A 56,497-nucleotide genomic window follows, 5' to 3' on the forward strand; every position below is an offset into this window, starting at 1 on the left:
ACGGGGCGGCGGCTGGACGTCGACGCCACCGAAATTATGCTCCGGGCCTGCTGCCGGGTGACCGGCAGGCACGCGACCACGAGTCTTGGCTGCTTCACTGTCGTTGGTGGCACCGTCGCTGAACTTACGACGCCATCCTTCCTCGGGACGGTAGGGGCCCGGCTTCGGCCGAACCTTGCCGCCGGGGAAGGCCAAGCGCGCAATGGTCCGCTGAACCATGCCCCATTGCTGGAAAAACGGTCCGGTGTTGTACGGCAGCTGGTACCGCTCGCAGATGTCCTTGATCTTGGGCGCGACATCGGAGTACCGCGTGCTGGGCATGTCCGGGTACAGGTGGTGTTCCACCTGGTAGCTCAGGTTTCCGCTCATCAGGTGGAACAGCGGCCCGCCGTCGATGTTGGCGGCACCGACGAGCTGACGGACGTACCAGCCGCCGCGAGTCTCGTTCTCGACCTCTTCCTGGCTGAAGGTGTAGGCCTGGTCCGGGAAGTGACCGCAGAAGATGATCGCATTGGACCAGACGTTGCGAATGATGTTGGCAGTGAAGTTCGCCGCCACCGTCGAGAGGAACGTGCTCTCGACGCCGCTGAGGCGACTGTCCAACAGAGCGGCTGTCCGGCGGTTCTTGCCGAAACGCGCGGATCCCCGCAGCTTGGACGCTAAGCGAGACCTCTTGCTCTCGGGCAGACGACCACCCGACGCGAGCTGCGCCAGCGCGAAGGCCCCGGCACTGATCAGCGGCCAGCCCACGTAGTCCTTGACGAACTGCTTGCGTGCTTTGACGCCGATGCCCTTGAGATCCTCGACGAGTTCCTTGGTGCTCTTCTCACCACGGCGCAGCGCCTCGAGATCGAGATCGTGCAGGGCGACACCCCACTCGAAGAACGCCATCAGCAGCACGTTGTAGAACGGCTGAGCCAGGTACGCGGGGTGCCACTTCTGCCGCGGATCGATTCGCATGATCTCGTAGCCGAGATCTTTGTCCTTGCCGCGAATGTTCGTGTACGTGTGGTGCACGTAGTTGTGCGAGTGCTTCCACGAGTTGGCGGTGGACGCGGTGTCCCAGTCCCATACCGACGAGTGGATCTCCGGATCGTTCATCCAGTCCCACTGGCCGTGCATGACGTTGTGGCCGATCTCCATGTTCTCGAGGATCTTCGCGATCCCGAGGCATGCGGTACCGGCCAGCCACGCCGGCTTGCTGGTGGAGCCGAGCAACAGCACGCGACCGGCGACCAGCAGCTGACGCTGTGCCGCGATCACCGAAGTGATGTACTTGCGGTCCTTGTCACCGAGACTGGAGTACACCTCGTCGTGGATGGCGTCGAACTCCTTGGCGAGTTCGGCGATTGTCTCTTCGCTCAGGTGCGCCAGCGGGTTCACCGGCCCATCGGTGTCGGTGCCGCGCCTGGTGGTTTCGTCGATAGACATACATTCCCCTGTTCGATGTGAAGATCAGAGTTCGATTTCGATGTCGCCCTCAGCAGTGTTGACACAGATCCGAACCGCTTGCCCCGTAGGTTCGGAGATATCCCCGTTACGTAGGTCACGTAAACGCCCCTTCTTCAGGGTACCTACGCAGGTGTGGCAGATGCCGATACGGCAGCCGTACGTCAGATTCAGGCCGGCTTCCTCGCCGGCGGCGAGAATCGTTGTGCCGCCCTCGCATTCGACGTCCTTCTTGCTGTTGATGAAGCGAACGGTACCGCCCTCGCCGGCGTCGTCTCCGCCACCGATGACCGGCTGAAAACTCTCGTAATGGAAGCGATCCGACTCACCCTGGTCTTTCCAGAACGAGCGCAGATCGTCGAGATGTTCGCCCGGGCCGGAGCAGAATGCTTCACGTTCACGCCAATCCGGGACCAATTCGTCCAGTTCGGACGCTTTCATTCGGCCTTCGTCACTGGTGATGCGGAGCTTCACCGTCAGCCCGTCGTGCTGGGATTCCAATTTTTCGAGCGTGTCCGCGAACATCAACTGTTCACGGTCGTGCACCGAGTGCACGACGACGACATCGGTCACCTGGTCGTGGTGATCGAGTGCGCGCAACATGCTGATGATCGGCGTGATGCCACTGCCGGCGCTGATGAAGACCATCTTCTCCGGGACCGGACTCGGCAGCGTGAACTCGCCTTCCACCTCGCTGAGCCGGACGATGTCGCCGGTTCTGATGTCACCCACCAGATACGGCGACACCGTGCCCGACGGCACCAGCTTGGGGCTGACACTGACCAGTCCGTCGACGGGGTCGGGATCGGACGTGAGCGAATACGCTCGCCAGTGGTAGCGACCGTCGATGAGCACGCCGAGCCGCACGTACTGACCCGGCGTGTGTCCCTGCCACTCGAAACCGGGACGGATGTACACCGACACCGCTTCCGACCCCTCCGGAACCACTCGCTCGACCTTCCCCCGAAGTTCGCGAGTGGTCCACAGCGGATTGATCATCGACAGGTAGTCGTCAGGCCGGAGCGGATTGAACAATGATCGGACTGCGCGCAGCATCGTCCGTCTTACAAAAGAAACCTGGGGCTTGGCCCCCCGTTCAGCCATACTCAACGGTAACCCTTGTGCGGCCTGCTGCGCGTCCGAATCGGTCAGACTCGAATGAGACTGCTACACAAGGTGAACAGAACCCCGAAATACCGACCGGTCAGCGGGTTCTGGAAACCCTGTCACCCAGGGCGGCACTGACTTTTCCGTACCACCCGAGCGGCCGAGAGGCACCACGAGTCGGTACGTCCGCCAACAACGCCTCCGCCGTTTCCTCGGCGTCGATCTTGTTGTCGCCGATACCGCCCGTCGCACCGCGTTTGGCCCATCCGACCACGTAGCAGCCCGGGACCGGAGTTCCGTCGGCCGCGGTGATTCGGCCGCCGTCGTTGCGGATCGTGCCGGTGATGTCGTCGAACGGAATGCCGGGCGACGGTGTTCCGCGATAGCCGATCGCGAGCAGAACCAACTGGGTCGACAGCTCGACGGCATGCTCACCGACGCCCACCTCGATGGACTGCACAGAGGCGCTGCCGTGCACTGCGGTCGGTGCCCGCCCGAAAGCGAAGACGATGCGGGGCCGATCCCCAGGTGAGCCCAGGTCCACTCGCTCGGCCCCCGCCAGAGCCGACGCCGACGCCGACAGCGGCAGCCGATCGATGGCGTCGACGATTCCGTCCGGTCCTGCCACCACGACATCGACGTCCGGGCGATCGACCAGCGCCTTGCACTCGGAGCGAGTGAAGGCCGCGAACTCGGGGCCACGACGGGCGAGAACGACGACTTCGGTGACGCGGTGTCGACGTAGTTCGGCCAGTGCATGCGGGGCGATCTCGGTACCGTCAAGCGAGTCTGGATCGGCCGTGAGGATGCGAGCCGCATCCAGCGCGACGTTGCCGTTGCCGATGATGGTCACTCGATCGACGCCGGCGAGGGTGATGGCATCGGCGGGAACATCGGGATGCCCGGTGTACCAGCCCACCAGGGTGCGCGCGCTGACGGAATTGTCGAGGTCGATTCCGGGGATGTCCAGCGCTCGGTCCTTGTCGGCACCGACGGCGTAGACGACGGAATCGAACTTTCGAGCCAACTCCACGTGATCGACGTCCTTGCCGACCTCGACACCGAGCTTCATCGTCACCCGAGGATGCGCGAAGATGCCGCGGAAGTGCTCGCTGATGCGTCGGGTACCGACGTGATCGGGGGCGACGCCGTACCGCGCCAGACCGCCGGCCGTCGGCAGTCGGTCGAAGAACGTGATCCTGGTTCCGGGAACGCGCAGCAGGGCCTGCGCGGTGTAACAGGCCGCCGGACCGGTGCCCACGATCGCCACGTCGACGGGCGGCAGCTCGTTGATCGTGGACGTGGGAAAGCGCGGTGCACCCCACTCGGCTACCGCCGGCTTGTCGCGGTAGTAGTCGGCGTTGATGTCGGCGTAGATCTGCTGGTCCGGCGTCAGGCGGGACACCCGAGTGATCGCGTCCACCGGGCACGCGTCCGCGCACGCCCCGCAGTCGATGCACGAGCGCGGATCGATGTAGAGCAACTCGGTCTTACCGAAGTCCGGCTCGTCGGGTGTCGGGTGAATGCAGTTGACCGGGCAGACCGACAGGCAGGATGCGTCGTTGCAACAATTCTGCGTGATCGCGAACGGCATGGGTTATCGAATGTCCTTCACGGCCTCGAAAAGAGTGGTCAGAGCATGTGCAGACGACGGTAGATCATCTCGGCCGGCTTGGTGATCAAACCGCAGTCGAGAAGAAACGCCATCAGGTGCTCACTGGAGGTGCGCATCATCGTGTGGTGGTGGGCGTTGTTCTTCGCTTCCTTCACCGCGCGGTCGACATCGAGGCCTGCCGCTGCATAGACCTCCTTGTTCACCATGTTGGAGACGATCAGTCGGGCAGCGATCGCGACGACGAGCGCGCTGCTCTTCCGACGAGCCGGACTCTTCTGGGCGATCTCTTCACGCATCTGAGCGCGTGCGAACGTCATGTGCCGCGATTCCTCGACGACGTGAATCTTGCTGGTGGTGCGTACGAGCGGAAGTACGTTCTCGCCGCGCATCCAATCGCGTTGCATGACGTCGAGAACCTCTTCGGCGACGAGGATGCCGCCGTAGGCGACCTCCGCGGAGGCCAGGGCCTTGAATCCGCGGCCGAGTTCGATGCTCGACCGGCGCGGCAGGTAGGCCTTGATGCCCATCTTCTGGCAGGCACGAGCGAACATGATCGAGTGCCGGCATTCGTCGGCGATCTCGGTGAGCGCGAATTGGAAGTCCGAGTTGGACGAGTCCTTGCAGTACTGATCGCGCAGCACCATCTGCTGCAGAATCATCTCGAACCAGATTCCGGTGCTCATGATCGAGCAGACCTCGTGGCGAGTGAGCGTGATGCGCTGCTCCTCGCTCATCTCGTCCCACAGCTTCGTGCCGTAGAGCGTGCTCCACTCCGGGTTGAGGCCGTAGAGGGAGGGATCGAGATCGGCTTCCCAGTCGACCTCCTCGGCCGGGTCGTACGACAACTGGGCGGCAGAGTCGAGCAAACGCGCCGAAACATCCTCGGGCTCGAGAACGTCGTTCCTGGAGAGTGTGCTGGTCATCGCCGTCGTTCCTTTCATCGTCGAACAGGAGTGATTAACTGTTACGGAGATTACCAGGTACTTACGTACACAGATAGTCATTCGCGCGAAATCTCTTCCGATCTTTCCTCCGGCCCCTAGTGTTCGAGCGATTACAGAAGGGAGCGTCACCGGTGATCGCAGCAATACGGTCCGCCCTCGACCGCACCCCGATGCGGCTCTACGCGGCGGGCATGGTGTCGGCCAACGCCATCGGGGCGGTCATCGTGTTCGTGTTGGCACGCTTCATACTGCCGTTGCCGGTCGGCTCCGAGGAGATCCTGTCCGACCGCAACTACATAGCGTTCTTCGTCTACGTCCCCGTTGCACTCGGACTCGGAACAGCCCTCGGTTTCCGCGTGGCAATGCCACTCGTGCAGTGGCTGCACCAGGGCGGCGTCCCCTCGGACGCCACCGCGATCGCCGTCGTCCGGCTCCCCCTCCGGCAGCTCCTCGTGCACGTCCTGCTGTGGGCCGTCGGGGTCGCGGTGTTCGTAGGCGTCAACGCTTCTGCCGGCGCAGCGTTGACGATCATCGTGGCCATCGCCGTCAGCTTCGGCGGCTTGGCGACCTGCTCGTTGGGTTATCTGGTCGCCGAACGAACGCTTCGGCCGATCACCGCAGCGGTGATGGACGTCAGCGAGGTCACCGACACGGTCGCGCTCGGTGTGAAGCTGCGCGTCGTCCTCATCTGGGTACTGAGCACCGCCATCCCCGTCCTGGGCCTCGGTCTCATCGGGCTCGGCAGACTGATCGACACCGTCATCCCACCCGAGGTCGACCTGTCTCCCGCCATGGTGTCGCTGTCGGCGATCGCCTTGGTCGTCGGCTTCGGCGGCATGTTTCTGGTCGGACGCTCGGTATCGGATCCGCTACAGCAGGTCAGTTCTGCCATGCAACGCGTCGAAGCCGGGGCAACGGACACCCGCGTCGACGTCTACGACGCTTCCGAGATCGGCCGGTTGCAGAACGGGTTCAACAAGATGGTGGTCGGTCTCGACGAGCGCGAGCGACTGCGTTCCTTGTTCGGCAGACACGTGGGCCACGACGTGGCGCAGCGGGCACTGGCAAGCGCTCCCCGCCTCGGCGGCGAGAACCGGACGGTCGCCGTGCTGTTCATCGACCTGGTGGGTTCGACGGCCATGGCCGAGCGAGAATCGGCGGAGGCGGTGGTCGATCTTCTCAACCGGTTCTTCGCGGTGGTGGTGGAATACGGCGAACGACACGGCGGCTTCGTCAACAAGTTCGAGGGTGACGCCGCACTGCTGATCTTCGGTGCCCCGGTCGATCACCCCGATCCCGCCACGGCAGCACTTCGTACGGCCCGCACTCTGGCCGTCGCCCTCGCCTCCGACGGCGGCTTCGAAATCGGTATCGGAGTGACGTACGGGCCGGTCATCGCAGGCAACATAGGAGCGGAGTCCCGGTTCGAGTACACCGTCATCGGCGACACCGTGAACCAGGCGGCCCGGCTCACCGATCTCGCCAAGGACGACCCGGACACCGACGTGCTCACGTCGTCGATCGTGCTCGATCATGCAGCCGAGGACGAAAGGGAGCACTGGCGCACCGGTGGCTCGGTGACGCTTCGCGGACGATCCGCGCCGACTGTTCTGGCCGCCCCGGTTCTTCCCCGCCGACAATCGGCCGCGCCCTAGAAAATTCGAAGGTTTCCCGTTCGGTGCCGATGGGGCATACCCCCCGAACCAACTCACCCATCGCGCATGCGCGAGACATCGACTGGTACACAGTCTCGCCCGAAAGGCATTCATGTCCGCAATTCTGTTCGGCTCGATCAGCACACTCGTCGACACGTCCGAACTGCAACGCCGCTCGTTCAACGAGGCCTTCGCAGCCCACGATCTCGACTGGAACTGGTCTCGCGAGGACTACCGGTCCATGCTCGGATCGAACGGTGGTGCCGACCGGATCAGCGAATATGCATCCACAACCGGCACCGACGTCGACGCCGCAGCGGTACATGCCACCAAGTCGGAGATCTTCCAGCGTTTGATCGGCGAATCCGATGTGAAAACGCGTCCCGGCGTGGCCGATACGATCGACTCCGCCAAGGCGAACGGTGTCAAGGTCGGCTTCGTGACCACCACCTCACGCGAGAACATCGATGCGTTGCTGGCTGCCCTGAGCCCGGAGCTCACCGCCGATTCGTTCGACGTCATCGTCGACGCGTCCTCGGTCGACTCGGGCAAGCCCGACCCCGCTTCGTACGAATTCGCGCTGAAAACGTTGGGCGAGAGCGCATCCGACAGTGTGGCCATCGAGGACAACGCCGGTGGCGTACAGGCGGCAACGGCCGCCGGCATCACGTGCGTCGCATTCCCGAACGAGAACACTGCAGGCACCGACTTCGCCTCGGCCACCGACACCGTCGACGCACTCGATCCCGAGCGCGTCCGCGCTCTGATCTCAGCCTGACCCTTCATCCACCCAGGAGTAATTGTGAGCAATCTTCAGGCCCAGGTCGTTGCCGGGGACAGGTCTTTTCGCGTCGAGGGATACGAGCGTATCGAATACGACTTGATCTATGTCGACGGCGTTTTCGCACTCGAGAACACCGAGTTGGCCGATAGTTACCGTCCGTATGGGCGCGCGCTGATGGTCGTCGACGAGTCGGTTCACGAGATCTACGGAGACCGGATCCGCGCGTACTTCGATCATCACGACATCGCGCTGACGGTGGTCCCGGTACAGATCAGAGAAACCGCGAAGTCGCTCGAGACCTTCGAGCGAATCGTCGGCGAGTTCGACGCCTTCGGCCTGGTCCGTACCGAGCCGGTCCTGGTGGTCGGCGGCGGATTGACCACGGACGTAGCAGGTTTCGCATGTGCCAGCTACCGACGGAACACCCCGTACATCCGCATTCCCACGACGTTGATCGGCTTGATCGACGCAAGCGTGTCGATCAAGGTCGCCGTCAACTACGGCAAGCACAAGAACCGCCTCGGCGCGTACCACGCTTCGCAGAAGGTGCTGCTCGACTTCTCGTTCCTCGGCACCCTGCCCGAGGATCAGGTGCGTAACGGAATGGCGGAGCTGATCAAGATTTCCGTCGTCGGAAACCTCGAGATCTTCGAGTTGCTCGAGCAGTACGGCCCGGAGTTGCTGCGCACTCGGTTCGGTCACCTCGACGGAACACCCGAGTTGCGCTCGGTAGCAGATCGATTGACGTACTCGGCCATCGCGACGATGCTCGAGCTCGAGGCCCCCAATCTGCACGAGATCGATCTCGATCGTGTCATCGCCTTCGGCCACACCTGGAGCCCGACACTCGAGTTGACCCCGCCCGCTCCGTTCTTCCACGGCCACGCGATCAATATCGACATGGCATTGTCGACGACCGTCGCCGAACAGCGCGGCCATTTGTCCACCGCCGATCGGGACCGCGTGCTGGGTGTCATGAGCAGTATCGGATTGGCCCTCGACAGCCCGTACCTCACACCCGAATTGCTCTCCGAGGCAACGGCATCGATCCTCAAGACTCGTGACGGTATTCTGCGCGCTGCCGTACCCGACCCGATCGGTACGTGCCGCTTCCTCAACGATCTCGACGCGAACGAGCTGGCGGATGTGCTGACCCTGCACAAGAAGATCTGCCTCGACTTTCCCCGCGCCGGCGAGGGCCTCGACATGTTCACTGCACCGGCGCAGTGACGGTAGAACCGCGACCGGTCACCCCGACGACCATCCTGGCGCGTGAGCTGAGCGAGATAGCTGCGCTGCTCGACGCCGACGCCGGGGTGGCCGACGAGCTGACGACCCGTGTTCATCGGGCCCGCGATCTCGCCGCGGGACTCGACCCGTACCTCGACACCTGCACCACCTCCGAATCCGCGGCGCTGGCCACGTTGGCGTCGCGGACCCGCTCTGCGGACTGGAGATCACGCGACGTGGTCTCCGGTTCCGGGCCCCTGGAGATGGAAATGCTGTCCGGCCATGTGGAGGGACGCTTCCTGGCGTTCCTCGTCCACATGACCCGTGCGACGCGGGTGCTCGAGATCGGTATGTTCACCGGATATTCGGCCCTGGCGATGGCCGAGGCACTCCCCGCGGGCGGCGAGGTCGTCGCCTGCGAGGTGGACCCGTACGTGGCCGAGTTCGCACAGTCCTGCTTCGCGGAATCGACTGCGGGATCTGCCATCACGGTGCACGTCGGGCCTGCACTCGACACTCTGCACCGACTCGACGGCACGTTCGACCTCGTATTCATCGACGCCGACAAGACTGGATATCGCGGGTACGTGGAGTATCTGCTGGACAGTGATCTGCTCTCCGATGGTGCCGTCATAGCCGTCGACAACACCCTGTTGCAAGGCCAGCCCTACGCTGCGCAGCCGAGTGAGAACGGCCGGGCCATCGCCGAATTCAACGACTACGTAGCCAACGACCGTCGTGTGCAACAGGTTCTGATCCCTCTGCGCGACGGCGTGACGCTGATCCGGCGCGCATGATCCGCACCGTCGCAGCACTGGCCGGACTTGCGGTCACCCTCCCCGCGGATCTCGCGGCCGTGGGGGTGGCCGCGTTGCGCGGTGCCAGGCCCGCCGTTCATCGCACCCGATCACCCAAAACGATTCTGATCAGCGGCGGAAAGATGACCAAGGCCTTGCAACTCGCACGGTCGTTCCATCTCGCCGGCCATCGAGTGATCCTGGTGGAGTCGGCGAAGTATCGCTGGACCGGCCACCGGTTCTCCCGCGCTGTCGACCGTTTCCAGTGCATTCCCGATCCGGGAGATCCTGGGTACGCGCAGGCGTTGCTGGACATCGTTGTCCGCGAGGGAGTCGACGTCTTCGTTCCCGTGGCGAGCCCGGCGGCGAGCATTCACGACGCGGACGCACGTGCACTGCTGGGCGCACACTGCGAGGTGATTCACGGCAGCGCGGACGTCGTACGAATGGTGGACGACAAGTCCCGATTCTCCGAGCATGCAGCGTCGTTGGGACTCCGTGTTCCCGACTTCCGACGCATCACCGACCCAGCCCAGATCGACGAGTTCGAGTTCGCGCCCGGTCGTGAGTACATCCTCAAGCGAATCTCGTACAACCCTGTCGGCCGAATGGATCTGACGCGGTTGACGGCGCACACGCCCGAGCGCAACTCGGCTTTCGCTCGGAGCCTGCACATCACCGAGAACGACCCGTGGATTCTGCAGGAGTTCATTGCCGGCCAGGAGTACTGCACGCACGGCACGGTGCGCGAGGGTCGACTGCAGGTGTACGGCTGCTGCGTGTCGTCGGCCTTCCAGGTCAATTACGAGATGGTGGACAAGCCCGACATCCTGAGCTGGGTGCAGACCTTCGTCTCCTCGCTCGACACCACCGGGCAACTGTCGTTCGATTTCATCGAGTCCGCCGCCGACGGCCAGATCTACGCCATCGAGTGCAACCCGCGCACCCACTCGGCCATCACGATGTTCTACGACCACCCCGACCTCGCTGCCGCGTACCTCGACGACGATCACCCGATGATCGTGCCGCGTCCGACGGCCCGGCCGACATACTGGATCTACCACGAAGTATGGCGTCTGATCACCGAAGGCAACCGAATGTACCGGCTCCGCAGTATCTTCCGAGGCAAGGACGCCATCCTCACGGGGTGGGATCCACTGCCGTACCTGCTGGTGCATCACCTGCAGATCCCATCGCTGCTGCTGCGCAATCTCGCCGCGCGCCGTGGTTGGTCTCGCATCGATTTCAACATCGGCAAGCTCGTGGAGAACGGAGGCGACTGATGACACTGTCGGTCCTGGTACTCGTCGGATCCCCGGTGGACGAATTCCACTGCGATCTGTCGCGGGTGTACGCAGAGGGCTTTCTGAGCGCCTTCCGGAACGATCCCTCCTACCGGCTCGAGGTGGCGTTCGTCTCCCCTGGCGGGACGTGGAGCTTCCCGGACGGCATCGATACCGCCAGTGTCGCTGCGGCGCAGCAGATGTCCTTGGCGCAGGCAGTGGAAGTCATGTCGGCGTGGCACTTCGACGTCATGGTGCCGCAGATGTTCTGCCTACCCGGCATGACGACCTACCGAAGCCTGTTCGATCTGATGAATGTGCCGTACGTGGGTAATACAGCGGCCGTCATGGCCATGACCGCCGACAAGTCTCTGGCTCGTGCCGTCGTCGCCGCGGCCGGAGTCGCCGTCCCGGCCGGAGTGGTGGTGCGCAGCAGCAGGACCGTCGATGTCGAATATCCGGTGGTCGTCAAGCCCGTCGACTCGGACAACTCGATGGGAGTTACGCTCGTCGAGCACGAAGACTCGTTGACATCAGCAATCGACGAAGCGCTGACGTATTCGCCTGCGGCACTGGTGGAATCGTATATCCCGCTCGGACGCGAGGTTCGGTGCGGGATCATCGCGGTGGGCGGGGAGCTGGTGTGCCTACCCCTGGAGGAGTACGCCGTCGACTCCGTGCGGACGAGTGCCGACAAATTGAATCGGACCCCCGACGGGGACCTCTTCCTGGTCGCAAAGCAGCAGACCAAGGCGTGGATAGTCGACACCTCGGATCCGGTCACCGAAAAGGTCTGGGAGGCAGCGCGGTCGTGCTACAGGTCGCTCGGCTGCCGGCACTACGGATTGTTCGATTTTCGCATCGACCCGAACGGGAAGCCGTGGTTTCTCGAGGCCGGTCTGTACTGCTCGTATTCGCCCTCGAGTGTGATTGCGGTGATGGCCGCGGCAGCAGACACCACGATCGACCGCTTGTTTGCGCACACGCTCGAGGAACTGTCGGTGAAGGAGTTGGCAACATGACGTTGGGAACGGAAATTCGCGGTCTGGACCTGGATTCGGTTTCGGTCGACGAATTGCGAACGCAGCTGGCCGAATACGGCGTACTGGTCCTGCGAGAACAACCCGTGGACGACGAACGGTTCCTGGCGTTTCTGCGTCGGTTCGGCGACATGATGTTCACCGAGGGTGAGACTCCGGTCCCAGGCTTTCCCGACCTGAACGTCGTCAGCAACGTCGGCCGCACCACTCCGCCGAAGTCGACGTTCCACGTGGACACCACGTACGTACCGAATCCGCCCGCATACACGGCATTACGTGCCGTGTGCGTACCGACGGCCGGCGGCAGCACCCAGTTCAGCGACCAGTACGCGGCGTACGACACGCTGCCTGCGGCCATGAAAGAGAATCTGGCAGGACGCACGGTGACCCATCGGGTGACCGGGGTGGCGTCGGACACCGATTCTTCTGCCGAGCATCCGTTGTTCGCGGTACATCCGGTGTCCGGCCGAACCGCCCTGGCACTCTCGGCGCCCGCCCGATGCGTCGCGATCAGTGGAATGAACTTCGAGGACGCACGCGAGACCATTCGGTACCTTTTCGAGCACTCCACACACCCGGACAACGTGGTGAATCATGCTTGGGCTCCAGGCGATCTGGTGATGTGGGACAACCGATGTGTGATGCATCGGGCCGACCACAGCGGGGTCGTCGGAAACAGGGTGATGCACCGCGGAATGGTCGCGAATGCTGACAACGCGTCCGTTATGTGACCAACGACTCAAAGAGTTGCCGGTTCGCCTGACGCCCGGACAATCGTGTCATGACCTCCCCCCTGTCGATCAGCCGCGAAACAGCCGTCGGTGCCGAAGCTCGATTGTCCTGGATCCTGTCCGGACTCGCGGGGATGGTGGGCGCAGTGGCGTTCTTGCACTCCGCCGGCTATTTCGTGACCTTCATGACCGGTAACACCGAACGTGCGGTCGTCGGTCACTTCGGCCACCCGGAGGGCAAAGAGGTTGCACCGGGCGCTTCACCGTGGGCGGCGTTGGCGCTGATGGGGGCGTTTCTCGCCGGCGTCGTCATCTCGTCGATCTGCCGACGACGTTACTGGTCGAACCATCCGCACGGAGCGACCGTGCTGACCACCATCGCACTCGCTGCCGCGGGGACCATCGACATCGCGATCTCCGGTTGGTCGTCCGCGAACGTCAATTTCTACCCAATTCTGTTGGTGGCCTTCGCTCTCGGCGCACTCAACACCGCATTCACCAAGAAGGAAGAGACGTACATCCCGCTCAGTTACGTCACCGGTACCTTGGTCAAACTCGGTCAAGGTATCGAGCGGCATCTGTTCGGCGGCGGCACGCACTACGACTGGCTCACCTACACAGCACTTCTCGGATCGTTCGCACTGGGTGGGGTGGTCGGCGCGATCATCGGCGTCGTCATCACCGGACCGCAGGTACTACTGCTCACGGCGATGATCAGCTTCGGTGCCACGATCTTCACCTTCACCCACACCGAACGTAACTCGCTGCTGGGCTGAGAAGACGTCGGGCCGCTAGTCCGCTATCAACGGTGACGATCCGACGATCGTGCGGAGCATCTGCTCCACCAACGACCGGGGCAGGCGCGCGCCGATGAGCACCTGGCGTTGGATCAAACCTTCGATCATCACCACCAGCGTCTCGGCGTCCGCCTGCGGGTCCTCGGAGTCCAACGAGGCGACGATCCACTGCGTGTAGCCGACGAAGGCACCGCGCTGAGTTTCGAACAACTCGCGCACCTCACGATCGTGCTGAGCCTCTCCGAGCATGATGGCCCGGGCAATCACCCGCTTGGCTGCGTCGCCGGTCGTCATCGCGTGGATGAAGTCGACGATCCGGCTCACCACGATGTCCACGGTCAAAGGTTTGACATCGACCAGACTGCCGAACGTAGCCCCTGCGGTCTCGAAATCACGGGCGAACAACTGCCCGAGCGCCAAGTGCAGCAGTCGGCTTCGGGTGGGTGCGTGATAGTTCACCGAGCCCGGGCCGAGTCCCGCTGCTTCGTCCACCGCTCGGTGCGTGAGCCCGCGAAAGCCTTTGGTGGCGAGCACTTCGATGGCCGCTGTCGCGATCTCGTCGCGCCGCCGCACTCTCGATGCGTCGTCCTTGGGAGTAGCAGGACTCATACCGGGCAGTCTACTGCCCGGCTGTTGACATGCCGTGAGCTGACGACTTAATCTCAACAAAAGTTGAGAACGGGGAAAGATGAACCGCAAACCGACACGGCGGCAGGTCGTTCTGGGTGCCGTGGCCGCGACGGCCGCAACCGTCCTCGGAACTGCAGCGAAGGCGGCTGCGGCACCTACGGTGGGGTCTGTGAACGAATGCGGTGATCGATACGAGGGGTATCGGGACAGCGATCGCGATCGGCCGTACGCCCATTACATGGCAGAGCGAACCGCTCCGGCACCGGCCGTGGTGGCCGAGGCCTATTCGAGCCCCCCGCTCTCGCCCGACTCGACACCCGGATTCGACTCCATCACAACCGATCTCGCCCCCACCGGGTACTCCGAGGTAGAAACCGGATTCGGGCAGCGGGCCGACGGTACGACCTTCGTGGCGGTCCGCACCGTGATGCCCCGGGTGACGGCAGCGATGGTGGACTGGTGGTTCGGTTGGCACTCTTCGGAAGCCGCCCGTTACAAGTTGTGGCACCCCGATGCGCACCTGTACGCAGCCATCGCCGAAGACCGAACGGCACTCGACATTCCGGACAGGGCCAAGTACATCGGCAACACGTCGTTCGTGGACGAGTACGTCGGGCCGAAGTTGCAGCAGCTGGGCATCGGCTTCCGCGATCCTCTGGCACACGGTTTCGAGGTTCCGCCGGATCAGACGATCGTCTTCGGGCGCGTCGGGAGCTCCATCGCCCCCGTGGATCTGGGCTGGCTGGCCCACCAGATTCGTCCCGTCGACGGCGGTGCCGAGATGCGCAGTCGCTTCCACCTCAACCTACGCGGCCTGCACCTGTCGGACGTGAAGCAGGCAGCGTGCGCCGTCCGACGCGGAGCTTCGGTGGACCCGACGGATCTGGTGCTGGGGCTCGATCTCGCGCGCGATCTTCTGATGCACTGCGGGCAGGAGATGAACCACCTGGCGGGCTTCCTGCCGGAGTTGTACGACGAGTTCGGGAGCTAGTGCCCCAGAAAGACCTTGGCCAGCACGATCGCTGCAGCCACGGCAGCGGTGGCCAGGCCCGCCAGAACAGCCCGAAAGGTCAACCTGTTGCCGCGAACTCGTTGGGTAACGACCGGAATCGTGGCGATGCGGACCACGATGACCCCGCCGGCGAGGAACTCCGCCCACTGCGCCGGCAATACCGACAGCCAGCCGAGCACCAACATCAGCGCTGGAACGATGCCGGAACTGAGAATCGGAAGGGCGTCGCGCAGTTCCTCCAGAGCCTTGAATTTTCGCTGCGCCTGCGTCGCATCCGCGTGCGCCTCCGGAATCTGACTACCGGCGACAAAATCTGCGAACACGTGGGCCAGAAATGTCGTTCCTGCCGTGGCCAGTACCAGGACCGCAGCAGTTCCGTGCTCGATGGAACCTGGAGTGGACGCGGCGACCGCGGCGAGGACGAGGATGTTGCCGTACACGTAGGCGGAAAGCCTTGTCGCCGCCCGTGCGGGCGGCAGCGGACCGCCCGCACGGGTGACCAGCCGGCGATAGAGCCGGCTGTGGCGACTGCGGGGCTCGGAATCGATCACGCTCCGAATGGTTGCACGCCCGCGGTGATCATTCGACAGGAACGCCGAGCCGGCCGGCCTGGTAGTCCTCGAATGCCTGCATTACTTCGGACTTGGTGTTCATCACGAACGGACCGGCCATCGCAACCGGTTCCCGAATCGGTTGTCCACCCAGGACGAATACCTCCAACGACTCCCCGGCCGCCGATGCGGTCATCTCGATCGTGTCGCCTCGACCGAACAATGCCGTCTGCCCCATTCGGATCGGGCGCTTCTCCGCGCCGACGGTGCCCTCGCCCGCGAGAACATAGACCAGAGCGTTGAAGTCCCGGTTCCACGGGAGCATCAGCTCAGCACCCGGAGCAATCGTGCTGTGCGAGAGCGCAATCGGGGTGTACGTGGAACCCGGGCCCTGCAGGCCTGCGATTTCACCGGCAATGACGCGCACCAATGCGCCGCCGTCGGGACTCGACGCCAGCGCCACTTTGCTGCCGGTGATGTCCTGGTAGCGCGGGTGTGCCATCTTGTTCACGCGCGGCAGATTGACCCACAGCTGAACACCGTGGAAAAGCCCGCCGGAGAGCACCAGATGCTCCGGCGGAGCCTCGATGTGCAGGATGCCCCCGCCGGCCGTCATCCACTGCGTGTCGCCGCCGCTGATGACGCCGCCACCGCCGTGAGAATCCTTGTGCTCCATGATGCCGTCGATCATGTAGGTGACGGTCTCGAATCCGCGGTGCGGATGCCACGGCGTGCCCTTGGGCTCACCGGGCGCGTAGTTCACTTCGCCCATCTGATCCATGTGGATGAACGGGTCGAGGGACGCCATATCCAGCCCGGCGAATGCGCGACGAACAGGAAAGCCTTCGCCCTCGTATCCCGTCGGCGCGGTCGTGACGGACCGCACCGGCCGCGGTACGGCGGTGGCGTCGGGCACGGAGATGCGGGGCAACGCGAGAATGTTGTCGACAGTCACGGCAGGCATGAGTTCCCTTTCGGCAAGGTAGTTGACTCTGCAACTACTGTACCCGGGACAACCTACCCGCGTACGACGGTATTCCCGCGGTCATCCCTGCTGTACGGCCAGCCATTGCCGGATCTCGTCGGTGGGCTGCTCGACGATGTCGTCGAATTCCGAGTGCTTGCCCACGAACGCCTCGACCAGTGGGCAGATCGGAACGATGCGCTTGCCGTCGGACCGAGTGGCGTCCAGTGCCTGTCGAACGAGGATCGTCGCCAGACCACGCCCTCCGTAGGCCGCGTCGACCTCGGTATGGAAGAAGATGCGTCGCCCGTCCTCGTCGTCGACGAACTCGGTGAACCCGACCTGCGCGCCCTCGACCGAGACCGTGAACCGATCCGCCTGCTGCGTGATCTCGACCTCGGCACCGGTTTTGTCGACCGTCACACTGTGTCCTCTCCGTTCGGGGCCACCCATCAGCCGGCCCAGGAATACACCGAAACCCAATCCAACAGCAGATGCCCGCTGTTGTTTCCGTTTCCGTTGGTCTCGGTCTGCATTTGGGACGTGTCACAAAAGTCTGCGTAGCCCCTGGTCAACACCCGCCGAGATGGTGGCCTACCGCCTCTGTACGGTTGTTTGGAGGACCTCGACCGAAGAATCATCGAAGGGAAAGGAACTTCATGGCTCAGCCAAACAGGCTGGAGAAAGACCCGAACAAGGGTTTCGTGGCGCTGCTGGGGTGGAGTTTGGCCGCGGTGGAAGCACTGGACAAGTTCGATCGTCGCTACGTCGTCGTCGCTCCGGAATGGGCCGAGGCGTACTGCACCGAGCACGACATTCCGTACCTCCCGTGGAACTTCGAGCGACTCAACGACCGCTCACTCGAAATCGCAGAAACATTGCAGAGCGAAGGCGTAGATGTCGCCATCCCGCTCTACGAGGAGACCGTCGAGTGGGCCGGTGCCATCAACTCGGTGTTGCTCGGCAACCCACGCCTGTTCGGTCAGGCAATGCTGTTGCGCGACAAGTCCCTGATGAAGCGCCGCGCTCAGCTCGGCGGCATTCGCGTGGGCATCTTCGAGGAAGCCCACGACCGTGAGGACGTCATTCGATTCCTCAAGCGTGTCAACCAGACACTTCTCAAGCTCGACGGCGATCCCAACGACCCCATTCACGTCAAGGCCTTCGACAAGGCCGGCTGCCTGGGCCACCGCGTCATTCGTACGCCCGACGAGGTCGACTCCATTCCCGACGAGGAATTTCCGGCGCTGATGGAATCGCACCTCGACGGCTGGGAGTTCGCTGTCGAAGCATGGATTCACAACGGCAAGATCAAGTTTCTCAACATCTCGGAGTACGTCACCCTCGGATACTCGGTGTTCGTTCCTGCGACACCAGAGCTCGAGAAGTACCGCGAGCAGATCACGGTGCAGATCGAGAAGCTGATCAAGACCTTCGACATCGAATTCGGATTCATTCACCCCGAGTACTTCGTCACCAGCGACGGTGAAATGTACTTCGGTGAAGTGGCCTATCGTCCACCGGGTTTCAAGGTGTTCGAGCTCCTCGAACGAGCCTACGGATTCAACGCCTACCAGGGCCTGGCATTGGCGTTCGACCCGAAGACCACCGAGGAGGAGATCGACGCCTTCTTCCCGAAGGAGGTCGTCGATGCCACCGGTGTCGCCGGATGTTTCGGTGTCTATCCACGACGCCGTGTCGTCAGCCAACTCCAAATTCCGGAGGAGACGAGCGGGCACGATTACTACGAGACCAACGATCTGTCGGCACCGGTCGAGGAAACCGTCACCAAGAGAACGGCATTCGGCACCCACTGGGGACTGCTGTACTTCTTCGGCGAGGATCCCTATGTCATGCGTGACTTGCTGAAGCATCAGGAAGAACTGGACTTCTACGTGTGAAGCAGCAACTCGGTAACGACCACGAACCCACGACGCAGACGATGAACGATCCGGCAGCGGTCGACAAAGCTGCGGTCGACGACGCTGCGGTCGATACGCCCTCGGTCGACAAGGCTCTGGTGTCGAGATTGGCCCAGCTCGACCACGCCACCGAGGCGTTGGCCGGGGCACCCGAGTTCAGCAAGAGCACCAAGGTGCGCCGAGTTCTCGACGCGCTGCATCGAATTCTGTTGCAGCCCGGCGGCTGTCACGCCATTCGCGAGCGCGCCGCACAGCTCGAGGATGCCGGGTTGTTCGCCGGCACCGACTGGGCCCAGCCGGACATTCTCGTGCCGTCGTTCGTGGGGCCGAGCCTGCGGAGCGGCAACGACGACACCGTGACGCTCGAGGCGACCAGCGAACTGCGCATGATCGCCATCGTCGCGGGTGAGTACGAACATCCGGCCGTATCCGCCGACGACGCACGGCGCTTCCTGTCCCAGGTGTTGGCGCTCAACCTCGACGTTCTGTTCACACCGCCGTCGGAGTCGGAGCGAGTACGGCTGGGCCGCACCGCACATCTGATTCGTGATCTGTTCGGGTACGTCGCCCAGCAGATCGGATACGACAGCGTGCTCGACGAGCTGCTCGAGGAGATCTGGCGAATCCTGCGCCAGCGCCCGATCCAGGTGGACACCATCAAGGCGATGGTCACCCGGATCGCGATCTATCGCGACGACCCGACCGTCGACCTCGGTACGTCGGGGCAAGGTCTCGATCGATTGATCACGGCTCTGTTCGGCACCACCGATGCGTGCCGAGAAGATCCGGGCGTCGAGGTGTATCGGTCGCGACTCGAAGCGATGGATGTCGAGGCCCTGCAGTTCGAGGCCCGCGGATTCGCACGAGCGATGCACGACACCGGGCTCGTCTCGCCGTACCACGCGACGCTCACGCAATATCTCGTCGATCACTACTCCTACGTTCTCCCCGAGGCACTCGGACTGTCCGATACCGGTCGCACCTGCCTCACCCGGTATCCCGAGTTGGTCCATCGCCTCATCGAGGAAACGGTGTTCCCCGAAACAGCGCAGTGCCTCTACGGATTGGCGTTGTTACTTGATCGCGGGATTCTGCATCAACCGCCTATCGTGCCATCACTGTGGCGGCAGATGTCGTTGAAACTTGCTCCCGCAGTGCAGGACAAGCTGAACACCACGTTCGGTCCGGTCCCGGCACCGCAATCTCGTCTGCTGGGCGGGTTGTTGTCGATGCTCGGCCAACCTCTCGGTGTCGGCCAGGGGGACAATCCGACGTGTCAGTCGGCGCGGGCTCTGTCGATGTGGGCCTACAACGATCCCGACTACCTGTTGCAGATGGTGGTGTGGGCCGCGCGCGACGAAGAGATCGTCATGCACTTCGAGGGACAGTCGATTTCGTCGACCGACAGTGTCGGCGGCGTCGCCACATCGGATCCTGCCGACCTCGATCCGGTGTCGCTGTTGTTGGTTCCGCACCTCGATCGCATCTACGCCGAGATGGTCCGCCGCTGCGCCGATCGCCCCGGCGATCCGCACCGTTGGGTCAACCCCGAATTCCACGGATGGTGGTCGGCGCGCGAGTTCCACATCGATGTCGACGTCGCCACCGGAAACATCGTCGATCTCGATGCCTTCGTCCGGCAGTTCTACGCGGCGTACCACCCCGAGTACAACGGCCACCAGCCACTGATTCATCCGCAGCCCGCGGGCGTGGCCGTAACCGACAGTGCTGCACGCTACGTGGGGTGGCATGCCATCACGATTCTGCGCGTGACCACCGACCCCGACGGAATCATGCGGGTCTACTTCTTCAACCCGAACAACGACAGCGGACAGGACTGGGGCGACGGCGTCGTGGTCGGAACCGCGGGGAACGGCGAACGCGCAGGCGAAGGATCGTTGCCGTTCGACCAGTTCGCCTCACGCCTGTACATCTTCCACACCGATCCGCTGGAAAACGGTGAGCCGGAACGAATTCCGGCAGAGGACATCGAGCGGATCCGCGGCTACATCGAACGAAGCTGGGGCGCAGAACGTTCGGTCGACCGAGCCTGAACAGTGCGCTGCGCCCCGAGTTCGCACATCGGGGCGCAGCGCAGTTTCGGCCGTCAGTCCTTCTTGTCGAGTGACTCCGGCTTGTGCACGGCGTCCTTACCCGACTTCTCGCTCTCGACCCGGTATTGCGGCTCGTCCTTCGACGCCTTCACGGTTCTCCCGGCGGCTTCGGTTTCGGAGGTGATCTTCTCCACCACCTCTCCCTCGGTCGTGGTTCCGTGAGTCTTCCATTCGACCTTGTCGCCCTTGTGCAGATCATCCTTCGACATGTGCGCGGTCCTTTCGTCGGTGCTGTCGACGGACGGGTACCCGCGAAAGTATCGGTGCAATCAGCTGGTTCCCAGAGCCGGTGCCAAGGTGGTGAACCAGGCCTCGCGCAGCTGATCCTCGAACAACGGCCACGTGTGTGCGCCTTCGTCGCGCATGGATACTGTCGCCGGTACATCGGCTCGCCGTAGCGCGTCGACGAAGATCGAGGTGCAGTAGTTCACCATCGCCTCCACTGCCATTCCCCCGAACGGCGGAATCGCACCCTCGGGGATCCGGTCCACCGGCCCCGGAAGTCCGCGAGACGAGCTGACGTAGACCGCCGTTCCGCGCAGCCGTTCGACGTTGAGGGACGGATCGTGATCGCGCCAGCCCTGGCTTCCCGGCAGCCCCCACATGTTGAACGGGTTGTTGAGACCGCCGGCGATCATCGTCGAAATACCAGCGGTGGCAAAGGGATTGGACGGCGCCGGGCATCCACTGAACGACGCGGCCGCGTCGAACACATCCGGGGCCTGGATGGCCAGGTCGAGTGCGGGGCCGCCACTCATCGACAGTCCCGCCACCCCGCGGCGACCGTTGGATCCGTAGGCGGCGTCGACCGCGGCAGGTAGTTCGCGCGTGAGGTACGTCTGCCACATGTTCTTACCCAGTACCGGATCGGGCGTCTGCCAGTCGGTGTAGAAACTGAACCGGCCGCCGATGGGCGCTACGACCGTGACGTTCTTGTCGAGAAAGAACTGTTCGACGCCGGAGTTGTTGAGCCACCCCACACCGTCCTCGTTACCGAGTGCGCCGTTGAGCAGGATCAGGCTCGGGGCGGGCCCAACTCCCGGCGAATGCAGTATCTCGTTGGATATGACGCGATTCATCGACGGGGAGAACACGTTCAACACCGCGCGGGTGGCAGAGACCTGGTGAATCCCGACAGCTCCCGCGGCCGCGTCGGCCGATCCCGAATTGCCCGGCAGGGCCTGGGCCGACGGATCAGTCAGCATCATCGAGGCCAGCACCGCGGCCGTCACCACCGCAGCGGATCGAGTTCGCTTCTTTCTCTTCTGTCCCATTGGCAACATCAGCACCATACGAGGGTCGCACGGATTCCGCTTTCGACCGCTAACGATCCGATTACAAAACCGCCCGGTCCGTTCGCTGTTTCTGGGTGGTGCTACGGACTCCAGGTACGAATTCGGCTGGCGCGCAGTGTCAGATGATGTCTCTCGGCCACCGACGATGCCGACTCCGCTGCGCGAACGAACAACTCGGCCGCCAACCGAAGATCGCCGGCCTTCTCATGCAGATGCGCGGCCACCGCGTGGTACCGGGGAACGCCGGAATCGACCGCTGCGAGCGCCGCCAGTCCGGCGGCCGGGCCGTCCGCCTCCCCCACCGCAACTGCCCTGTTCAGCCGTACGACGGGACTGTCGGTGATCGCGAGCAACTCGTCGTACCACTCGACGATCTGAACCCAATCCGTGTCCTCGACGCGTTGCGCATCGGCATGCAGTGCGGCGATGGCGGCTTGTATTTGGAACTCGCCCAACCGATCTCGAGCGATCGCCGCCTGCAGAATGCCGATCCCATTGGCTATCGAGGCGGTGTCCCACTTCGACCGATCCTGTTCGGCCAACGGAATCAGCCGGCCGTCGGAGCCTTCTCTCGCCGCGCGCCGGGCGTGGTGCAACATCATCAACGCCAACAACCCAGCGGTCTCGACGTCGTCGGACAGTGCCGTCAACTGCCTCGTCAACCGAATCGCCTCGGCCGCCAGATCGACGTCGCCGGTATACCCCTCGTTGAACACCAGGTACAGCACCCTGCGGACCGTAGCGAGATCACCGGGCTCGTCGAATCGCACGTCCCGCACTGCGCGTTTGGCCCGGCTGATGCGCTGGGCCATGGTCTTCTCCGGCAACAGATACGCCTGCGCAATCTGCCGCGTCGTCAGTCCTCCCACTGCCCGCAACGTCAGCGCTACCGCTGCTGCGGGTGTCAACGCCGGGTGCGCGCAGAGGAAGAACAACTGCAGCGTGTCGTCGACGCCACCCACGCCCTCCGGTTCCGGCTGGGCCGCCAGTCGATCTTCCCGATCTCGACGCGCCTTGTCCGAGCGTTGAGCATCGAGAAATTTTCGCCAGGCGACGGTGACGAGCCAGCCCTTCGGGTCCGTCGGCGCGCCACCCGCCCCTTCCCACGTCGAGGCCGCCTGCACCAATGCCTCCTGGACCGCGTCCTCGGCCGCCGCGAAATCTGCTCCGCGGTGGACGAGGACGCCGATCACAGCGGGAGTCAGCTCCCGCAGCAGGTGGGGATCCACGTCGACGTTCTCAGTCTTCGATCGTGTTGGGGGCCTCCATGAACGGACGCAGTTCGAGCCACTCGTTGATGGGCTCACCGCCTGCACCGGGCGCGGCCGAGAGTTGCCCGGCCAGCCCGAGCGCACGATCGTAGGACTCGACGTCGATGACCATCCACCCTGCGATCAGGTCCTTGGTCTCCGCGAACGGACCGTCGGTGACCGGCGGGTTTCCGGCTCCGTCCGACCGCACCCACGTTCCCTCGGGGGCCAGACCCTGCGCGTCGACGAACTCGCCGGTCTTCTCGAGCTCGGCGGCGAAATCGCGCATGAACTGGATATGGTCGTGCACTTCGGCCGGGGTCCACCGGTCCATCGGGACCCAGCCGGCAGGCTCGGGGGCACCGCGGTAATGCTTGAGCATGAGGTACTTGGCCATGATGTCTCCTCGCGTCGGATGCAGCCATTCTTTCTGCATTCGACCCTGGGACGTAGCCGGTCCGAGAATTTCGACATGTTCGAGAAAACTTTTTCTCAGCGCATCGTGCGACCTGCCGAACCGAGCATCTGCGTCGCCTCCACCACTCTCGCCGCCATCGCCGTCTCGGCCGGCTTGCCCCACGATCGGGGGTCGTAGGCCTTCTTGTTGCCGTACTCGCCGTCGACCTTGAGCACCTGGTCGTACTTGCTCAGCATGTGGCCCGCGATGGATCGGGTGAAGGCGTACTGGGTGTCGGTGTCGATGTTCATCTTGATCACGCCGCTGGCCACCGCAGCAGCGATGTCCTCTGCGCTGGATCCCGATCCACCGTGGAACACCAGATCGAACGGGTTGTTCTTGCCGGTCTCGGCTCCGACGACGGCCTGTATCTCGGCAAGAATCTCGGGCCGTAGGTGTACCGATTCCGGGTTGTAGACGCCGTGGACGTTACCGAAGGTCAGGGCGGTCATGTACCGACCGCGCTCCCCTGCGCCGAGCGCGGCGATCGTGGCCCGGGCGTCGTCGACGGTGGAGTACAACTGTTCGTTGATCTCGTGCGAGACCCCGTCCTCCTCGCCGCCGATCACACCCACCTCGATTTCGAGGATCGTGTTCGCCTGCACCGAAAGATCCAGCAATTCTCGAGCAACGCGCAGGTTCTCCTCGAGCGGCACCGCCGAACCGTCCCACATGTGCGATTGATACAGCGGAGGCAGTCCGCGTCCACGTCGGTCGATCGCGTCGGTCAGCAGCGGCCGCACCCAGTCGTCCAGATTCTCGGCGGGGCAATGATCGGTGTGCAGCGCAACCGAGATCGAATAGTGTTGCGCCACTTCGTGGGCGTACTGAGCGAGCGCCTTCGAACCGGCAACACGGTTCTGCACAGAATTCCCGGAGAGGTAGAGAGCGGTGCCGACGGACACCTGGATGATGCCGTCGCTCTCCGCCTCGGCGAAGCCCTGCAGTGCTGCGTTGAGCGTCTGCGACCCGGTGACATTGATCGACGGGTAGGCGAACCCGCTCTCCTTCGCACGGTCGAGCATGGCCGCGTACTGATCCGGACTGGCAATCGGCATGTCGGGTCCTATCTTTCGGGTGTGGTCGGCGTTGCAGCGCAGCCGCAGGAATTACGGTGATTGAAGGCGGTCGGTACGCGAATGGACTGCCGTGAGCCGTCGTTCCCCTCGATACGTCCGAGAAGTAAGTCGGCTGCCGTTCGGCCGATCGTCTGCACGTCCTGCGCGGCCGCCGTCAACCGAGGCTCGAACAGATCCGACCACTCGAAGTCGTCGTAACACACGAAAGCAAGGTCGGCAGGAATCGACAAGCCCAGCCCACGAACTGCTTTCAGCGATCCGATGGTCATCGAGTTGTTCATCGACACCAGTGCCGTCGGACGGTGCGGACTCGACATCAGCTCGCGCACGGCAGCCTCGGCCACCTCCACGTTCGACCGACCGTCGAGGATCAGGCCAGGATCGAGTTCGATGCCCCGATCGGCGAGTGCACGAGCGTAACCGTCGAATCGTTCTGTCGTGGAGGAGATCCCTTCGATGCCGCGGACGATGGCAATGCGGCGATGCCCGGCATCGAGAAGATGGGCGGTGAGGTCGTAGGCCGATGCGTCGTTCTCCGGGCCGACCTGATCGCAGGGTAGATCGAGCATGCGGTCGATCAACACCAACGGGGTGCCACTGCGCACGATCTCGGGAATGGCCGACGACTCCGATCCTGCCGAAGGCGCGAGAAGCATGCCGTCGACCTGACGATCCAACAGCGAATCGGTCACTTTCCGCTCGGACACCGGCTCGTCGTGCGAATCACCCAGAATGAGCACGTATCCCGCCTCGGACAACCGCTGCTCGACGGCGTGCACCAGGCTGCCGAAGTAGGGGTTCGTCAGCGCGGCAATCGAGAGTCCGACCGTGTTGGTCCGGCCTGCGGCGAGCGAGCGTGCCACGACGTTGCGCCGGTAGCCGATCTCGACGATCGCCGCGTCGACGCGTTGCCGGGTGGTCGGGTTGACCTTACGGGTGCCGTTGAGAACGTGCGAGACAGTCGACACCGACACGCCTGCAATCCGAGCGACATCGTCCATCGTGGCCATGTCAGTCGGCCCGGCACTGTCGCATCTCGGGACGGCGACTCTGCGGAATCGTCACGTCAGACGCAGGATTCGATCGGCACTCCCTGCGGTCGAACCGATCAATTCCGCATTGCGCTCGTCCGAGCCCAGCGCCCAGAACTCCGCGTCCTCGTGCGACTTTCCGTAGGCCTCGTGTCGAGCTACCAGGCGTTCGTGCCGAACCCCCGTATGCGGAGCCAAGAACCAGACCTCGTCGATCATGGACCGAGCCGCAGGCCACGCGTCGGATTCCATCAGCAGATAGTTTCCCTCGGTGATCACCAGCGGAACAGTCGAGGGAACCGGGATGGCCGAGCCGATGGACTCCTCGATCTCGCGCCTGAACCTCGGTGCGTACACGATGGGATCACCGGGCCGTTGCGCGTGAATCGCCGCGATCAGTCGCGCGTAGCCACCGTCGTCGAACGTGTCGTGGGCACCCTTGCGATCGAGCCGGCCCAGTTCGATCAGCACCTCGTTGGCCAGGTGGAAGCCGTCCATCGGTACCAGCACCGCGAGTTCCGGCCCCAGGGCATCGACGAGTTGCTGCGCCACAGTGGATTTTCCGGCACCGGGCGCGCCCGTCAGGCCGAGGATGCGCCGCTCTCCGGCGACGGCGAATGTCCCGGCCAGCTCCACGAGCTCGTCGAGAGTCGCTCTCTGTACGTCCTGATCAGTGCTCACCGTTGTCGCTTCCGAGTCCGTGGGTAGTCGAGTGTGTCAGCGGAGAGTTGCTGTAGCCACGCTCGGGGCCCGACCACCGAGCAGCGCAGCGCCGCAACGCGAGCCGAACTGTGGATTCGATCGATCAGCGAGCCGGGCTGCGTCGAGTAGTAGGCATACGCACCGTGAAACGCATCTCCGGCACCCACTGTATCGACCGCCGTCACCGGCTCCACATCGACCGAACCCGACGAACCATGGGACCACCATTCGACGGGTTCGCTACCGTGGGTGGTGACGACGGTATGCACGCCGGACCGTACGAGCGCAGCTGCGGTGGCAGCCGAGTCCGAGGCGTCCGGGACGCGAAAGTCCGCCGAGCACACCATGTCCGTGGCGTTCGGGATCAGCTCGCTCATCACCGGCTTCCATCGTCCGGCGTCGACGACCAAGGTGGTAACCCGCGCCGCCGCATGTTCCGCGGCGGCGCAGGCGATCAGGGGGTGATGCCCGTCGACGAGGACGACATCGGCATCGGCCACAACGGCCGCGAGATCCTGTGGCGGTGGAACTTCGGAGTGCACGGCGTCCGCCGAGACGACCGACCGGTCGCCGGTCGATTCGATCACCGTCACTGCCGAGACGGGTACCGACCTGAAGCCCGAGGCCGCGTCGAGCACTCGGACTCCGTATGCCTCGAGATCGGCCTTGACCAGACCGGCGACCGGGTCGTCGCCCAGGGCCGTGACGAGCACAGCCGTGCCGCCGAGCGCGGCGAAGGTGACCGCTGCGTTGGCGGCAGGCCCGCCCGCCGCGACGAACTGCGCACTCGAGGTGATCTTCTCGTTGGGGGCCGGGGCCGACGACACTCGATGGATGACATCGAGTGTCGCCAGACCGACGAAAACCCCTACCGGAGGTGTTGTTTCAACGGCCCGCGCGTTCATCGTCGGTCGGCTCCTCCGCGCCGGTCATCAGCGCAACCACCTCGGACATGGTGCGATTCTTCGGATCGACCACACCCGCTCGCTTACCGAGGCGGTGGATGTGAATACGATCGGCAACCTCGAACACGTGCGGCATGTCGTGGCTGATGAGCACCACCGGTATCCCGCGGTCGCGAATGGTTCGGATCAGGTCGATCACCATGCCCGATTCCCGCACGCCCAGGGCCGCGGTCGGCTCGTCCATGATGATCACTCCACGCCCGAACGCTGCCGCCCGCGCGACGGCCACGCCCTGACGTTGACCACCGGAGAGAGTCTCGACCGCCTGGTTGACCGACTTGATGCCGATCTTCAGATCCTGCAGATGCTTCGACGACTCCTCCCGCATCCTCGGCATGTCCAGTCGTCGAAAGAGGCTGCCGCTGATGCCTTTGCGTTTGATCTCGCGGCCGAGGTAGACGTTCGACGCGATGTCGAGCGCGGGAATGACGGCCAGGTCCTGATAGACCGTCTCGATGCCGGCCGCTCGTGCGTCACGAGTGTTCTTGAACGACACCGGCGACCCGTTCATCAGGATCTCGCCCGAGTCCGGAATGACCGCCCCGGCCAAAGCCTTGATGAGACTGGACTTCCCGGCACCGTTGTCGCCGATCACCGCCAGGACCTCACCGGGGCGCAACTCGAAATCGGCTCCGTTGATGGCCGTCACGCTGCCGTAGGTCTTGACCAGACCACGGGCTTCCAGAGCGAGGGGGGCATTCACTGTGACCTCCTGCGTGCAAATTGATCGACGGCCACCGCGACGATGACGAGAATGCCGGTCGCGACGTTCTGGTAGAGGCTGTCGACGCCGGCCTGGGTGAGCCCGTTGCGCAGCACCCCGACGATCAGAGTTCCGATCAGAGTCCCGATGACGGTGCCACGGCCACCGAACAGGCTGGTTCCGCCGATCACGACCGCGGTGATGGTTTCGAGGTTGGCATTCTGGTAGGCGTTCGGGTCCGCATTGGGGATGCGGCCGAGCGCCGCCCACGCGGCGATCGCGGCGATGACGCCGGTGACGATGTAGACCGAGAACAGCACGCGACCGGACTTGATGCCGGAGCGATCCGAGGCCTGCGGACTCCCGCCGACCGCGTAAATGTGTCTACCCCATGATGTTTGGGACAGGGCGTACCACATCACGGCGTACACCAGGAGCATCACCACGACGCCGTAGGTGGTGGAGAAGCTGCCGATCTTGAACGAGGTGCCGAGGAAAGTCAGCGGCCCGCTGGGCACCTGGTACGTCTCGGATCCGGCCAACAACCTGGTGGCCGCTTGGATTGCCGTGAACGTGCCGAGCGTGACGATGAACGGCGGCAGTCTGAGTACGGTCACCAACCCGCCGTTGATCGCGCCGAACGCGACACAGACTGCAAGCGTTGATCCCAGCGCCACGATGGGGCCGTTGGCACCTGCGGTCTGCGCCATCACGATGGTGCCCATCACGGCCACTGCGCCGATCGACAGATCGATTCCGGACGTCAGGATGATCAAGGTCTGGCCGACGGCGAGAATGCCGACGACCACGGACTGCTGCAGAATCAGCGAGACGTTCTGCGGGTTGAGGAACGAGCTCGAGATCGAGCTGAACACGATGATGGCAATGACGAGCGCGGCCAGCGGCCCGAGCAGCGGTTCACGCAGGACGGTCCCCACGTTGAACCGGCTCGGTGCCTTGGGAGGCGCAGCAGTATCGGTACTCACGAATCAATTCCCTGTGTTCGCCGGTACTTCGCTGTCAGCCCCAGCAATTCGCTTCGCCCCACGCGGTGTCCTGGGATTCGATGCCGGCCACCGGCTTGTCGGTGACGAGCTGCGAGCCGGTGTCGTTGAATCCACTGGGCTTGGTGCCGTCCTGGGCGAACTTCACGACCGCGTCGACGCCCTGCTCGGCCATCTTCGCCGGGAACTGCAACACCGTTGCGCCGATGATGCCGGACTTGACGTTCGCGATGCCGGTGCAGCTGCCGTCGATGGAACCGATGGTGATCTGATCGGCGCGCCCGGCAGACTGGATCGCCTGGTAGGCACCCGCCGCGGCGGGCTCGTTGATCGTGTAGAGCGCATTGACGCCCGGAGCGCGCTGCAGCAGGTTCTCCATGGCCGTCTGGGCCTTGGTCTGGTCGCCGTTGGTGTTCTCCTGGCCGACGATCTCCGACGAGCTGTCGGTCAGGCCCATTCCTTCGAGGAACCCGTCGTGACGGAACGTGTCGACGGTGCCGCCCGCGGTGCCGTCGAGCATGATGACCTGGGGTGCAGTGGTTCCCAACGTGCCCTTGACCCATTCGCCCTGGCTCACGCCTGCTGCCTTGTTGTCGGTCGCGAAGGTGGCGTCCACCGCATCCTCGGGGTCGGTGGCGGTATCGAGGGCGATGACGACGACGCCTGCATCGCGCGCCTTCTTGATCGCGTCCAGCACGCCGGTCGAGGAGTTCGGGGTGATCAGAATGCCTTTGACACCCTGTCCCACCAGGTTCTCGATGGCTGCAACCTGTCCCTCGTTGTCACCGTCGAACGCACCGGCCAAAGCGACCAACTCGGCACCACTGGAATCTGCCTTCGCCTGTGCTGCCTCGCGCAGCTTGACGAAGTAAGGATTGGAATCCGTCTTGGTGATGAGCCCGACCTTGACGCTGTCCGAGTCCGAGCTGCTGCACGCAGTCAGACCGAAGACGAGCGAACCGGCCATGAGCGCCGTCCCGATCGTCAGCGCAGACTTCCGACGGTGATTGAACATGTGGACTCCCTTGTCCCCTAGCCACGCGGTCGCGTCGCTCGATTGCAGGAGCATAAAGCGCATACAAGCGCTTGCGCATGCGCTTTCGCCGAAACATACTCGAGGTCTTTTTCGGGCGACGGTTTGGCCGATTCGTGACGGGGGTCACGCTGGTTCGACGGTGCCCCGGGTCTCAGTCGTCGCCGGGCCGAGGTGTCGCAGGGCTCAGTTCTCGCAAACGCGCGCGCGTTTGCCATCCGCGCGCGAGACGGTGACCGATCGCCTGGCGAATCCGCTCGCACCTGGCGAATGCGCGCGCGTTCGCGGAGTCGACCGGCCCCGGTTCACCTCATCCTCATCGCGCGAGTGCGTTCCAGAAGTCGCAGTGATGCTCGGCATCGGCGTCGATCACCGAGATGTTGTCGGAAACGAACTGCAGCACCGGGGTGTCGGTGTCGGTCGTTCGCGGCCACTGCGGCGCACCGTCAGCAGCGGGTGTTCCCGTGTGGGCGAACGAGGTGAAGTATTCGATCATCTTCCGCGCCAGATCCTGTTGCGCCGGCGTCTTCAGTAGATTTTCGCCGCCGAGATCGAACAGGTACGGCATATAGGTTGCGTGCGCGGCGTCCTGCGTGACCCCGGAAGATCCGACACCGTTGACGTCGACCGTGCCGATATCGGCAAATTCGTAGGAGAACACCGGCGCATTCTTCGCCAACTCACGGCCGTTTCGGTATGTGGGACAGGACCATCCAGCGTCGGTGGTGGCCGCTGCCCACGCGAGCGCCGCGGATGGATAATTCTGCAGCGGATAAAGTTCGGCGACGCGGGCGGCGTCGGACCCGAAGGCGTCGGCCATCAATCTCGGGTAGGTGTCGGCAGTGATCGAGGTCGGGTCGGCCAGTACTGCACCACCGACGAACGATCTCTGCTCGGCCTGCGTACCACCAGAGATGACCGGAATCGGCAGTGCAGCACCGTTTTCGACGGCTGTTCGCGGATCCTCGGGCAGCAAATCGGTACCGAAGGCCACGTCGAAGCCGAAGTTCTCCCCCTTACCCACGAGTGCATCGACCGGTAGCGCACGCAGGCACGCCACCGCATCCGCGCCTGCGCACCCCAGTTGCTGCGCAACGTCCGACCCGACCGACTCGTTGACTGCGAGCGGGACGAGCGGTCGCTGCGGCGGAACGCCCGGGAAGACTGCGTCCGCTGGGAAATCCAAGGCGCACGATCCCGACATGATTGCGGCCTTGTCCACCAGACCTTCCGCAACGGGGGACGTCAGCAGAGCGCACGTGGACATGCCGCCCGCCGACTGCCCGAACACGGTGATATTGCTCGGATCACCGCCGAACGCAGCGGCGTTGTCGTTCACCCATCGCAACGATTCGATCTGATCGGCCAGTCCGAAGTTACCCGATCCCGTCAGTCCTGGGAGCCCGAAATAGCCCAACATTCCGAGTCGGTAGTTGACGGTCACGACGATCACGTTGCCCTCGCTCGCCATGCGCTGGGCGTCGTAGGCCGAACCCGAACCGGTAGTGAAGCCGCCGCCGTGCCACCACACCATCACGGGAAGTGGATCATCCGACTGCTTCAGCGGAGTGGTGACATTCAGGAACAAACAATCCTCGTCCGAGGACGTGGTAACACCCGGCAGACCGGAAGCCTGCGGGCACTGCGAGCCGGGTGCGGTGGCGTCGACATCGGCGTCGGACGTCGGAAGCGATTGCGTCGGTGCCCATCTCCGATCGCCGACGGGTGGCTCGGCATATCTGATTCCGAGAAACTGCCGGGCGGTATCGGTGGTCAGTCCGTGCACCGTGGCCGTGGTCGTGGCGACATCGACAGGCACGGTATCGGATTCGACCGCGTTCGATGAGCATCCGGTGAGTATCAGACCGAATACGACGGCGGTGATCGCGAGCTTCTTCATCGATCCTCCGAACGTGTTGCAGCATCGAATGTTCGGCGCAACTCGTCGGCGAGCGTCGCAGTATCGTCGCCCGCCCCGACTCGCCACACGGCTGCGTCGAGAGCGGCTCGGATCGTCAATGCCATGATTCGGGTGTCGAAGGATCGGAACTGTCCGCTCCGCTGGCCCGCCTCGAGCACTGTGTGCACTTCGAGCATTTCGGCTCCGTGCTCGGATCGTTCGGCCCGCGCGGGGGTGGCGGCGAAAATGGCCGAGAGGGCCTTCATGTGGCGCGGATACGCAGCGTAGAACGTGACGCTGCCACCGATGAAGGCCAACAACGCTTCTCGACTCGAGTGGGCCGCCTGAACGTCGGGGCCCACTTCCTGCTCGCCGAGTGCATAGACGCGCTGAACGACACCGTCGAGAAGTTCTTCGCGGGAGCCGAAGTGGTAGGAGATGACTCCGCGGCTGATGCCTGCGTGCTGGGCGATGCGCACGAACGACGCCTTCTCGACCCCCGTCTCGGCGATGACGTCGATGGCACATTCGATCAACTGCGCTCGGCGGGCGTTCTGGATGTACGTCGGTTCCGAGCGATCGGCCTTGGCGGAGGGCATGTCTGCAAATCTAACACTGGTGGGAGATTTTTCCCAGTGGTGTCAGAAATGAGCTCGAGGCGAGCTGACTGTCCACCATTCGCCGCCGGCTACGGGATCCCGCTCGAGCGCACGAATTGTGGACGCTCGGCTCACTTGTCGCCCGCCACCGAATCCGGCTCGTCATAGGTGACCGTGATGTCCTGAAACCCTTTGTTGCGCTGCGCTTCTGCCTGACCGGTGTAGGAGTTCTTGTCCCCTTCGGTGAGTTCGACGTTGTCGGTGAACGGAGTGAGCAGCGCCCGGGGATGCAGGTGATCGACGCGCACGGCATTGATTTCGATGCACAGCACTATCAGCACCGATGCGACGTACAGGAAGCCGAGCAAACCGAGCACGATCGCGAAGATTCCGTTGGCGGCGCTGGCATTTCCGACGACGTAGCGGATGTAGATTCCGCCGAACGACTGCAGCGCCTGCCAGATCACGGCGGCGATCGCTGCACCGGGCAACACCTCGCGGATACTCAGCGCACGTGCTGTCCCGATGCGAAATGCTGCAGTGAAGACCACGACGTTGACGATCACTGCACCGACCAGCGCCAGCGCACCGCCCGCGAACCCGAACACACCGGAGGATGCGACTCCGTTCAGGACTGTCAGCCCGATGATCGCGGTGCCTACGGTGCTCAGCAGCAACAGCCCACGCAGGCGTCCCTTGATCGGATCCGGTTGCTCGTTCCGGGGCACCGACCATGCGGTGTTCATCGCGTACTGGGCGGCCAACGAGACTCCCAGTCCGCCGTAAAGCGACCCCACGACACCGATGACGATGGCCGTCGTTCCGCCACTGAGGCGATCCGGCTGAGCGAGTTGGTCCCCGATGACGGGTATTTGGCTCATCGCCGAATCGATGATCCGGGTCTGCAGATCCGGGTCGCCGGCCAGCACGATCCCCAACACCGTGGTGAACAGCAGCAACAACGGAAACAGCGAAAGGAACGAGTAGTACGCGATCAGAGCAGCGAGATACCCGCCTCGGTCGTCGAGAAATTTGTACAGCACCGCCAGCGGGAAACCCGCCGACGGGTGTTTGCGCTGAAAACTGTCCACCTTGGCGACCATCATCGGTCGAATGTATCCACAGCCGGGACGGCGGAAACGTCGACGGTAGATGTGACCTAGATCTCTTCGTCGATACGTGCGCTTCGGGCGACGGCTCTCGACTAACTCTCCAGTACCAACCCAGAACGAAGAAAGGGACTCACATGAGCTTCATCGACAAGGCCAAGAACGCAGCAGAAGACGCCATCGGCAAGGCCAAGGAAGTTGTGGGCGACGCCACCGACAACAAGGACCTCGAGGCCGAGGGCAAGAAGGATCAGGGTTCGGCAGGCGTGAAGAAGGTCGGCGAGAACATCAAGGACACCTTCAAGTAAGTCGTTTCCCAGCAGAGGGCCGCCGATCCGACGATCGGCGGCCCTTACTGCTCCACACGCGTATAAAATGCTCAGAACCGGCCGGACAGCCGGTAAGCGTCCAGCAGAAGGCGCATGATCGTGGATTCCGCCGGCGACGGGCGGCTGGGGTCCCATGCGAGAGGACCACGTGAATGTCGCACCCATCGACCGATCTGCACCCTGGCAATTCGTCTCGTGCATCCACGCTCGCCGAGTTCGCTCGGTCGCTTCGCGATACCCGTCGTTCGATGCCCGAGACGATGAGCGAGATCCTGCGTACTGCCATCACGCTCATCCCCGGGGCCACGATCGGATGCGTGACCACACTGAGCAAGGGTGAGCGATCGGTGGTGGCATCCACCGACCCCCTCGCCGAAAAGCTGTGTCGGCTTCAGTACGAACTCGACCAGGGCCCGATTCCCACCGAGGTATGGCATCTCGATGTCGTCGTGTCCGACGACCTCACCGCCGAACCGCGGTGGCCCGAGTTCGCCGCGCTCGCCGTCGGCGAAGGTTTCATGTCACTGGCCGCATTTCAGCTCTACAGCAACGCCGACGACCTCGGCGCGCTGGTGTTCTACAGCAACCAACCGGGGGCTTTCGACGCCGACGCGGTCGAGATCGGCGAGGCACTCGCCGCCCATGCTGCGATCGCCATGCTCAGCGCCCGCGACAACGAACAGTTCCGCACCGGCTTGGCCAGTCGAGACATCATCGGCCAGGCCAAAGGGATGATCATGGAACGCTACGACCTCGACGCAGTGCAGGCGTTCGAGTTGCTCGCCAAGCTGTCGCAGCAACAGAATCTTCCCCTGCACAAAGTGGCCAACGACCTGATCGAGACCGACCACCCCACCAATTCGACCTTCTGACGCCCGAGGGGTTTCGATCACCCGCTCGCGAGGAAGGCTGTCGGCGGTACCGCTGCGCAATTCGCGGTATCCGCGGGCGGTTATGTCGTTGAGCCAACAGCGATCGACCGCCCGTCGCTACGGCTCCGGCTGACACCTGGGGCACCACCACGTTCGACGCCGATCGGGGTCGCCCGGTACCTCTGCGATCACCCGGACGCCTGTTCCGCACCGCAGACACGGTTTGCCCGCCCGTCCGGCAACCCAGTGCGATCGACCCCGTCGAGTGTCGCCAGTGGTGACCTGCATCGCGCCCGGCACCGTTGCCGAATGACGCATCGCTCGCTGCAGCAGAGCAACCAGTTTCTCCGCATCCACGTCACTGGACCGGGTCCACGGCCACAGACCCCGTAGGAAACAAAGTTCGTTCGCCCACAGATTGCCCGGTCCGGCCATCACCCTCTGATCCAGCAGCGCGGCGATGATCGGGCGATCGTTCTGCGCAACCACATTGGCTGCGGCCACGCCTGCGTCGAAATTCGGATTCAGTGGGTCCGGGCCGAGATGGGCGACCGATGCGTCGATATCCCCGGTCCATCCGTACTCCACCACCGGCAACAGAATCCCGTATGCGGTGGGACCGTCGACCACGGACAACTGCACGCGCACGTCCGGACGCACCCGCTGCGGAATCGACCGGCCTGCCCGCACCACAGTCCACGAACCGCTCATGCGGAGATGTGTGTGCAACGTCGTGCCGTCGTCGAAATCGGTGAACAGATGCTTGCCATGGGTTCGATGCGCGACGACAACTCGCCCGGCCAAGTTTTCCACCGCATGTGCCGGCACGTTCAATCTGCCGGCGCGCAACCGTGCGCCGTCCAGGGCTCGACGCAGCCTCGCGGCCAGAACGAACACGGTGTCGCCTTCGGGCATGGACACCGTGTATCCCGGCCGAAAGAGCCGTAACCGTCCATCTGCCCGAGGTGTGACCATTACGCTTCTCCTGAGCTGTAGCAGATTGCTACACTTGAGGCTGTTGCCGAAAGGGAGTAGCCATGACCAATGTTGCCGACCGAGTAACACGATTTGCATCGGACCTCGTGGACGACGCGGCTGCCGAGGGTGAACGCGAAAACCGCTCGGCAAGACAACAACTGGAACACTGGGCCCGAATCGGCCGTGAAGTGTCGAGTCAGCGAGGAATCGCTCGCCGACGGGTCGAAGCCGCGCTCGCCGGTCGAACTCCCCTTTCCGACCTGTCGCCGGAAGAAGGGGTCGTGTTCAACGCCGAGACAGCAACGGCACTGGAAGAATCTTTGGGTGGTGGCCACCACCTCGCCGAGCGCACCGCGCAGGGACGGACGACGGTATTTCTCGATGAACTCGGACGGGTCGTGAAGAGCCTGCCCGACGGTACCAAGATCGTGTTGTGAGGCGTCTCGATCTGGTCGTCGGGCCGAATGGCGCGGGCAAGACCACGTTCGTCGAGCAGAGGTTGTTTCCTCTTCTGCCGATGAGCACTTTCGTCAACGCCGATGTCATCGCCAAGCAGAACTGGCCGGACGCCCCGGAAAGTCATTCCTACGAAGCCGCCCGAACGGCCGCACGCATTCGTGATTCGCTCGTGAAGCTCGGTGAGTCGTTCATTGCCGAGACCGTGTTCTCACATCCTTCGAAGCTCGACTTCGTGGCTGTGGCGAAGCAAGCCGGCTACGTCGTCGTGCTGCACGTGATCACGGTGCCTGTCGAGTTGTCGATCGCACGAGTTGCTGTGCGGGTGGAGGAGGGCGGCCACCACGTACCCGAGGACAAGATCCGCGAGCGACACACGAGATTGTGGTCCCTGGTGTCGCAGGCGATCGATCTGGCGGATCAGTCGACCGTGTACGACAATTCTCGGTCCGATGTCACGACGATCGTCGCCCGCTACGTCGATGGCGACGTGGTAGGCGACACGCACTGGCCGGCATGGGCTCCGAAGGAGCTTGTCGACAGACCGTGACCCTACGGCGCTGTCCAGCTTCGACAACGCTCTGGTGCAGGTGTAGCGCACCTGGTTGTTCACGATCGAACCCCAGCTGCTTCGATTCCGCCGGCCGGGGACGATCGTGAACACTCAGGTCCGGTCACCCGCCAACAGTGTCGAGGTGCGACGGGTGAGATTCATATGAGTTCGCTTTCTGGGGCGGCTCTGGTCCGGGATCGATGGATCGAGCCGAGGACGACGTCGACGGCGAGGAACGCCACCAGGCTCAGCCCGAGGAGCGGGACGAACCAGCCGACCCCGACGGCGACAACCGCCAGTACGGCGACCGACGTCGGTGAGACGCGTCGCATACCGCCGCGCACGGGCGGCCGGCCCGAGGTGAGGCCGGTTGCCGTAGTGGGGCGGCGCTTCCACCACATCATGTAGCCGCGGACGATCACCGATGCCAATGCGATCGCAAGTGCCAGCAGCGCAAGCTGATTGGCCACGCCGAACAGCGTCCCCATGTGCAGTTGAATACCCCAGGCCGACAGTTTGGCCGCCAGTGGCCAGTCGGCGAAGTACTGAGTGTCGATCACCGTGCCGGTGCTGCCGTCGATCGCGATCGAATTGTTCGACATCACCCAGGGTTGACGGGTCTCCGCGACGACGAACGCCGTGTCGGCCGACGCCGGGATCGATGCTTCCACCGCTCCGTCGATGCCGTTTACTTTCGCGATGTCGAGAACCGAATCGATGTGACCGACGTTGTTGTCGGTCGTCGACTCATCGGCCCGCATGTCCATCGAGTGACCGCCGTGACCGGAGTGATCCCCCATCGTCGCCGCGCTGGAGGAACCGATGGTCGTGCTGACGGCGGGTGTGGTCCAGCTCAATGCCGAACGCAGCTCGGTGACGTTCTTGCCGGCGTAGGTGGACCATGTGAGTCCGGTGGCGGAGAGGAAGATCAGACCGACGGCAATCCAAATACCGGCTACGCCATGCCAGTTCAGGGACCGGTTGCGGCCCTTCGACTTCCGATCGAAGGTGAGCAGTGTCGCTCGGCCTCGATTGCGCCGATAGCGCTCGAACCACAGGTAGAGACCGCCGAGCGCGATCACCCACAGCCAGGAGGCAGCGAGCTCGCTGTAGAGCCGGCCGGGCTCACCCAGGTGGAGATGGCGATGCAGTTCGGAAATCCAGGTGCGCACCGGCAATGCGCTGGACGAGCCGTAGACGGGGAGTTCACCCACAGTCGCTGCGGTCGTAGGGTCGACGAAGACAGCCAGCCGCGTGGATTCACCGAGGCCGGGGTCGGTGAACATCACTCGGGTGGTATCGCCGGCGTCGGTGGCGGGGCGCACTGCGACGACGGCGAGATCGGGTTGTACCGCCTGCGCCGCTCGGATCTGATCTTCCACCGGAACGGCCGGGCCGGTGGCGTCGACGTGGAGGTAGTCCCGATACATCAACTGTTCGATGGTCGGCGCGACGGCGTACAGCCCGCCGCTGATGGTGGCGATCAGGATGAAGGGTGCAATGAGGATGCCCGCGTAGAAGTGCAGCCGCAGGATCAGCGGACGCCAACTGCGGGGGCCGGTGGGACGGGTGGGCGGGGAAGGATCGGCGACGCGTTCCAATTCCGGTGTGGACACGAGGACTCGTTTCGTGAAAGCAGGTGGGCGCGGATAGGCGCGAGAGGGCATCGCACGACGGATCGAGCCGTGCGCAGACGGCGCGAATCGACGACAGTGCGAGGTACAGGATTCAAATGCGGAAACAACCCGGTGCCCGACGCCTGACGAGCAGGGCGGGTGATGCGTTCGGGTTGTGTTCAGGCAGTACGAGCCGGCGGTCCGCGGTTCCCACGGCCGGAGAGGTCGAGCAGTAGCGTCGATCCCGGGATCCGGTAGACCGGGAGCGGCGGAGCGATGCGGTTGTCGTCGACGACGAGCGCCGTCAGGAGCGGCAGTGCTCTCCGGAGTGAGGAGACGGCTCGCCGGATTCCGTGCTCGGCTCCGCGAATGGCGAGTGCGCCGACCACGACGGCGACCGCGTGCGCGACGAGCATCTGCTGGGTGAGCATCGAACCGTGATGGTGGCCGTCGACGGCGGTGAGCAGTAGGTGTCCGATTGCTTGAGCCGTGGCCAGCACGACCAGGAGCTGCGACCGCGGTGCCACCGCAGTAGGTACCGCCGTCGCCGCATATCCGACTGCCGCGCACACGAGCACCAGCAGCACCACTGCGGCGTCGGACGGGAACATCCCTCCGCCGAACGTGTGCGCAGTGGCTGTGACCAGGGCAGAGAGGGTGCCGACGGATGCACCGCGCACAGGCGCGAATCCATCCATGGCTGACATGACAGGGATCCTACTATCGGGTGCACCGCGCCCAAGATCGAGTGTTGCGCCCACCGAGACCGATCGCTGCCGGCCGGTTGGCCACTCGTCATCGGTCTCGCACAACCGGTCCATCGGTATGTTCCGGGGCGTCTATCCTGATCCTCGGTATTCTAATGTTGGACTACGTCAGCGCGAGCTCACGAAGGGACGCACGTGGAAGAGAACTCGGACGAGGCCGAGGCCCGGGTGTTTGCCGAGATGCTGGCAGCAGAAATCGCACTTGCATCATCGCGGGTCGAGGAGCCCGAGGAGTCGGCGCGCATCGCGTCCAGAGTCGGAGATTCTCGCAGCGAGATGTGGCACAGCGAACAAGCGTGCGCACTCAGGCAGGCCCTGTACGAACTACATCGGCAGCTCGACGCACTGTTCACTCGATTTCCCGGGTCGAAGGCGCACACCTACAGCTAGCGTGCCGGCCAGACCGGCTCGGGCTTCTACACCCCGAGCCGGCCGACGGCAGTTCAGGCGGTTGTCTACTCGGCGAGCTTCGTGATCGCCTGAGCCCATAGGAAGTACTTGTTACGGCCCAGATCGCCGATGGTCTTGATGTTGAACGCCGCCTTCAGGTGCTCGGCGTGCGCCGGGCTCACTCCCTGCAGCGCATCGACGGGGGCGTCGACCAGTTCGGTGAGCGGCTTGTCCTCGTATGCCTTGTCGAGCTTGTCGGCGATTCCAGCCATGGAGCTACCTCCCGTGTTGTCCGATCAGCACCCGGTGCGGGCACCGCCACCGATGGTACGAGAACGACTGCAACCGGCGCTGCGGAAGACGAATCCTTTACTCGCACATGGCAAAAGAGCAGGTCATGACTTACCGACCACGGCGACGATCAGTTTCGTCAACTCCCCGGTTGCCTCCTCCGGAAGGAGCGCACCGGACACTGCCGCGTGCGAGAGTGCGTCCGCTGCGCCGAAGACGGCGGTGAGTGACGGCGACGAAACACCGTCCGCGGCGAACGGCTCGAGGATAGTTCGACATCGCTCGGAGTACGCCCGCTCGGATGCCCGCTTTACCTGTTCGAGCTCCGGCGAACCCTCCAGTGCCGCAAGCACACCCGTCAGCTCGCGCCCCTGCGCCAGAGCACAACCGATGTACGAGTTCGCGATGGCCCGCGCCCGTCCGATCAGGGACGCAGGCGCCGCATCGAGGCTCTCCTCCAGCATTGCCGTCTGCCGATCGTCGAATTCGGTGAACAACGCGGCCAGGAGTTCGGCCCGCGAGCCGAAGTGGCTGTACACCACTGGTTTTGCGACGCCGGCATGTTCGGCGAGCCGTCCCAGCGTCAACGCGTCGGCCCCTTCCGATCGCACGAGCGCCCAGGAGACCTCGACCAATTGGTCGTACCTGTCCGATCGGGACAACCTCGTGCGAGCCATCGGGGACCTCCTTGCGCTATATACGAATAGTAACCTACTCTTGGTACATAGCTACTCGCCTCGAACGAAGGATCAGCCATGAACGCACTCGTCGTAGTGTCCCACTCCGATCCGGATTCACTCACCCACCACGTCGCCGGATCCGTGTCCGACGCGATTCGCACCGCTGGCGGCACGGTCGAGACAGCCGATCTCGCTCTCGAGAATTTCGATCCACGCTTTTCCACTGTCGATCTGAATCTGTTCCGCGGCAACGGCACCCCGCCGGGGGACGTCATCGCCGAACAGGAGCGAATCGACCGCGCAGACCATCTGGTTCTCGCGTTCCCGATGTACTGGTGGTCGATGCCGGCCCTGCTGAAGGGCTGGATCGATCGCGTCTTCGTCGGCGGATGGGCGTTCGATTACAACCCGGGAGTCGGCATCGTCAAGAAACTGGACCGACTCACAGTTCACCTGGTGGTGGTTGCAGCCGAGGACTCCGAGAGCTTCGCCCGTCACGGCGTACACGAGGCGTTCCGGACACAGATCGAACGCGGCATAGTCGAATACTGCGGGGCAACAGTCGGATCGACGACATTTCTGCACGGATCCGATACCCGGGATCGCGAAGACCTCCTCGACGAGATCGCAGAGATCGGCACTGCCGTGGCCGCGCATGTACTGGCCGACACGAACACATCTGCGGCGGTGTAGCACTCAGGTAAGCCGCGCGGCCACCGCAGCAAGATCCGCCACCGACCCATCGGCGATCGTGCGGACGTGTTCGGTGATCGAGTCGATGGGCCAGTTCCACCAGGCAATGTCCAGCAACGTCCGAATCTCGTCCGCAGTGAATCGTTCTCGGAGCACACGGGCGGGATTCCCACCGACGACGGCGTAGTCCGGAACATCCTTGGTGACAACACTTTCGGTGGAGATCACCGCACCGTTGCCGATCCGCACCCCCGGCATCACGGTGACGTTGCCGCCGATCCAGACGTCGTGGCCCACCACGGTGTCTCCCCGCGACGGCAGATCGGACACCAGGTCCGAGTGCGCTGCCCAGGCACCACCCATGATGGGAAAGGGATACGTCGACACACCGCTCATGCGGTGGTTCGCCCCGTTCATGATGAACGTGACACCGGTGGCCAACGCACAGAACTTCCCGATCACCAGCCGATCGGGTCCGTAGTGATGCAATACGTTTCGAGTTGCGAACCGATCCGCGAATTCCGGATCGTCGTAGTACGTGTACTCACCGATGTCGATGAGCGGGCTGGACACCAGCGGCTTCAACAGCACCACCCGCGGCTGCCCGGGAATGGGATGCAGGTTCGATGCATCTGGAGCGGTCATGCTCCGACCCTAGCGAGGGCGTCGACCACTCAGGCAGGAGTGAGCCGAAAGATCGGAAACCGTCGGCCCTCGGCGGTCTCGACGTACTTGGCGAAGCCCTCGGACGCGTCCAGGAATTTCTGCCAGTTCGCATCCCACTCGTTGTCGGGGATTTCCGACACGGTCACCGCGATGGTCCGGACGGCACCGTCTCCGGGGATCTCGACGTCGATGGCGGGGTGCGCGCGCAGGTTGTGCACCCACGCAGGATGTTTCGGTGACCCGGCCGCGGACCCGACGATCAGCCAACTGTCGTCCTCGGGGATTGCCATGAGCGGGTTCAACCGGATCTCACCGCTCTTGGCACCGATGGAATGCAGTACGACGAGCGCATCACCGAAGCCCGCCGTCGACACGTGCCCACCGTTGCTACGGAACTCGTCGATGATCATCTCGTTGAAGTCGGCCATAGCAAAAGTATGACGCGCAGCACGTCGTTTCGGAACCGATCGCATCACGCGATTTCCGTCGACACGACCTGAAAGGTTAGCCTGTGCTCACACGTACCCACGTACGTTGCGCTGTCGGGAACACCCCGGCGGCTCAATACTGTCTGAAGCAGAAGGACACCCTCGAGTGCTCAACGTTCGTCGCCGTGCGACAACTCTTACCGCTGCGATCGCTCTGGCCGGATCGCTCGTCGCCTGCGGTGCCTCCGAGGAGGTTCCCGACGCCGTGACGAATGCCACCGCAGGTGGGACGTCCTACCCACTGACGATCGAGAACTGCGGCGAGTCGGTGACGTTCGAGTCGGCTCCGCAGCGAACGGTGTCGTTGGATCAGGACGCCACCGAAATTCTGCTCTCGCTCGGTGTGCAGGATCGAATGGTGGGAACCGCGTCGTGGACGGATCCGGTCCGGGAGAACCTCGCCGAGGCCAACTCCTCCGTTCCACGACTTGCCGACAACGCACCCACCTACGAAGTTGTGCTGGACACCGAGCCCGACTTCGTGACCGCATCGTTCGGACGGCATTACGAGCAGGGCGGCGTTGCCGAGCGGTCACGTTTCACCGAAACCGGTGCTGCGACCTATCTGTCACCCACCGATTGCGACGCCGGTCGCAGCGTGAACGGTGGCAACACTCGCACGAAGACCCTGACAATGGATTCGTTGTACCAGGAGATCACCGAGCTGGCGGCCATCTTCGATGTGAACGAGCGCGGTGCCGAATTCGTCGAAGAACTGAAGAACCGCATGGCCCACGCCACCGCCACGACTGCGAAATCCGATGTCTCCGTAGCTTTCTGGTTCGCAGACACCAAGAGTCCCTACTTCGCAGGCGAACGTGGTGCGCCCGGCCTACTGGCCGATCTGGTCGGAATGCCGAACGCATTTCCGGAGATCGACGACGACTGGTCCGCCGTCGGGTGGGAGACCGTGGTGGACAAAGACCCCACAGTGCTCGTCCTCGGAGATCTGGCTCGAAACCGTTTTCCCGGCGACCTCCTCGCCGACAAGATCGCGTTCCTCGAGTCCGACCCCGTCACCAGCACCATGGCGGCGGTCCGCGACAAGCGATACATCTCCCTTCACGGGGCCGAGATGAACCCCTCCATCCGACTGGTCGACGGTGTCGAGAAGATGCTGGCCGGCCTCAGCGATCTCGGGCTGTCGTCCTGACCACCACCGCGGTCCGACGCCCTGCCGTCGATCGCTCGCCGTCCTCCCGTCATCTGTGGCGGTGGGTGCTGGCAGCGGTCGCCGGAATCGCACTGTGCGTGGTGTCGGTTCTCGTCGCCATCACCTTGGGGCCGGCGAACATCTCGCTGGTCAACGTTCGAGACGTGGTGCTGAACCATCTCGGCGTCACCGATGTGCCGGTGAAGGTTTCGAAGAACGCGATCATCTGGGAAGAGCGGCTTCCTCGAGCACTCGTCGCTGCGGCGAGTGGCGTCGGACTCGGCATCTGCGGCGTCATCATGCAATCGCTACTGCGCAATCCGTTGGCAGACCCCTTCGTGCTCGGAGTCTCGTCCGGCGCATCGACGGGTGCCGTCGTGGTCGGTGTCCTGGGTGTCGGAGGTGCTGCACTCGGCCTGTCCGGCGGCGCGTTCATCGGCGCACTCGTCGCCTTCGCACTGGTGCTGTTCCTCGCGCGGATGTCCGGCAGCGGAAACGACCGCGTCATCCTCGCCGGAGTGGCGACCACTCAATTGTTCTCGGCCCTGACCTCTTTCGTGATCTTCGCGTTCGCGGACTCCGACGAAACCCGTGGCGTGATGTTCTGGCTGCTCGGATCGTTCGAGGGTGTCCGGTGGAACGACGTCGTGCTCTGTATGACCGTGGCCGGCATCGGCGCAGTGGTGTGCTGCTATTACGCCTACGTATTGGACGCGTTCGCGTTCGGCAACTCCGTCGCGTCCTCTCTCGGCTTCGATGTCAAGAGAGTGCGTCTGGCCCTGCTCGTGGGCACCGCCCTGATCACCGCGACGTTGGTCAGCGTGGCCGGGGCCATCGGTTTCGTCGGGCTCATCCTGCCGCACGCCGCTCGACTGCTGGTGGGACCCAACCACAGTCGACTCGTACCGGCCACCGCGATCATCGGTGCCGTCTTCATGGTGTGGGTCGACGCCATCTCCCGAGTCGCGTTTGCCCCCACTCCACTTCCGGTCGGTGTCGGTACGGCACTCGTCGGGGTACCGGCATTCATCGCGATCATGGCTCGCAAGAGAGGAATTCGATGACACTGCATGCGTCGAACGTGTCGTGGAAGCGCGGCGGTGCTCTGGTGGTCGACGGGGTGACCCTGCACCCAGCGCCCGGCCGCATGGTGGGACTGTTGGGCCCCAACGGTTCCGGGAAGTCCTCGCTGCTGCATCTGATGGCCGGGGCCGCGACACCCACTGCCGGCGTCGTCGAACTCGACGGTGCCGAGCTCGGTTCGCTCAAACGCAAACACATCGCCCGCGCCGTCGCGGTGGTCGGTCAGCACGCCCACACGGACATCGATGTGACAGTTCGTGACGTGGTTCGACTCGGCCGCATTCCGCACCGCGGAGCCTTCGGCGGCACCGACGACGACGAAGACGCGGTGGACGACGCCCTGGCACAGACCGGGCTGACGGACAAGTCGAATCGTCTGTGGCGCACGCTGTCCGGCGGCGAGCAGCAACGGACGCACATCGCCCGTGCTCTCGCCCAGCAGCCTCGCGAAATGCTGTTGGACGAGCCCACCAACCACCTCGACATCCATCACCAGCTCGAGCTGCTGGCCCTCGTCGCCCGTCTGCCCATCACCAGCATCGTTGCGCTGCACGACCTGAACTTGGCAGCGATGTTCTGCGACGAAGTACTGGTGCTCAAGGCCGGCACGGTCGTCGCGGGCGGTACTCCGGCCGAGGTACTGACCGAGGAGCTCATCGAGGACGTCTACGAGGTACGGGCCCGGGTGTCGGTCGACGGTGACGACGGACGAGTCCACATTCGATTCGACGCGGCTACCCGGCAGGCCGATGCGGTCGTCGCCTGAGCAGGATTGGGCACGGCCACCGGTGGCTACCCTCGAATCATGAGCGGATCCACGAAAGACCCGGCAGTCGCGAGCACGAACCTGCCCGCATTCGGGTTCGAGTCCACCTTCGTCGACGAGGTCCCCGGAGTCACCGTGCCGTGGCAGGGTGCCCACGCACCGGACCCTCGGGTACTGGTCCTGAACGAAAACCTGGCTCGGTCACTCGCACTCGACTCGGCGGCGCTACGCAGAGTCGACGGTGCCGGTGTGCTCTCCGGGTCCGTACCCCCGAACGAGATCGGCACCGTGGCGATGGCGTATGCGGGTCATCAATTCGGCAACTTCGTACCACTGTTGGGTGACGGTCGGGCCCTGTTGCTCGGCGAGCTGCTCGACGATCGGGGCCATCGGGTCGATCTGCATCTCAAAGGGTCCGGCGCTACGCCGTTCTCGCGCGGCGGTGACGGGCGTGCGGTGGTGGGAGCCATGCTGCGCGAGTACCTGATCAGCGAAGCGATGCATGCCCTGGGTGTTCCCACCACACGCTCACTCGCGGTCGTGACCACCGGGGAACGGGTCGTTCGAGAAGGTGGTCCGCAACCCGGCGCGGTGCTCGCCAGGGTGGCGTCGAGTCATCTGCGAGTGGGCACCTTCGAGTTCGCAGCGCGGCGCGAGGGGCTCATCCAACCCCTCGCGGACTACGCTATCGCCCGCCACTACCCTGCCTTCGTCGATCTTCCGGACGAGGAGCGCTACCTCGCCTTCTTCGAGGCCGTCGTCGAGGCCCAGGCATCCCTTGTTGCACGGTGGATGTCGATCGGATTCGCGCACGGTGTCATGAACACCGACAACACGACGATCTCCGGCGAAACCATCGATTACGGTCCGTGCGCCTTTCTCGACGCCTACAACCCTGCAACGGTCTTCAGCTCCATCGATCACGGCGGACGCTATGCCTACGGCAATCAACCCGCGGTACTCGGGTGGAATCTGGCCCGATTCGGCGAAACGCTTCTGCCGCTGGTGCACTCGACGCCCGACACCGCCATCACAGCGCTCACCGCAGTGCTCGAGACGTTCGGAGATCGCTATCGGGGACACTACGAGGCAGTCATGGCCGGCAAACTGGGTCTGGACGAGGACGCAGGGGACGAGACACTGGTGAGCGATCTGCACCTTCTGCTCACCGATCACCGCGCCGACTGGACCCTGACCTTTCGCGCTCTCGCCGATCACCTACGCGGACACACGTCGCCCCTCGACGCCCTCATTACGCCCGACGCCTCCGCGGACTGGCTCGGGCGTTGGCGCGCTGCGGTGTCCTCGCGAGGGCGGGACCTTTCATCGATTGCCGACGACATGGATTGCGTCAACCCGATCTACATTCCCCGCAATCACCTCGTCGACGCCGCCCTCCGTTCCGCGACCGACGGCGACCTCGAACCCTTCGAGCGTCTGCTCGAGGTCGTCACAGCACCGTTCGATTCACGCGAGGACCGGACGAATTACGCTTCACCTGCGCCCGAGAACTTCAGCGCCGGATTCCAAACCTTTTGCGGGACCTGACTTCTGCGTTATCGGTCGTCACTGCGGCGGCTCCATGAATTCGATCGTCTCTCCGTGTGGACCCAACGCGTACATCACGCGGGTGCCCACCTTTGCCCCGCCGGCAATAGGTTGGGGAGTTCCCTGCGCTGTCCACCCGAAGTCCGCGATGCGCGTCAGGACCGCGTCGATGTTGTCGACCTCGAAGGCAAGATGCGCGAAACCAGGATCGTGGGGTCGAGAGTATCCCTGCTCTCCCTGGACATTGCGATATTCCAGCAGTTCGATCGTCTGACCCGCAACGAATACCACCGCCATCCGGACTGCAGCCCCGTGCGCTCCGGTGACCTCTCCCAGAAACTCTCCACCCATCTCACCGGTGCGTTCGAGGACCGCGCCGAGACCATCGATCCAGAACCGAAGGGCGTCATCGAGGGAACCGACGGCGAAGCCGACGTGGTCGGAGCGAAGGATTCTGAACGACATGGCAGGAGCCTACGCCTGGCATGTTCACGAATTGAGCTTCTGTTCGGCTCTGATCAGTCCGCCGCCGACGATCAACCGCTGAATTTCGCTGGTCCCCTCGTACAGCCGCAGCAGTCGTACGTCCCGGTAGATGCGCTCGACCGGCACCTCACGCATGTATCCGGCACCGCCGTGGATCTGGACGGCGAGATCGGCGACCTTACCCACCATCTCGGTGCAGAACAGCTTCACCGCAGACGGCGCGATACGGCGATCGGTCCCCTGCACCCACGCCCGCGCCGCCTCACGCACCATCGCCCGGCCCGCCATGACCCCGACCTGCTGATCAGCGATCATGGCCTGCACCAACTGAAAGTTACCGATCGGCTCGCCGCCCTGAGTGGACGCCGCGGCGTAGGACACCGATTCGTCCAACGCACGCTGCGCCTGACCGACCGCCAGGGCCGCAATATGCACCCGCCCCCGCGCCAACGACGTCATCGCCGCCTTGTACCCGATATCGATCATGGGTCGTTCCGCAGGCTCCACTCCTGCATCGCCGGTACCGCCGACCAACGCATCGGCCTCGACCCGCACATCGGTGAAATTCACATCGGCGGTGCCAGAACCCTGCTGCCCCATCTTCGCGTCCTTGACACCCACCTCGATACCGGCGGTGTCGGCGGGAACCAAGAACACCGCGATGCCGTTGCCGCTCTCGGGTTTCGGGTCCAGCTTGGCGAAGACGACGAACATGTTCGCACTCGGCGCGTTGGTGATGTATCGCTTGCTGCCGTTGATGATCCATCCGGTGCCGTCGACCTTCGCGGTGGTCTTCAGGCCCGCCGGATTGGATCCGGCTCCGTCCTCGGTCAGCGCGAAGGATGCGACGATATCGCCGGTTGCCATGCCCGGCAGCCACTTCGCCTTCTGTTCCTCGGTTCCGAAGCCGACGAGCACCTGCCCAGCGATCCCGTTGTTGGTGCCGAACATCGACCGCAGCGACAACGAGGTGTAGCCGAGTTCCATCGCGAGCTCGACGTCCTGCATCAGGTTCAGGCCGAGCCCGCCCCATTCCTGGGGGATCGCGTACCCGAACAATCCCATCTCCGCGCACTGTTTTCGCAGATCGTCGGGAATCGAATCGGTGTTCATGATCTCGAGCTCGCGCGGCACGACCCGCGACCGCACGAAGTGGGAGATCTGCTTCAGCACGTCCGCGAAGACGTCATCCGGTACCTCGGGGGCGATCATGTCCATAGGACCACTATCGGGCACGCGGACATCGTTCGTCCACTACCCGGCGGGCCGTACCTGAGCGGTCGGACGTCGATCCACCACGCGCCGCGCGGCACGGATTCCACCGAGGTGTTCCGGGCCGCGCGGCGTCAGTCTTCTCTGTCAGGTCTCGTCCGGATCCAGTGCGTCCTTGATCTTGCCGACGACTCCCTTTTCCGTGCCGAGTGCGGGCGAAGACGGATCGCCCTTCGCTCCGTCGTACGTGGCGTAGAGCTTGGGATCGGGAGCGGGAGCGGATGCTTTGCCGCCCAGCGGTTATGGATCGGCAAGGAAGCCCATCTGCCGTTTGCCGTCGGGTGCCAGCCGATTCGCCCAACCACCGGTCGACGAGAATTCACCGTCCGAGAGGTGCCACAGATCGGTGGCGTGCTCCGACGCTTCCTCGTCGAGAAGCGCATTCGGGGCGACGACGTCCTCGACGCCGTCTGCTTGCAATTCTTCGATTGCCGCCAACCACAGGTTTTGGTGATGCGTGTCGCGGGCCAGGTTGAATTGCAACATCGCTTTCACGCCCGGGTCATCGGTCATGTTGTACAACCGGGCAGTTTGTAGCCGACCCTACGCTTCGGCGGCAACGTTGGCGCGGAAATCGGCGAGAAGATTCCCGCTGGCGACGATGTAGCGGCCGTTCCACGGCACGCCGTTCGAATCCTGCGGCATGGCACTTCCGCCTGCCACGATCGCTTGCTGTGGATCCATCCCGCCCATCACGGCCGCGACAACAGGGTCGGCGGCAGCATTCTTGGTCGACTCGGTAGCCGGCTCGCCCTCGAGCAGCCGAGCCACCATCGTGGCGAGCATTTCGACATGGCCGATTTCTTCGGTGGCGATGTCCATGATCAAGTCTTTGTACTTGCCTTCCATGCGACAGTTCCACCCCTGGAACAGATATTGCATGGTCACCGTCATCTCGCCGTATGCGCCGCCGATGAGTTCTTGTAGCTTGTGCGCATATACCGGGTCCGGCTTCTCGGGCTTGGCGTCGAATTGCAAGTAGTCGGTATGACGAAACATGTAGTCTCCACTTCGGTTCGTAATTGCAGCCAGTGACTTGATCCGGCTACCCGACCGATGTCGCGTCAAACAGTGGAGTCGAAAAAGTTTGAACTCGTAAAAACCTGCATCACAACAGTTTTGCCGACCAGCCGCCTCACAGGTAGGTTCCGTGCAGTGCATCCACTGCCACGGTGCGCGTAGCGTATCGATCGAGATGTCGGCCGACATCGTCCGCACGGTCCACGTGGACGTGTTCGGCCAACACACGCATATCACCATCGTCGGCCGTCACCGCCGGTACAACGGTAAGCCGAAAACCCCTGCCCGCCAATCGACGTGCTGCGTTCACGATGATATCGACGGCAGCGCTACCGATCGCGGGAACCTGTGTCAGATCGACGATCGTCGGGCGATCGGCAGCACCGACAGCCGTCAGACAATCCGCCAGTAGTCGCGCGTTCGTCGGAAGTGCCAGTGCACCCCGCACCGAAATCACGAGGGGACCGTCGTCGGGTCGGTCGACCGAGAGTGAGAAAGAAGAAGCCTGGGACGTCATCGCCACCTCCTCGAGGCAGAGGCCGAGGATGTCGACGGATCGGACGCCGCGGCCGGTTCGCGGGCGACGGCTCCACCCAATCACCCTGCACGATACCTCGACTCGGTCCGAAACGCGACAAACCAGTACCCGATCGAAGGCTCGACGCCACTGTCCGGTCTGTGGCGAACTGAGGTTTCGAGTTCTGTATATTGAGCCCGTTCGGTCGAGTCGGGGCCGGGAAATCACGAGAGCCTGCCTGCGTGCGACGCGGCAGCCCGACCGAATCGAGCCAACCAAGATGAGTGACCTCTCCAACAGAGACGGAGTCGGTATGGAGCCGACATCCGACTCTCCTCCCGCGCCGTCCGCCCGGCTCGAGCTGTACACGCAGGCACTGCGCCGCATCAAGGGCAAGATCCTGGGCGGAGCCCACATCGACGTCGTGCTGCAGGCCGTGTGCGCGGAAGTGACGGGCATGGTCCCCGGCGCAGACCTCGTCGGAATAACAGTGCTCGACGAGTCCGGTCGACCGAGCACCATTGCATCGACCGACGCCGCCATCCACGACATCGACTCCGACCAGTACCGCACCGGTGAGGGACCATGCCTCGAAGCGGCCGTGAGTGGCCGAATGGTTCGAGCGCAGGCAGACGAAGCTCGCGCACGGTGGCCTCGTTTTGCTGCGGCAGCGGCCGATCTGGGGGTGGACAGCTTCCTCGCGGCACCGCTCGCCCTCGACGAGCGACGCTCCGGGTCGCTCAACATCTACGGTGCCGGAGCAGCCGGCTTCGATCACGTCGACGAAGTATCAGTGGCCCTATTCGCCACATCGATCGAAACGGCGGTTGCCATCGCCGAGCGCACCCGAGCGGCCGAGCAGGAGATCGCCGGACTTCGCACCGCCATGAGGACGCGATCGAACATCGACCAGGCGAAAGGAATCATCATGGCGATGCGCGGTATCTCGGCCGACGACGCGTTCGCCCTGCTCTCGGAACAATCACAGAACAGAAATGTCAAGGTGAGCGAGATCGCGGCATCGATGATCGATTCCATTGCTGAACAAACGGATTCCTCGGCCACCGGCCGTCGTCGTGTCGAACGCGCCGAGAGGGACAAGACCGGCCCGGACTCATCCCGTGGTGAGAGCAGACCGGCAGACGCGAACGAATGACTGGACCAGACGGACGTGGAGTGAATGCGCCGCCGATCGGGCCGTGAGTCGAATCCGAGTGCAGGTATCCGAACAATGCCTCACCTGGCCGGCAAGAATCGGCGAGTGGTATTGCGTAGCTGCGACGTTCGCTGGCGAATGCGGTGGCGGTGTGGTTATGATCGCATCAACGCGGTGTAGCCCTTGCCCGTAGTCGACCTCCGAGGCTCCCGAATTCGTTGCTGTCAGGCCCGTGTCTCCGTCCGGTCCGAGCAGGAAATCTCGAAGCACATCCGTCGACGCCGATATCACCGCACAGGTAAGGACGGTCATTCGCCCTTTACGACAAGCACCTGCTAGGGCTCGAAATCACCAGTGAACGCATCGGGGACGCAATCGTTCTGAATATTCGCGGAGAGGTGGACCTCGCGACCTCCTCCGAGCTCGCACACCACATCGAGAAGGCCGTGACCGAATCACCGGTAGCCGTCGTGGTCGATCTCTCCGCGGTGTCGTTTCTCGCCTCGGTCGGGATTAGCGTTCTCGTCTCTGCACGTAGAAGGGCCTGTTGCTCAACGGCATTGGTGGTGGTGGCGTCAGGCCCGGCAACAACTCGTCCGATGCACCTGGTAGGGCTCGATGCTGCAGTTCCCATCTACACGGACGTTCGATCCGCGCTGGAGGCGACGCATCCGGCGCTGGCCTCCGAGCCGACCTGCCCGGACTGCGACGAGGGAGATCGACCGGAGACGGCCTACTCGGCCTGACGCACTACCGTGCCGGTCGGCATGTCGACGGCAGCTACCGCCGTGAGTAACTGCCGTCGTCCACGGCCGTGCGCCACCACCGATCGTCCGGCCCCACGGGGGTGGTGCGCTTGTGTCGGGTCTTGTCGTACCACCGTTCGATCGTTCGCGCCGCGTCGTCCTCGACGGGCTCGCCCTGTAGATAGGCGTCGATCTGCGCGTACGTGACCCCGAGAGCCTGCTCGTCGGGCAGCGCAGGGCGATCGTCTTCCAGATCCGCAGTCGGTACTTTCTGCCAGGTCGACTCCGGCGCATTCAAGTGGCGAAGAAGTTCCGCTCCTTGACTTTTGGTGAGACCGCTCAGCGGAGTGACATCGGCGCCGCCGTCTCCGAATTTGGTGAAGAACCCCGTGACCGCCTCGGCCGCGTGATCGGTGCCGACCACGAGTAGATTCTCCTGCCCGGCGATCGTGTACTGAGCGATCATGCGTTCACGGGCCTTGATGTTGCCCCGCACGAAATCGGCAATGGCCTCGACACCCAGCGCGGACGCCGCAGATCGAGCCGATGCGTCGACGGCATCGCGAATCTCGACTGTCACCGTCCGATCCGGCTCGATGAAATCGAGCGCCACGTTCGCGTCGGCTTCGTCCTGTTGCGTTCCGTAGGGAAGTCGCACTGCGACAAAAGACGCGTGCGTACCGAGATCGGCGGCTTCGCGGACCGCGAGCTGCGCCAACTTTCCTGCGAGTGTGCTGTCCTGGCCTCCGCTGATGCCGAGCACGAAGCCCGACGTTCCGCTCACCCGCAGGTAGTCGGTGAGGAAAGCGACCCGGCGTCGAACTTCGTCCTCCGGATCGATGGACGGCCGGACGCCCAGTTCTTGCTGAATATGCTCGCGGACAATGGAATCAGTACTCATCGTGCTCTCCGATCTCTGGACGAAGGGATGGCGTCACTCACCGATGCGACTATGCGTGCGCTCGCTTCCTGACGTGCCGCAACAGAGTGTCGAGGCTGAAGGCCATGGTCTGGGCCAGAATTTCCTCCGGTTCGCCCTCGAACTGCTTGCGATCGGCGCTCACCTCACCGCGGTCGTACACGGCAGCCCACACCGTTCCCGGCGGTTCGTCTTCCTGACTCTGCGGCCCGGCCTCACCGGTGACGGCAACGGTGAGATGCGCACCGATCAGCGATGCCGTCGACCGCGCCATCGCCGACGCGGCCTGCTCACTGACGACCGGGCCCTCGGGAACATTCAGCAACGTGTGTTTGACGCTCTCGTGGTAGGCCACGATGCCTCCGCGGTACCAGTTTCCCGAGGACGGTGCCTTGCCGAGCATCGCCGCAAGGTTGCCCGCGGTCAGGGATTCGGCGGTACCGATGGCGATGTCGTACGTCTGCGCCAGTTCGGCGATTTTGGCGCACACCGACGACACATCGGACTCGGTCGGCAACCGTTGTTCTGAATCGATATCCATCACGTACTCCGTACACAGTTCATGGAATGGTTCGCCCGGACAGTTCGTGCGGCCGCGGGACCGGAGGCTGCGGGGGTGTCGACCTCCGGCCCCTGACTCGACCGCAAGGCCCGAGCGCTTACGTCCGAGCTGTGTATCGGCTTCCACGTACCGGCACGATTCAAACCGGTCGACGCGGATTCAGTTGTTGCAGAGCTAGTTCGATGCCGTCCGCGCTTCCGAACGGACATCGAACCGATCGTTGTTCGCCAACTTGGCCCACGCCGCCACGAAGTCGTCGACGAACTTCCCGCAGTTGTCCGCCTGTGCGTACACCTCGGACAGCGCTCGCAACTGTGAGTGCGAACCGAACACCAGGTCTATGGGCGTTGCGGTCCATTTCTGTTCGCCCGATCCGCGCGCCGTGCCGACGTAGATGTCGTCCTCGCCCTTGTTCCATTCCGTGTCGGAGTCGAGCAGGTTGACGAAGAAGTCGTTGCTCAACACCCCAGGACGATCGGTGAAGACTCCGTGCGTCGACCCACCGTGGTTGGCTCCCAGGGCTCGTAGGCCGCCCAGCAGAACCGTCATCTCCGGAGCAGTCAGATTCAACATGTACGCACGATCGAGGAACAGCAACTGCTGCGGGGTGGTCTCACCGGCCGCGACGTAATTGCGGAACCCATCGGCTCTCGGCTCGAGAACACCGAAGGATTCGACGTCGGTCTGCTCCTGGCTCGCGTCGGTCCGTCCCGGCCGAAACGGTACGGTCACCTCGTGTCCCGCGTCGCGGGCGGCCTTCTCCACGGCCGCGTTTCCGGCGAGCACGATGGTGTCGGCCAATGAGACCTTCTTGCCGTTTCCGGCCGAGTTCTCGAAGTCCAGTCTGATCCCGTCGAGGACCGGAATTATCTCGTCGAGCTCCGTGGGTTCGTTTGCTTCCCAACTCCTCTGCGGCTCGAGTCGCACTCGCGCACCGTTGGCACCACCGCGGAAATCGGTGGCTCTGAAACTGCTCATGGACGACCAGGCAACACCGATGAGCTGTCGGACCGTCAGGCCCGAGTCCAGGATGGCGGCTCGCCGGTAGCGCAATCCGCGTCGACGATGACACCGCAAGTGCGACAGACTATGTGGTGATGATTGTCGCCGACCCGCGTCTCGTAGCGTGCCGAATGCCCCGCGAGGCGGATACGGCGCAGCAGTCCGGTCTCGGTCAACGCCTCCAGCACGTTGTACACGGCCTGTTCCGAGAGCGCGGGCAGTGCGCCGCGGGCTGCACGCAATATGGTCTCGGTATCCGAATGAGGTTGTGTTGCAACTATGTCCAACACCTCGACTCGGGGACGAGTCACCCGCAACCCTGCGTCACGGATCATGCCGGCAGATGTGCTTGCCATGATTTTCACGATAACCACCCACGGTCGGTTCGTCGATCTTTTCTGGAGTGAGTCAGGTCTGGAACTGGTCGAGCGTTGTCACCACCTCGGGCGCGATGGCACCAGTTCGATGTGTGGGGAAGCGATGTCGGCAACCGTGACAACTGCTCGGGCGTACAACGAGGTGGTCGAACCCACAACCTCATCTTCGGCCGAAAGATATCGTGCTGGATCGACGCCGCGCGGTCTGGGATCCGTCATCGAGGATGCTCGCTTTCGCTGCCCCCGACGCACCGACCGACGGGCCCAAGGCAGCATTTCCTTTTCGCGGCGCTGGCTCGACCGCTGCTTGTCCAATTTACCCCACTGCACGCCCCCGGGTCAGTTCTTGTTCGGTGCAGGTCACAGTTTTTCGGCTGGTCGACCAGAACTTCCCCGACACGTCGCCTCAGGAGTCGGGACGAAACTCCCGATCGGCGACGATGCGTCGCGCTGCGGATCGGCGTCGTTCGGGGTCATGGCCTGCGAGACTGTCGAAGATACGCGCCGCATCTACCTGGGTACATCCCCGCGATTGGGCGATGATGCCCACGGCGAAGTCCACGCTCGCACGATCGTCGAGAGCCGAGCGGAGTACCTCGGCCCGCCGCGCTGCGGCGAGGGTGTCGCTGTAATCGGACATACCGGTGTCGAGGTGCTCGAGCAATGCGAGCAGCACCGGTGAGGTGGAGGAGACGACCACGGTCGTACGCGAGTCGGTGTACAGATTCAACGATCCCACCGACTCGTTGTGCCGGTGCAGCGGCGCGGCGAACACACGCGTAATGCCGCACTTTCTCGAAACTTCTGCGAGATCGGGCCACAGCCTGCTCATCTCGGGTAGATCGACGTCCACGAAGCGATCACTTCTGGTTGCCAACAGGCACGGACCGACGTCCAGCTCGTATTGGCTTCGATCGAAGATCTCGACACGCTCGTCGGTCGGCCCGACTGTCAGCGGTGCCGACGTGTCGAGAACAACGGTGATACCGGCATGATCTGCCCCCGCGATGTACTCGACAGCAAGTTCTGCCACCCGGGTCATCAATTCGACGAGATGGTCCGCATCGACCACCGACAGTGCCAGGCGAGCGTCGAAGAGGTCGGCCAACACCGGATCAGCGGACCGCAATCCGGACCTGTGGTTGTTACCACCGTGATCGACCATGCTCGTGCCGCCCAACTTCGTGTTCCGAAGGAGCCGGCCCAATCGTCGCGATCCGTGCGGATCGAATGTCGAGAAACGCCGTGCTGCTGCATCTGCAAGATTCACAAGGAACTCGCACGCGCGCCCCACTAGCGCCGACCCTACGCGCTCCGGCGTCCGCGGAGTCGCTCGCACAGCGGAGGGCCGAGCCGATA

The 56,497-nt window shown here is 63.7% G+C and carries 58 protein-coding genes and 3 pseudogenes; 23 read left to right on the top strand and 38 right to left on the bottom strand.

Annotated features, from left to right (window positions below; all coding sequences use genetic code 11):
• From ACFI9K_RS00005 to ACFI9K_RS00020, 4 genes are all read right to left on the bottom strand, one after another.
• On the bottom strand, positions 1-1,431 hold a 1,431-nt coding region (locus tag ACFI9K_RS00005), incomplete at its 3' end, for a fatty acid desaturase family protein (protein WP_462661625.1).
• 24 nt (positions 1,432-1,455) lie between these two features.
• Positions 1,456-2,553 (bottom strand): ferredoxin reductase, encoded by a 1,098-nt coding sequence (locus ACFI9K_RS00010; protein WP_462661626.1) that lies wholly within the window; start codon positions 2,551-2,553, stop codon positions 1,456-1,458.
• Between the two features lie 100 nt (positions 2,554-2,653).
• Positions 2,654-4,150, bottom strand: a complete 1,497-nt coding sequence (locus tag ACFI9K_RS00015) for an FAD-dependent oxidoreductase (protein ID WP_462661627.1) — start codon at positions 4,148-4,150, stop codon at positions 2,654-2,656.
• Between the two features lie 38 nt (positions 4,151-4,188).
• The gene (locus ACFI9K_RS00020; protein WP_222092115.1) at positions 4,189-5,094 is read right to left on the bottom strand and encodes an AurF N-oxygenase family protein; all 906 of its coding nucleotides are present in this window, start codon (positions 5,092-5,094) and stop codon (positions 4,189-4,191) included.
• Between the two features lie 152 nt (positions 5,095-5,246).
• On the opposite strand from ACFI9K_RS00020, the gene ACFI9K_RS00025 reads away from it, so the two are divergent.
• From ACFI9K_RS00025 to ACFI9K_RS00060, 8 genes are all read left to right on the top strand, one after another.
• Positions 5,247-6,770, top strand: coding sequence for an adenylate/guanylate cyclase domain-containing protein (locus ACFI9K_RS00025; protein WP_462661628.1), 1,524 nt, complete (start codon positions 5,247-5,249; stop codon positions 6,768-6,770).
• A 112-nt stretch (positions 6,771-6,882) separates the two neighbouring features.
• Positions 6,883-7,548 carry an HAD family hydrolase gene (locus ACFI9K_RS00030; protein WP_462661629.1) on the top strand — a complete coding sequence of 222 codons (666 nt, stop codon included), beginning with the start codon at positions 6,883-6,885 and terminating at the stop codon, positions 7,546-7,548.
• Between the two features lie 24 nt (positions 7,549-7,572).
• Positions 7,573-8,784, top strand: coding sequence for a sedoheptulose 7-phosphate cyclase (locus tag ACFI9K_RS00035; RefSeq protein ID WP_462661630.1), 1,212 nt, complete (start codon positions 7,573-7,575; stop codon positions 8,782-8,784).
• Positions 8,781-9,581 carry an O-methyltransferase gene (locus ACFI9K_RS00040; protein WP_462661631.1) on the top strand — a complete coding sequence of 267 codons (801 nt, stop codon included), beginning with the start codon at positions 8,781-8,783 and terminating at the stop codon, positions 9,579-9,581. Before ACFI9K_RS00035 ends, ACFI9K_RS00040 begins: the two co-directional genes overlap by 4 nt.
• Positions 9,578-10,864, top strand: a complete 1,287-nt coding sequence (locus ACFI9K_RS00045; protein WP_462661632.1) for an ATP-grasp domain-containing protein — start codon at positions 9,578-9,580, stop codon at positions 10,862-10,864. Before ACFI9K_RS00040 ends, ACFI9K_RS00045 begins: the two co-directional genes overlap by 4 nt.
• Entirely contained in the window at positions 10,864-11,886 is a 1,023-nt protein-coding gene (locus tag ACFI9K_RS00050; RefSeq protein ID WP_462661633.1) for a D-alanine--D-alanine ligase family protein, read from the top strand. The genes ACFI9K_RS00045 and ACFI9K_RS00050 overlap by 1 nt, the downstream gene beginning before the upstream one ends.
• Positions 11,883-12,635 (top strand): TauD/TfdA dioxygenase family protein, encoded by a 753-nt coding sequence (locus ACFI9K_RS00055; protein WP_462661634.1) that lies wholly within the window; start codon positions 11,883-11,885, stop codon positions 12,633-12,635. The genes ACFI9K_RS00050 and ACFI9K_RS00055 overlap by 4 nt, the downstream gene beginning before the upstream one ends.
• A 50-nt stretch (positions 12,636-12,685) precedes the next feature.
• Positions 12,686-13,411 carry a YoaK family protein gene (locus ACFI9K_RS00060; protein ID WP_462661635.1) on the top strand — a complete coding sequence of 242 codons (726 nt, stop codon included), beginning with the start codon at positions 12,686-12,688 and terminating at the stop codon, positions 13,409-13,411.
• Positions 13,412-13,426: 15 nt separating this feature from the next.
• Here ACFI9K_RS00060 and ACFI9K_RS00065 read toward each other — a convergent pair whose 3' ends face one another.
• Complete coding sequence (locus ACFI9K_RS00065; RefSeq protein ID WP_462661636.1) at positions 13,427-14,041, bottom strand: TetR/AcrR family transcriptional regulator; 615 nt, start codon at positions 14,039-14,041, stop codon at positions 13,427-13,429.
• 79 nt (positions 14,042-14,120) lie between these two features.
• On the opposite strand from ACFI9K_RS00065, the gene ACFI9K_RS00070 reads away from it, so the two are divergent.
• On the top strand, positions 14,121-15,053 hold the full coding sequence (locus ACFI9K_RS00070; RefSeq protein WP_462661637.1) for a DAPG hydrolase family protein: 933 nt from the start codon (positions 14,121-14,123) through the stop codon (positions 15,051-15,053).
• Here ACFI9K_RS00070 and ACFI9K_RS00075 read toward each other — a convergent pair.
• The 3 genes from ACFI9K_RS00075 to ACFI9K_RS00085 form a co-directional block, all read right to left on the bottom strand.
• A complete protein-coding gene (locus ACFI9K_RS00075; RefSeq protein ID WP_462661638.1) occupies positions 15,050-15,625 on the bottom strand; it encodes a hypothetical protein in 576 nt (191 codons plus the stop codon). The genes ACFI9K_RS00070 and ACFI9K_RS00075 overlap by 4 nt on opposite strands.
• A gap of 28 nt (positions 15,626-15,653) precedes the next feature.
• Positions 15,654-16,589, bottom strand: coding sequence for a pirin family protein (locus ACFI9K_RS00080; RefSeq protein ID WP_462661639.1), 936 nt, complete (start codon positions 16,587-16,589; stop codon positions 15,654-15,656).
• Positions 16,590-16,670: 81 nt separating this feature from the next.
• Positions 16,671-17,012 (bottom strand): GNAT family N-acetyltransferase, encoded by a 342-nt coding sequence (locus ACFI9K_RS00085; protein ID WP_462661640.1) that lies wholly within the window; start codon positions 17,010-17,012, stop codon positions 16,671-16,673.
• A 236-nt stretch (positions 17,013-17,248) separates the two neighbouring features.
• On the opposite strand from ACFI9K_RS00085, the gene ACFI9K_RS00090 reads away from it, so the two are divergent.
• Both ACFI9K_RS00090 and ACFI9K_RS00095 read left to right on the top strand, forming a co-directional pair.
• Positions 17,249-18,490, top strand: coding sequence for an ATP-grasp domain-containing protein (locus ACFI9K_RS00090; protein ID WP_462661641.1), 1,242 nt, complete (start codon positions 17,249-17,251; stop codon positions 18,488-18,490).
• Positions 18,491-18,531: 41 nt separating this feature from the next.
• Positions 18,532-20,565, top strand: a complete 2,034-nt coding sequence (locus tag ACFI9K_RS00095) for a hypothetical protein (protein WP_462662094.1) — start codon at positions 18,532-18,534, stop codon at positions 20,563-20,565.
• 53 nt (positions 20,566-20,618) lie between these two features.
• Here the strand turns inward: ACFI9K_RS00095 and ACFI9K_RS00100 are convergent, their stop codons facing one another.
• From ACFI9K_RS00100 to ACFI9K_RS00165, 14 genes are all read right to left on the bottom strand, one after another.
• Complete coding sequence (locus ACFI9K_RS00100) at positions 20,619-20,834, bottom strand: hypervirulence associated TUDOR domain-containing protein (RefSeq protein ID WP_462661642.1); 216 nt, start codon at positions 20,832-20,834, stop codon at positions 20,619-20,621.
• 60 nt (positions 20,835-20,894) lie between these two features.
• Positions 20,895-21,899, bottom strand: coding sequence for an alpha/beta hydrolase (locus ACFI9K_RS00105; protein ID WP_462661643.1), 1,005 nt, complete (start codon positions 21,897-21,899; stop codon positions 20,895-20,897).
• A 101-nt stretch (positions 21,900-22,000) separates the two neighbouring features.
• On the bottom strand, positions 22,001-23,149 hold the full coding sequence (locus ACFI9K_RS00110) for an RNA polymerase sigma factor (RefSeq protein WP_462661644.1): 1,149 nt from the start codon (positions 23,147-23,149) through the stop codon (positions 22,001-22,003).
• A gap of 10 nt (positions 23,150-23,159) precedes the next feature.
• Positions 23,160-23,567 (bottom strand): YciI family protein, encoded by a 408-nt coding sequence (locus ACFI9K_RS00115; RefSeq protein WP_462661645.1) that lies wholly within the window; start codon positions 23,565-23,567, stop codon positions 23,160-23,162.
• Between the two features lie 95 nt (positions 23,568-23,662).
• Positions 23,663-24,685 carry a class II fructose-bisphosphate aldolase gene (gene fbaA, locus ACFI9K_RS00120; RefSeq protein WP_462661646.1) on the bottom strand — a complete coding sequence of 341 codons (1,023 nt, stop codon included), beginning with the start codon at positions 24,683-24,685 and terminating at the stop codon, positions 23,663-23,665.
• 8 nt (positions 24,686-24,693) lie between these two features.
• Positions 24,694-25,716 (bottom strand): LacI family DNA-binding transcriptional regulator, encoded by a 1,023-nt coding sequence (locus ACFI9K_RS00125; RefSeq protein WP_462661647.1) that lies wholly within the window; start codon positions 25,714-25,716, stop codon positions 24,694-24,696.
• Between the two features lie 51 nt (positions 25,717-25,767).
• On the bottom strand, positions 25,768-26,418 hold the full coding sequence (locus tag ACFI9K_RS00130; RefSeq protein WP_462661648.1) for a nucleoside/nucleotide kinase family protein: 651 nt from the start codon (positions 26,416-26,418) through the stop codon (positions 25,768-25,770).
• Entirely contained in the window at positions 26,415-27,344 is a 930-nt protein-coding gene (locus ACFI9K_RS00135) for a PfkB family carbohydrate kinase (protein ID WP_462661649.1), read from the bottom strand. Before ACFI9K_RS00135 ends, ACFI9K_RS00130 begins: the two co-directional genes overlap by 4 nt.
• Positions 27,325-28,107 (bottom strand): ATP-binding cassette domain-containing protein, encoded by a 783-nt coding sequence (locus ACFI9K_RS00140; RefSeq protein WP_462661650.1) that lies wholly within the window; start codon positions 28,105-28,107, stop codon positions 27,325-27,327. The genes ACFI9K_RS00135 and ACFI9K_RS00140 overlap by 20 nt, the downstream gene beginning before the upstream one ends.
• On the bottom strand, positions 28,104-29,093 hold the full coding sequence (locus tag ACFI9K_RS00145) for an ABC transporter permease (RefSeq protein ID WP_462661651.1): 990 nt from the start codon (positions 29,091-29,093) through the stop codon (positions 28,104-28,106). Before ACFI9K_RS00145 ends, ACFI9K_RS00140 begins: the two co-directional genes overlap by 4 nt.
• Positions 29,094-29,127: 34 nt before the next feature.
• Complete coding sequence (locus ACFI9K_RS00150) at positions 29,128-30,126, bottom strand: substrate-binding domain-containing protein (RefSeq protein ID WP_222092089.1); 999 nt, start codon at positions 30,124-30,126, stop codon at positions 29,128-29,130.
• Positions 30,127-30,460: 334 nt separating this feature from the next.
• Entirely contained in the window at positions 30,461-32,044 is a 1,584-nt protein-coding gene (locus ACFI9K_RS00155; protein WP_462661652.1) for a carboxylesterase/lipase family protein, read from the bottom strand.
• Entirely contained in the window at positions 32,041-32,643 is a 603-nt protein-coding gene (locus ACFI9K_RS00160; protein ID WP_462661653.1) for a TetR/AcrR family transcriptional regulator, read from the bottom strand. Before ACFI9K_RS00160 ends, ACFI9K_RS00155 begins: the two co-directional genes overlap by 4 nt.
• Before the next feature lie 131 nt (positions 32,644-32,774).
• The gene (locus ACFI9K_RS00165; protein ID WP_462662095.1) at positions 32,775-33,746 is read right to left on the bottom strand and encodes a YihY/virulence factor BrkB family protein; all 972 of its coding nucleotides are present in this window, start codon (positions 33,744-33,746) and stop codon (positions 32,775-32,777) included.
• Between the two features lie 143 nt (positions 33,747-33,889).
• On the opposite strand from ACFI9K_RS00165, the gene ACFI9K_RS00170 reads away from it, so the two are divergent.
• Entirely contained in the window at positions 33,890-34,060 is a 171-nt protein-coding gene (locus ACFI9K_RS00170) for a CsbD family protein (protein ID WP_008718579.1), read from the top strand.
• 173 nt (positions 34,061-34,233) lie between these two features.
• Positions 34,234-34,953, top strand: coding sequence for a GAF and ANTAR domain-containing protein (locus ACFI9K_RS00175; RefSeq protein WP_462661654.1), 720 nt, complete (start codon positions 34,234-34,236; stop codon positions 34,951-34,953).
• A gap of 117 nt (positions 34,954-35,070) precedes the next feature.
• Here the strand turns inward: ACFI9K_RS00175 and ACFI9K_RS00180 are convergent, their stop codons facing one another.
• On the bottom strand, positions 35,071-35,928 hold the full coding sequence (locus ACFI9K_RS00180; protein WP_462661655.1) for a DNA-formamidopyrimidine glycosylase family protein: 858 nt from the start codon (positions 35,926-35,928) through the stop codon (positions 35,071-35,073).
• Positions 35,929-35,990: 62 nt separating this feature from the next.
• Here ACFI9K_RS00180 and ACFI9K_RS00185 point away from each other — a divergent pair, with 62 nt between their 5' ends.
• Positions 35,991-36,368 carry a TA system antitoxin ParD family protein gene (locus ACFI9K_RS00185; protein ID WP_462661656.1) on the top strand — a complete coding sequence of 126 codons (378 nt, stop codon included), beginning with the start codon at positions 35,991-35,993 and terminating at the stop codon, positions 36,366-36,368.
• Entirely contained in the window at positions 36,365-36,937 is a 573-nt protein-coding gene (locus ACFI9K_RS00190) for a zeta toxin family protein (RefSeq protein ID WP_462661657.1), read from the top strand. The genes ACFI9K_RS00185 and ACFI9K_RS00190 overlap by 4 nt, the downstream gene beginning before the upstream one ends.
• A gap of 161 nt (positions 36,938-37,098) precedes the next feature.
• On the opposite strand, the gene ACFI9K_RS00195 is transcribed toward ACFI9K_RS00190, so the two are convergent.
• Together ACFI9K_RS00195 and ACFI9K_RS00200 are read right to left on the bottom strand one after the other, a co-directional pair.
• Positions 37,099-38,556: a PepSY-associated TM helix domain-containing protein gene (locus ACFI9K_RS00195; RefSeq protein WP_462661658.1), complete on the bottom strand. Its 1,458-nt coding sequence runs from the start codon at positions 38,554-38,556 to the stop codon at positions 37,099-37,101.
• A 179-nt stretch (positions 38,557-38,735) separates the two neighbouring features.
• Positions 38,736-39,263 (bottom strand): hypothetical protein, encoded by a 528-nt coding sequence (locus tag ACFI9K_RS00200; protein ID WP_462661659.1) that lies wholly within the window; start codon positions 39,261-39,263, stop codon positions 38,736-38,738.
• Between the two features lie 195 nt (positions 39,264-39,458).
• On the opposite strand from ACFI9K_RS00200, the gene ACFI9K_RS00205 reads away from it, so the two are divergent.
• Positions 39,459-39,713, top strand: coding sequence for a hypothetical protein (locus ACFI9K_RS00205; protein ID WP_462661660.1), 255 nt, complete (start codon positions 39,459-39,461; stop codon positions 39,711-39,713).
• 65 nt (positions 39,714-39,778) lie between these two features.
• On the opposite strand, the gene ACFI9K_RS00210 is transcribed toward ACFI9K_RS00205, so the two are convergent.
• Positions 39,779-39,985 carry a hypothetical protein gene (locus tag ACFI9K_RS00210; protein WP_283274680.1) on the bottom strand — a complete coding sequence of 69 codons (207 nt, stop codon included), beginning with the start codon at positions 39,983-39,985 and terminating at the stop codon, positions 39,779-39,781.
• Positions 39,986-40,108: 123 nt separating this feature from the next.
• Complete coding sequence (locus ACFI9K_RS00215; RefSeq protein ID WP_462661661.1) at positions 40,109-40,681, bottom strand: TetR/AcrR family transcriptional regulator; 573 nt, start codon at positions 40,679-40,681, stop codon at positions 40,109-40,111.
• A gap of 78 nt (positions 40,682-40,759) precedes the next feature.
• Between ACFI9K_RS00215 and ACFI9K_RS00220 the strand changes: the two genes are divergently transcribed.
• Entirely contained in the window at positions 40,760-41,377 is a 618-nt protein-coding gene (locus tag ACFI9K_RS00220; RefSeq protein ID WP_462661662.1) for an NAD(P)H-dependent oxidoreductase, read from the top strand.
• 3 nt (positions 41,378-41,380) lie between these two features.
• On the opposite strand, the gene ACFI9K_RS00225 is transcribed toward ACFI9K_RS00220, so the two are convergent.
• Both ACFI9K_RS00225 and ACFI9K_RS00230 read right to left on the bottom strand, forming a co-directional pair.
• Positions 41,381-42,022: a CatB-related O-acetyltransferase gene (locus tag ACFI9K_RS00225; protein WP_462661663.1), complete on the bottom strand. Its 642-nt coding sequence runs from the start codon at positions 42,020-42,022 to the stop codon at positions 41,381-41,383.
• 29 nt (positions 42,023-42,051) lie between these two features.
• Entirely contained in the window at positions 42,052-42,471 is a 420-nt protein-coding gene (locus tag ACFI9K_RS00230) for a nitroreductase/quinone reductase family protein (RefSeq protein WP_462661664.1), read from the bottom strand.
• A gap of 166 nt (positions 42,472-42,637) precedes the next feature.
• Between ACFI9K_RS00230 and ACFI9K_RS00235 the strand changes: the two genes are divergently transcribed.
• The 4 genes from ACFI9K_RS00235 (at position 42,638) to ACFI9K_RS00250 (ending at position 47,081) form a co-directional block, all read left to right on the top strand.
• Positions 42,638-43,684, top strand: coding sequence for an ABC transporter substrate-binding protein (locus tag ACFI9K_RS00235; RefSeq protein WP_462661665.1), 1,047 nt, complete (start codon positions 42,638-42,640; stop codon positions 43,682-43,684).
• A gap of 65 nt (positions 43,685-43,749) precedes the next feature.
• Positions 43,750-44,748: a FecCD family ABC transporter permease gene (locus ACFI9K_RS00240; protein ID WP_462661666.1), complete on the top strand. Its 999-nt coding sequence runs from the start codon at positions 43,750-43,752 to the stop codon at positions 44,746-44,748.
• On the top strand, positions 44,745-45,533 hold the full coding sequence (locus ACFI9K_RS00245) for an ABC transporter ATP-binding protein (protein WP_462661667.1): 789 nt from the start codon (positions 44,745-44,747) through the stop codon (positions 45,531-45,533). Before ACFI9K_RS00240 ends, ACFI9K_RS00245 begins: the two co-directional genes overlap by 4 nt.
• Before the next feature lie 39 nt (positions 45,534-45,572).
• Positions 45,573-47,081 carry a protein adenylyltransferase SelO gene (locus tag ACFI9K_RS00250; protein ID WP_462661668.1) on the top strand — a complete coding sequence of 503 codons (1,509 nt, stop codon included), beginning with the start codon at positions 45,573-45,575 and terminating at the stop codon, positions 47,079-47,081.
• A gap of 18 nt (positions 47,082-47,099) precedes the next feature.
• Here ACFI9K_RS00250 and ACFI9K_RS00255 read toward each other — a convergent pair whose 3' ends face one another.
• The 4 genes and pseudogenes from ACFI9K_RS00255 to ACFI9K_RS00270 all read right to left on the bottom strand — a co-directional run bounded on the left by ACFI9K_RS00255 (position 47,100) and on the right by ACFI9K_RS00270 (position 50,376).
• Positions 47,100-47,546 (bottom strand): VOC family protein, encoded by a 447-nt coding sequence (locus tag ACFI9K_RS00255; RefSeq protein ID WP_462661669.1) that lies wholly within the window; start codon positions 47,544-47,546, stop codon positions 47,100-47,102.
• 24 nt (positions 47,547-47,570) lie between these two features.
• A complete protein-coding gene (locus tag ACFI9K_RS00260; protein ID WP_462661670.1) occupies positions 47,571-48,785 on the bottom strand; it encodes an acyl-CoA dehydrogenase family protein in 1,215 nt (404 codons plus the stop codon).
• A gap of 141 nt (positions 48,786-48,926) precedes the next feature.
• A pseudogene (locus ACFI9K_RS00265) lies at positions 48,927-49,838 on the bottom strand (manganese catalase).
• A 136-nt stretch (positions 49,839-49,974) separates the two neighbouring features.
• Positions 49,975-50,376 (bottom strand): STAS domain-containing protein, encoded by a 402-nt coding sequence (locus ACFI9K_RS00270; RefSeq protein ID WP_462661671.1) that lies wholly within the window; start codon positions 50,374-50,376, stop codon positions 49,975-49,977.
• 280 nt (positions 50,377-50,656) lie between these two features.
• Between ACFI9K_RS00270 and ACFI9K_RS00275 the strand changes: the two genes are divergently transcribed.
• Both ACFI9K_RS00275 and ACFI9K_RS00280 read left to right on the top strand, forming a co-directional pair.
• Positions 50,657-51,532 (top strand): ANTAR domain-containing protein, encoded by an 876-nt coding sequence (locus ACFI9K_RS00275; RefSeq protein WP_462661672.1) that lies wholly within the window; start codon positions 50,657-50,659, stop codon positions 51,530-51,532.
• A 347-nt stretch (positions 51,533-51,879) separates the two neighbouring features.
• Positions 51,880-52,278, top strand: a complete 399-nt coding sequence (locus ACFI9K_RS00280; RefSeq protein ID WP_462662096.1) for an STAS domain-containing protein — start codon at positions 51,880-51,882, stop codon at positions 52,276-52,278.
• A gap of 34 nt (positions 52,279-52,312) precedes the next feature.
• Here the strand turns inward: ACFI9K_RS00280 and nadE are convergent, their stop codons facing one another.
• From nadE to ACFI9K_RS00305, 5 genes and pseudogenes are all read right to left on the bottom strand, one after another.
• Entirely contained in the window at positions 52,313-53,179 is an 867-nt protein-coding gene (nadE, locus tag ACFI9K_RS00285) for an ammonia-dependent NAD(+) synthetase (protein WP_462661673.1), read from the bottom strand.
• A gap of 49 nt (positions 53,180-53,228) precedes the next feature.
• A complete protein-coding gene (locus tag ACFI9K_RS00290; RefSeq protein WP_462661674.1) occupies positions 53,229-53,738 on the bottom strand; it encodes a CinA family protein in 510 nt (169 codons plus the stop codon).
• A 195-nt stretch (positions 53,739-53,933) separates the two neighbouring features.
• Positions 53,934-54,800, bottom strand: a pseudogene (locus tag ACFI9K_RS00295) (peroxidase family protein); the annotation flags it as partial.
• A pseudogene (locus tag ACFI9K_RS00300) lies at positions 54,782-55,117 on the bottom strand (Fur family transcriptional regulator); the annotation flags it as partial. The pseudogenes ACFI9K_RS00300 and ACFI9K_RS00295, both read right to left, overlap by 19 nt.
• A gap of 427 nt (positions 55,118-55,544) precedes the next feature.
• Entirely contained in the window at positions 55,545-56,303 is a 759-nt protein-coding gene (locus ACFI9K_RS00305) for an ANTAR domain-containing protein (RefSeq protein ID WP_462661675.1), read from the bottom strand.
• Between the last annotated feature and the right edge of the window lie 194 nt (positions 56,304-56,497).

Source organism: Rhodococcus sp. PSi06, from assembly GCF_054960675.1.

Excerpts from the sequence above, each read along its gene's own strand:
- ACFI9K_RS00010 (WP_462661626.1), bottom strand. The coding sequence starts at position 2,553 with ATGGCTGAACGGGGGGCCAAGCCCCAGGTTTCTTTTGTAAGACGGACG.
- ACFI9K_RS00015 (WP_462661627.1), bottom strand. The coding sequence starts at position 4,150 with ATGCCGTTCGCGATCACGCAGAATTGTTGCAACGACGCATCCTGCCTG.
- ACFI9K_RS00020 (WP_222092115.1), bottom strand. The coding sequence starts at position 5,094 with ATGACCAGCACACTCTCCAGGAACGACGTTCTCGAGCCCGAGGATGTT.
- ACFI9K_RS00030 (WP_462661629.1), top strand. The coding sequence starts at position 6,883 with ATGTCCGCAATTCTGTTCGGCTCGATCAGCACACTCGTCGACACGTCC.
- ACFI9K_RS00045 (WP_462661632.1), top strand. The coding sequence starts at position 9,578 with ATGATCCGCACCGTCGCAGCACTGGCCGGACTTGCGGTCACCCTCCCC.
- ACFI9K_RS00050 (WP_462661633.1), top strand. The coding sequence starts at position 10,864 with ATGACACTGTCGGTCCTGGTACTCGTCGGATCCCCGGTGGACGAATTC.
- ACFI9K_RS00055 (WP_462661634.1), top strand. The coding sequence starts at position 11,883 with ATGACGTTGGGAACGGAAATTCGCGGTCTGGACCTGGATTCGGTTTCG.
- ACFI9K_RS00060 (WP_462661635.1), top strand. The coding sequence starts at position 12,686 with ATGACCTCCCCCCTGTCGATCAGCCGCGAAACAGCCGTCGGTGCCGAA.
- ACFI9K_RS00065 (WP_462661636.1), bottom strand. The coding sequence starts at position 14,041 with ATGAGTCCTGCTACTCCCAAGGACGACGCATCGAGAGTGCGGCGGCGC.
- ACFI9K_RS00070 (WP_462661637.1), top strand. The coding sequence starts at position 14,121 with ATGAACCGCAAACCGACACGGCGGCAGGTCGTTCTGGGTGCCGTGGCC.
- ACFI9K_RS00080 (WP_462661639.1), bottom strand. The coding sequence starts at position 16,589 with ATGCCTGCCGTGACTGTCGACAACATTCTCGCGTTGCCCCGCATCTCC.
- ACFI9K_RS00090 (WP_462661641.1), top strand. The coding sequence starts at position 17,249 with ATGGCTCAGCCAAACAGGCTGGAGAAAGACCCGAACAAGGGTTTCGTG.
- ACFI9K_RS00095 (WP_462662094.1), top strand. The coding sequence starts at position 18,532 with ATGAACGATCCGGCAGCGGTCGACAAAGCTGCGGTCGACGACGCTGCG.
- ACFI9K_RS00100 (WP_462661642.1), bottom strand. The coding sequence starts at position 20,834 with ATGTCGAAGGATGATCTGCACAAGGGCGACAAGGTCGAATGGAAGACT.
- ACFI9K_RS00105 (WP_462661643.1), bottom strand. The coding sequence starts at position 21,899 with ATGGGACAGAAGAGAAAGAAGCGAACTCGATCCGCTGCGGTGGTGACG.
- ACFI9K_RS00115 (WP_462661645.1), bottom strand. The coding sequence starts at position 23,567 with ATGGCCAAGTACCTCATGCTCAAGCATTACCGCGGTGCCCCCGAGCCT.
- fbaA (WP_462661646.1), bottom strand. The coding sequence starts at position 24,685 with ATGCCGATTGCCAGTCCGGATCAGTACGCGGCCATGCTCGACCGTGCG.
- ACFI9K_RS00125 (WP_462661647.1), bottom strand. The coding sequence starts at position 25,716 with ATGGCCACGATGGACGATGTCGCTCGGATTGCAGGCGTGTCGGTGTCG.
- ACFI9K_RS00135 (WP_462661649.1), bottom strand. The coding sequence starts at position 27,344 with ATGAACGCGCGGGCCGTTGAAACAACACCTCCGGTAGGGGTTTTCGTC.
- ACFI9K_RS00150 (WP_222092089.1), bottom strand. The coding sequence starts at position 30,126 with ATGTTCAATCACCGTCGGAAGTCTGCGCTGACGATCGGGACGGCGCTC.
- ACFI9K_RS00155 (WP_462661652.1), bottom strand. The coding sequence starts at position 32,044 with ATGAAGAAGCTCGCGATCACCGCCGTCGTATTCGGTCTGATACTCACC.
- ACFI9K_RS00160 (WP_462661653.1), bottom strand. The coding sequence starts at position 32,643 with ATGCCCTCCGCCAAGGCCGATCGCTCGGAACCGACGTACATCCAGAAC.
- ACFI9K_RS00165 (WP_462662095.1), bottom strand. The coding sequence starts at position 33,746 with ATGGTCGCCAAGGTGGACAGTTTTCAGCGCAAACACCCGTCGGCGGGT.
- ACFI9K_RS00170 (WP_008718579.1), top strand. The coding sequence starts at position 33,890 with ATGAGCTTCATCGACAAGGCCAAGAACGCAGCAGAAGACGCCATCGGC.
- ACFI9K_RS00175 (WP_462661654.1), top strand. The coding sequence starts at position 34,234 with ATGTCGCACCCATCGACCGATCTGCACCCTGGCAATTCGTCTCGTGCA.
- ACFI9K_RS00180 (WP_462661655.1), bottom strand. The coding sequence starts at position 35,928 with ATGGTCACACCTCGGGCAGATGGACGGTTACGGCTCTTTCGGCCGGGA.
- ACFI9K_RS00185 (WP_462661656.1), top strand. The coding sequence starts at position 35,991 with ATGACCAATGTTGCCGACCGAGTAACACGATTTGCATCGGACCTCGTG.
- ACFI9K_RS00200 (WP_462661659.1), bottom strand. The coding sequence starts at position 39,263 with ATGTCAGCCATGGATGGATTCGCGCCTGTGCGCGGTGCATCCGTCGGC.
- ACFI9K_RS00210 (WP_283274680.1), bottom strand. The coding sequence starts at position 39,985 with ATGGCTGGAATCGCCGACAAGCTCGACAAGGCATACGAGGACAAGCCG.
- ACFI9K_RS00215 (WP_462661661.1), bottom strand. The coding sequence starts at position 40,681 with ATGGCTCGCACGAGGTTGTCCCGATCGGACAGGTACGACCAATTGGTC.
- ACFI9K_RS00220 (WP_462661662.1), top strand. The coding sequence starts at position 40,760 with ATGAACGCACTCGTCGTAGTGTCCCACTCCGATCCGGATTCACTCACC.
- ACFI9K_RS00225 (WP_462661663.1), bottom strand. The coding sequence starts at position 42,022 with ATGACCGCTCCAGATGCATCGAACCTGCATCCCATTCCCGGGCAGCCG.
- ACFI9K_RS00230 (WP_462661664.1), bottom strand. The coding sequence starts at position 42,471 with ATGGCCGACTTCAACGAGATGATCATCGACGAGTTCCGTAGCAACGGT.
- ACFI9K_RS00245 (WP_462661667.1), top strand. The coding sequence starts at position 44,745 with ATGACACTGCATGCGTCGAACGTGTCGTGGAAGCGCGGCGGTGCTCTG.
- ACFI9K_RS00250 (WP_462661668.1), top strand. The coding sequence starts at position 45,573 with ATGAGCGGATCCACGAAAGACCCGGCAGTCGCGAGCACGAACCTGCCC.
- ACFI9K_RS00255 (WP_462661669.1), bottom strand. The coding sequence starts at position 47,546 with ATGTCGTTCAGAATCCTTCGCTCCGACCACGTCGGCTTCGCCGTCGGT.
- ACFI9K_RS00260 (WP_462661670.1), bottom strand. The coding sequence starts at position 48,785 with ATGGACATGATCGCCCCCGAGGTACCGGATGACGTCTTCGCGGACGTG.
- ACFI9K_RS00270 (WP_462661671.1), bottom strand. The coding sequence starts at position 50,376 with ATGACGTCCCAGGCTTCTTCTTTCTCACTCTCGGTCGACCGACCCGAC.
- ACFI9K_RS00275 (WP_462661672.1), top strand. The coding sequence starts at position 50,657 with ATGAGTGACCTCTCCAACAGAGACGGAGTCGGTATGGAGCCGACATCC.
- nadE (WP_462661673.1), bottom strand. The coding sequence starts at position 53,179 with ATGAGTACTGATTCCATTGTCCGCGAGCATATTCAGCAAGAACTGGGC.
- ACFI9K_RS00290 (WP_462661674.1), bottom strand. The coding sequence starts at position 53,738 with ATGGATATCGATTCAGAACAACGGTTGCCGACCGAGTCCGATGTGTCG.
- ACFI9K_RS00305 (WP_462661675.1), bottom strand. The coding sequence starts at position 56,303 with ATGGTCGATCACGGTGGTAACAACCACAGGTCCGGATTGCGGTCCGCT.